Raw genomic sequence first — 55429 nt, forward strand, 5'->3', positions numbered from 1 at the left:
GGCGGCGCTGAACAAGGCGCGGTGAGCTGTTCACCTGACGTTCGCGTCGTCGCCCGCTGAGGCGCCGCCGGATGAGCAGACTGGTCTCATGGGTGACGCACAGCAGACGTACACGTATCCCGGTGCACTCCAGGACGTGCCGGGATGGTTCCCGGCGCTCGACCAGGTGCTGTTCTCCTGGTTCCTCGAACGGCAGGAGGAACCGGGCGACCTGCTGGAGCTGGGCGCCTACATGGGCAAGAGCGCGATTCTCGCCGCGCGGTATCTGCGGGACGGCGAGACCTTCACGGTCTGCGACCTGTTCGGGGGCGAGGCACCGGACGGCGCCAACCGCGCGGAGACCTCGAAGTCGTACGCCTCCCTGACCCGCCAGGCCTTCGAGCGGAACTACCTCTCCTTCCACGACACCCTGCCCAGGGTGCTCGAGGGTCCCAGCTCGGTCGTGCCCGGCGAAGTGGCCAAGGACAGCTGCCGCTTCGTCCACATCGACGCCTCGCACCTGTACGAGCATGTGCGCGACGACATCGGGGCGGCCCGCGAGATCCTGCTCCCCGGCGGCGTCGTCGTCCTGGACGACTTCCGCTCGGAGCACACGCCGGGTGTCTCGGTCGCCGTGTGGGAGGCCGTGCTCAATCGCGGGCTGCGGCCGATCTGCCTCAGCACACAGAAGCTGTACGGCACGTGGGACGACCCGGAGCCGGTCCAGGAGGAGCTCCTGGCGATGCTGCGGGAGCGGTCGGACGTGGGCCTGAGTGTGCAGGACGCGGCCGGTCACCGGCTGGTGCGGGCGCGCGCGCAGAAGATGCAGGCGCCGCCGTTCCCGCACTCCCGGCACTATGTGGCGCCCGCGGCCGCCCCGAGCCCCGCTCCGCGGCCGCGCCGCTCTCCGGCCCGCCGGATCGCCGTGGACCTGCTGCCGCCCGTGGTCACTCGCGCGGTACGGAAGGCCATGGCCCGGTAGGCCGGTACTGCTGCTCGATTCCCGCGACCAGCAACGCCAGGCCCTCCTCGTAGTGCTGGTCCCAGTCGTGGAAGATCTCCGCTCCCGCCGCGGCCGACAAAGGGAAGTCGGCCATCGCCCGCGCGCGTTCCGCCACGTCGAAACCCTCACGGCGCTCACCCGGCAGGGGCTCCACGCCCTGTTCCTCGGTGACGAAGCCGAGGGTGTAGAAGAACGACGTTGACGTGGCCCGGACCGCTTGGGCGAGGGTGAACCCGGCGGCCGTGAAAAGGCCCAGGGTCTCCTCCATGTGCTCGACGTGCACGAGACCGGTGAAGCGTGAGCCGCTGTAGACCTTGGCGCCGTCGCGGTAGCCCCGCAGGGCGGTGCGCAGTCCGCGGTTGGCCTTCAGAAGCCGTTCCCGCCAGGTGTCGGAGGGGTCGAGCGCGGCCCCGGCGATCATCCGCCGGAACATCTCCGTCGCCATCTCGTCGAGCAGTGCCTGTTTGTCCTTGAAGTGCCAGTACAGGGCGGGCGCCTTGACGTCCAGTTCCTTGGCGATGACCCGCAGGGTGAGGCCGTCGAGGCCCGTCTCGTTCAAGAGCCTCAGGGCGGTGTCGGCGACCCGTGCGCGGTCGAGGGGCGGGCGTTTCTCCGTACTCACGCTTGACAGCTTAACAGCGTTAAGGGCACGCTCGGAGCAGACGGGACTTAACGGCGTTAAGGAGCATGGGATGAACACGGACGTACTGGTCGTCGGCGCGGGCCCCACCGGCCTCGCCCTCGGCATCGACCTCGCCCGGCGAGGCGTGGACGCGCTGGTCGTGGAGAAGGCGGACCGGCTGTTCCCGGGCTCACGCGGCAAAGGCATCCAGCCGCGCACGATGGAGGTCTTCGACGACCTGGGCGTGCTCGACGCGATCCTCGCGGTCGGCGGCGAGTACCCGGTCGGGATGGTCTGGCAGGACGGCGAGCGGGTGGGCGAACACCGGATGTTCGACGCGGCCGAGGTGACGGACGACTCGCCGTACTCCACACCGTGGATGGTGCCGCAGTGGCGCACCCAGGAGGTGCTGTACGCACGGCTGCGGGAGCTGGGCGGGCAGGTGTCCTTCGGCCGCGAGGCTTTGGGGTTCGAGCAGGACGCCGACGGGGTGACCGTGCGCTTCGCGTCGGGCGCGGACATCCGCGCCCGCTACCTGGTCGCCGCCGACGGCGGCCGCTCGGCCGTCCGCCGCACCCTCGGCATCGGCATGACCGGGGAGACGGTCGACCCGGACCCGCTCCTCGTCGCGGACGTCCGCATCAGCGGCCTGGACCGGGACAACTGGCACGTGTTCCCGCCGCGCGACGAGGACACCGGCTTCCTGTCGATCTGCCCGCTGGCCGGCACGGAGGACTTCCAGGTCGTGGCCCAGTTCCCGGAGGGCACCCGGATCGACCCGACCCCCGACGCCGTCCGCGAGGTCGTCGCGGCCCGCTCCCACCTCGCCCCCGATTCGGTGACCGAGGTCCGCTGGGCCTCCGACTTCCGGCCCCGCGCGGCCCTCGCGGACAGCTTCCGCTCCGGCCGCGTCTTCCTCGCGGGCGACACGGCCCACGTGCACTCCCCCGCGGGCGGCCAGGGCCTCAACACCAGCGTCCAGGACGCGTACAACCTGGGCTGGAAACTGGGCGCGGTACTGCGGGGCGGTGCCCCTGCCGCCCTCCTGGACACCTACGAGGAGGAGCGCCGCCCCATCGCCGCGCACATGCTCGGCATCTCGACCGGCGTCCACCGGGGCGAGATCCGGCGCGGTGAGGCGACCCGTCAACTGGCGCTCGGGTACCGGGAGTCGTCGCTCACGGAGGAGACCCGTACGGCTCCGGCCGGTCTCCGTGCGGGCGACCGCGCCCCCGACGGCAAGCTCGGCGGCACCCGCCTCTTCGACGCGTTCAGGGGCCCGCACTGGACACTGGTGGCGGTGGGCGCAAAGGCACCCGAGCTGCCGGATTCGGTGCGGGTGATCACCGGTGACGAGCAGCCGTCGTACGGGAAGGGACTGTTCCTGGTGCGTCCGGACGGTTACGTGGGCTGGGCGGGCGAGGACCTCGAGGCCTTGTCGGGATACGTGGGCCGCTTCGTCTTCTAGACGCTTCTAGACGCGGACGAGGTGTCGTGGTCAGAACGCGTCCGAAGGGACGTACGTGCCCCACACCTCGCGCAGCGCGTCGCACACCTCGCCCACCGTCGCCCGGGCCTTCAGCGCGTCCTTCATCGGGTACAGGACGTTGTCCTCGCCCTCGGCCGCCTTCTGCAGGGCGGTGAGGGCCGCGTCCACCGCGGGCCGGTCACGCCCGGCACGCAGCCGGGCCAGTCGCTGCGCCTGCTGGGCCTCGATCGCCGGGTCGACCCGCAACGGTTCGTACGGCTCCTCCTCGTCGAGCCGGAAGCGGTTGACGCCGACCACGACCCGCTCGCCGGAGTCGGTCTCCAGGGCGACGCGGTAGGCGGAGCGCTCGATCTGGTCCTTCTGGAAACCGTGCTCGATGGCGGCGACCGCGCCACCGAGGTCCTCGATCCTCCCCATCAGCTCCAGGGCGGCCGCCTCGACGTCGTCCGTCATCCTCTCGACGACGTACGAGCCGGCGAACGGGTCGACCGTCGCCGTCACGTCGGTCTCGTGGGCCAGCACCTGCTGGGTGCGCAGGGCCAGGCGGGCGGACTTGTCCGTCGGCAGGGCGATCGCCTCGTCGAAGGAGTTGGTGTGCAGGGACTGGGTGCCGCCGAGGACGGCTGCGAGGCCCTGGACGGCGACCCGGACCAGGTTGAGCTCCGGCTGCTGGGCCGTCAGCTGGACGCCCGCGGTCTGGGTGTGGAAGCGCAGCATCAGGGACCTGGGGTTCCGCGCGCCGAACTCGTCCCGCATCACCTTCGCCCAGATCCGCCTGGCCGCGCGAAACTTGGCGACCTCCTCCAGGAGCGTCGTACGGGCCACGAAGAAGAAGGACAGCCGCGGGGCGAAGTCGTCGACGTCCATGCCGGCCGCGACCGCCGTGCGCACGTACTCGATGCCGTCCGCGAGGGTGAACGCGATCTCCTGTACGGGCGAGGCGCCCGCCTCCGCCATGTGGTAGCCCGAGATCGAGATGGTGTTCCACTTCGGGATCTCGGCCTGGCAGTACTTGAAGATGTCGGCGGTGAGCCGCAGGGAGGGCTTCGGCGGGAAGATGTACGTGCCCCGCGCGATGTACTCCTTCAGCACGTCGTTCTGGATCGTGCCGGTGAGCCGGTCGGCGCCGACGCCCTGTTCCTCGGCGACCAGTTGGTACAGGAGGAGCAGGAGGGCCGCCGGGGCGTTGATCGTCATCGACGTGGAGACCTGGTCCAGCGGGATCCCGTCGAACAGCACCCGCATGTCGTCGACGGAGTCGACGGCCACGCCGACCTTGCCGACCTCGCCGTGCGCGAGGGGGGCGTCGGAGTCGTGGCCCATCTGGGTGGGCAGGTCGAAGGCGACGGACAGGCCGGTCGTGCCGTGGGCGATCAGCTGCCGGTAGCGGGCGTTGGACTCCACGGCCGTACCGAAACCCGCGTACTGGCGCATGGTCCAGGGACGCCCGGTGTACATCGACGGGTACACGCCCCGCGTGAAGGGATACGCTCCCGGCTCGCCGAGCTTCTCCTCGGGGCTCCAGCCCCGGAGCGCCTCGGGACCGTAGACGGGTTCGATGGGCAGTCCGGACTCCGACTCACGCGTCATGTCCACCACGGTAGGACGGTCCGGGGCGCAACGCCGCCGGGTACGGGTATGTGTAGGGCCATGACTACAAGCACGAGCACGGCTGTGGGGAGAGCGTTCGCCGCGCTGCTGGTCCTGGCGGTGGCCTGCGGCTGCACCGTGCGCTCCGCCGACGGGGACGGGAAGCGGCATCTTCCGGTGCGGATCGAGGTCCCGAAGCGCGGTACGCCGACGGCGGACGACGGCGATCCGAAGCCGGGCGCGACGCCGTCCGGCAGTTCCGCCGCGCCCGCCGCGCCCGCCGTGCTGTGGTCGCGCGGTGACTCGGGGCGCGATGTGCGGGAGCTGCAGGCCCGGTTGCGTCAGGTCGCCTGGCTCCACGACGGGCCGACGGGGTCGTACGACGATCTCACCGAGCGGGCGGTCGAGGGGTTCCAGGGAAAGCGCGGGCTGCCGACGACGGGGAGGACCGACACGGTCACCTGGCAGCGGCTGGTGCGGATGACGCACGAGCCGGGCAAGTGGGAGCTGTATCTGATGGGCGGGCAGCCGGCCGACGCGCCGGACCCGCGCTGTCTGACCGGGCGGGTGCTGTGCATCAGCAAGACGAGCCGGACACTGCGCTGGATGATCGACGGGCGGACGGTGAGGACCGTGTCGGTCCGGTTCGGCTCGGTGGGCACGCCGACCCGCGAAGGTGTGTTCAGCATCTACTGGAAGTCACGACACCATGTGTCGACGCTCTACGACTCCCCGATGCCGTACGCGATGTTCTTCAGCGGCGGCCAGGCGGTGCACTACTCGGCCGACTTCGCCGCCAACGGTTACGCGGGCGCCTCGCACGGCTGCGTCAACGTCCGGGACGAGGCGGCGATCGCGGACCTCTTCAGCGAGGTGAGGAACGGCGACAAGGTCGTCGTCCACTGGTGAGTCGCGCGCGGAGGGTTAAGGGGCGCGGACGGGACCGGGGGAACGTGTCCCGCCCGCGCCGGGTGCACGAGCCGTAGGTACGGGGGGAACCCCGGCTCTGTGCGGCGGCCGATGACCAGTCGGCTCACTCACTACTGCGCCACTGCGGCCGAAAACGTCACACCCGCCGCGGCCGAAACCGCGGCGGGCGAGGAACGTGCAGGTCAGCGGCGTCCACAAAGGTCAGAGCGTGCTGTACGTCGGGCTCGGTCCCGTGCCCGGTGACATCGTTGCCCGGTACAAGGCGGGCGGGGAGTCCGAGGCACTGCCGGTGGGGGTGGTGCCGGTGCCGGTGGTGGTGCCGTCGGCACCGCCGTTCGAGCTCGGGAGGTTCCTGCGGGGGCCCGTGAACTGGCCGCCGTTCCGGCCGTCCCCGTCGCCCCGGCCGCTCCTGTCGTCGTTGTCGTTCCCGTTCTCGTCGTGGCCTTCGTACGCGCCCCTGCCGGTGCCCTTGCGGCCGTCGGGGCCGGCCTTGGCGGCGCCCTCGGACAGGACGCCCTTGCAGTACTTCCACACGCGCAGCGGGCCGCCCGCCGCACCCTCCAGGGAGCGTTTGCGGGAGGAGTCCAGGTTCTTGCCGTCGCGAATGTCACGGCAGGCCGCGGCGGCACCGTTCCAGTCGCCGTCCGGACGCACGCCCAGGCCCTCGGACCCCGCCCCGGTGTCGCCGCGCGCCGTGTCGCGCGACCCGTTCGCGCCGGTGGGGGCACCGTCGGGGGACGGGGTGATCTCCGGGGACAGGGGCGAGGGAGAGATGAGCGGGCGGTCCGGGGTGACGGTCGCCGACACCGAGGCACCGGGGTCCGGATCGTCGTCGCCTGACTGTGCCAGGACTCCGGTTCCGGCCACGATCGCGGCCCCGCCCACCACACCGGCGGCCAGTACGGCGGCGAGTCCGACGTGCACGGAACGGCGTCGGCGCGGGCCTGCGGCCTGCGGATCCGGGGCACCGATCCGCACCAGACCGGCATCGGCGGGGCCGGCCCCTGTGGCCCGGTGCCGGCCCCGCACGGGCGGGCTCACCCAGTCGTCCGCCCGGTCCGCGCGGACCTTGCGGAACGCGGCCAGCGCCGCCTCCTCACCGGGCAGTTCGGTGTCGGCCGGAGTGGGGTGCGCGGACAGCGCCGCCAGGGTCTTCGCGAGCCGTTCCGCCTGGTCGCGGGCGGTCACGTCGACGTTTTCCAGCGACTCGCCTCGCAGCAACCGCTCCGCTGTCCCGCGGTCCAGCCACCGGCCGGGGGCCCGGCCCGCGACGGAGTCCCCGGCGGACTCGGTGTCCTCCGGACGGACCCAGCGTTCGTCGGCCATCACATGTCCTTCTGCGTCCGCGGACGCGTATGCGTCACACTCGCGGACGTCACCGTACGGTCCTGCGGTTCTCGCTGGGGCGGCAGGGCATCGAGCGCGCCGGCCGATTCCGGATCCTCGCCGAGGAGTTCGGCGAGCCGCTTCAGACCCCGGTGGGCGGCCGTCCGTACCGCGCCGGGGCGCTTGCCGAGGGTCTCGGCGGCGGTCTTGGCGTCCAGGCCCACGACCACACGCAGCACCACGGCCTCGGCCTGGTCCTGGGGCAGCCGGGCGATGAGCGAGAGGGTGGTGCCGGTGGCCAGCGACTCGATGGCCTCGCCGGCGGTGTCCGACTCCGCGGGCTTCCCGGTCAGCTCGGCCTCGTCGCCGCCGATCGCCGGGCGGCGGCCGCGCATCCTGATGTGGTCGAGGGCCCGGTTGCGGGCTATTCGGGCCGCCCAGCCGCGGAAACGGTCCGCGTCGCCCTCGAAGCGGTCCAGGTCGCGGGCGATCTGGAGCCAGGCCTCGGAGGTCACGTCCTCGGCGTCCGCGTCGCCGACCAGTGTCCGGACGTATCCGAGCAGCCGCGGGTGCACGGCGCGGTACACAGTCCGGAACGCGGTCTCGTCCCCGTCCTGTGCCGCAAGCACCGCGGCGGTCAGCTCCGCGTCGTCCCCCAGCACCCGTGAATCCTCAATACGTGGTCGCGATCGATGGTCGCCGCTTCGAGCCGTCGAGGGGTTGTGGCGATCGTTCGAAAGTGACGTTGATCAGTCAACTTCCCCGCCCGGCGCGAAAGGCACGTTACGACCTCAAACCGTTGCTCGTCCATGTCCGTACAAAATGCAACGACCTCGTGATCCGGGGACGGATCCCGGTGGGGTGTGACAGAAACCGCACTCTTGACGCTGACAGAAGTACGGGCCGCCGCGCGGCCCGTGCCGCGCGACGGCCGGGGCCTCTCCTGTGGGGGGTGGCGGCCCCGGCCGTCTCCGCGGTTTACTGCCTCTGACCAGGGTCTTCGCGCGGATCTCGCGAAAGCGCCCCGGCCGGGCGAGCACCTTCGTCCGGCGTCCGGCCGTGCTGGACCGTGGTGACACCCTGCTGACAGCACCTCGCATCAGCCGAAAACCTCGTGGAGTTCTCCCCGCGCCCAGGGGTCATCAGGCCACGGGCAGTTCGTGGGGGTGAGCGCTTCCCCCGGCACAGCGCCGAACCGTCGCCTATCGCACCAGGCACGGCCGCTTGCCGTCGAACTCCCAGCCAGGGACGAGGTATTGCATGGTGACGGCGTCGTCGCGGGCCCCCAGCGCCTTCTGCTGGTAGAGCTCGTGGGCCGCCTGCAGCCGGTCCATGTCGAGCTGGACGCCCAGGCCCGGGGCCTGAGGGACGGCGATCTCGCCGCCGACGATGCGCGGCGGGGCCGTGGTGAGGCGTTCCGTTCCCTCCTGCCAGATCCAGTGCGTGTCCAGGGCGTTGTACTCGCCCGGGGCGGCGGCGCCGCAGTGGGTGACCATGGCCAGGGAGATGTCGAAGTGGTTGTTGGAGTGGCACCCCCAGGTCAGGCCCATCGCGTTGCACAGCTGCGCGACGCGTACCGAGCCCTGCATGGTCCAGAAGTGCGGGTCGGCCAGCGGGATGGAGACCGACTGGAGGGCCAGGGCGTGGGTCATCTGACGCCAGTCGGTGGCGATCATGTTGGTCGCGGTGGGCAGGCCGGTCGCGCGGCGGAACTCGGCGAGGATCTCCCGCCCGGAGTAGCCGCCCTCGGCCCCGCAGGGGTCCTCGGCGTACGCGAGCGTGTCGCCCAGCGGACGGCACAGCTCGATCGCCTCGGCCAGGGACCAGGCGCCGTTCGGGTCGAGGGTGATCCGGGCCTCGGGGAAGCGGTCCTTGAGGGCACGGACCGCCTTGACCTCCTCCGCACCGGCAAGGACACCGCCCTTGAGCTTGAAATCCCGGAAGCCGTACAGGTCGTAGGCGGCCTCCGCCTGGCGGACGATCGCCTCCGGCGTGAGTGCCTCCTCGCGCCGGATCCGGTACCAGTCCACCGGGGAGTCGGTCTCGCGGACGTACTCCAGGTCGGTGCGGTCCGGGTCGCCGACGTAGAAGAGGTAGCCCAGCACCCGGACCGAGTCACGCTGTTGGCCGTCGCCGAGCAGTGCCGCGACCGGTACGTCCAAGTGCTGTCCGAGGAGGTCGAGGAGTGCCGACTCGACGGCGGTGACCGCGTGGACGGTGGTGCGCAGGTCGAAGGTCTGGGCACCACGGCCGGACGAGTCGCGGTCGGCGAACCGGTCGCCGATCTCGCGCAGCACCCGCTTGTAGTCGCCCACTTTGGCCCCGACGACCAGCGACTCGGCGTCCCGCAGTGTCCGCGTGATCCTCTCCCCGCCGGGTACCTCCCCAAGGCCCGTACGCCCCTCCGAGTCGGTGAGGACGACGATGTTGCGGGTGAAGTAGGGGCCGTGCGCGCCGGAGAGGTTCAGCTCCATGCTGTCCCGGCCGGCGACGGGGTAGACGGCGAACGCGGTGACGGTCGGCTGTCCGATGCTCATCGGTGTCCTTCTGGGGTGAGGGGGGGGTGGATCGGTGGTTCTCAGAGGCTGAGCACATCGAGGACCTGCTCGGCGATCAGGACGCCGCCCAGGCCGAGGATCGCGAGCACCGTCGTGTAGCTGGTACGGACCTTGATCGCTTCGATCACCGAGAGGTTGAAATACTCCTTGAACAGCCAGAATCCCGGGTCGTTGACATGAGAGAAGGCGATGGACCCGCAGGCCACGGCGAGCACCATCACCTCAGGGTGGATCCCGCTGCCCGCGAGCAGCGGCAGCACCACACCGGAGGCCGTGACGACGGCGACCGTCGCCGAGCCGAGCGCGATACGGAGGATGACGGCGACGAGCCAGGCCAGGATGATCGGTGAGATCGGCCAGCCGTCGGTGGCGTCCTTGATGTAGTCGGAGATGCCGCCCTCGACGAGGACGTTCTTGAACGCCCCGCCCGCGCCGATCACCAGCAGGATCATCGCCATCGCCTTGGCCGCCGAGGAGCAGGAGGCGCCGACGTCCTCCAGGCTGCGGCCGATCCGTGGTCCGAACGCCCAACTCGCCAGGCACAGGGTGAGCAGCAGCGCGATCGGCGCCGAGCCGATGAACGCGACGAAGTGCAGGAACCCGTTCTCGGACGAGGTGGCCATGTCGGTGACGGCGGCGGCCACGATCAGCGCCACGGGGAACAGCGCCACGAACAGCGACCAGCCGAGGCCGGGCATCTCCTCGTCGGTGAACTCCTGCTCGCTGACCAGGCCCTGGGGGATGGACGGGTTCATCGCCTTGATGAACGGAAGCCGCGGCCAGATCAGGGCGATGAGCGCACCGGCGGGGATCGCGATGAACAGGCCGTAGAACAGCGTCAGTCCGACGGAGGCGTGGAAGGTCGCGGCCACCGCGGTGGGGCCGGGGTGCGGGGGCAGGAAGCTGTGCATCGTGGACAGCGTGATGGACATCGGCAGGCCGACCCACAGCAGCGGTACCCCGGTGACCCTGACCAGGGTGAACGCGATCGGCACGATGATGATGAAGGCGACCTCGTAGAACATGGTCACGCCGATCAGCATGGACGTGACCACCATGGCGACCTGGACCCCACGCGGGCCGAAGGCGTCGAGGAGCTTGCCCGCGATGCGCTGGGCGGCGCCGGAGTCGCCCATGATCCGGCCGACCATGGCGCCCAGCCCGATGGTGAGCATGGTGTCGCCGATCTGGCCCCCGATGCCCTCGGAGAGAACGTCCGGGATGGTCGCCACCGGGATTCCCCGGACCAGCGCGACGCCGACCGCCACGAGCAGCAGAGCCGCGAAGCCGTTGAGCCTCAGCCTGGTCATGAGCAGCAACAGGACCAGAACGCTGATCCCGACCACGAGAAGTGGCATGGCAGTTCTCCTTTGAACTGTCGAGCGACGGGCAGGGCGTGGGGGGTGACGAGCGGGAGGTGCGTCAGTGGGGCGTCCGGCGGGCAGGGCGGGTGCCCGCCGGGTTCGTCAGGCGGGTCGCCGTACGGCGCCGACCAGGCTCAGTCCGTGGTCCAGCACCTTCTCCAGTTCGGCGAGGTCCGCGGCCGACGGGTCGGTGAGCGGGGCGCGCACCGGGCCGACCGGGAGGCCGCGCAGCCGTGCGGCGGCCTTGACCAGGGAGACGGCGTAGCCGGGCACCCGGTCGCGCAGTTCGACGAGGGGGACGTAGAACTCGCGCAGGAGCGTGGTCACGACGGTGTCGTCGCCGTCGCGCAGGGCGGCGAAGAAGGCGTTGGCGATCTCGGGGGCGAAGGCGTGGACGGCCGAGGAGTAGGCGGGGACGCCGACGGTGGCGTAGGCGCGGGCCTGGATCTCGGCGGTGGAGGCGCCGTTGAAGAAGAGGAATCCCTCGGGGGCGGCGAGGGTGAGGCGCTGGAGCCGGTCGAGGTCGCTGTGCCCGTCCTTGAGCCCGATCACCCCGTCGATCTGGGCGATACGCCTCAACGAGTCGGCCGTAAAGGCGACTTGGCCACGCTGGTACGTGATCAACGGCAGCCGGGTGCCCGCGGCGATCCGGCGCAGCTGTTCCACCAGACCGTCCTGCGGGGCGCCCACCAGGTAGTGCGGCAGGACCAGGGCGGCGTCCGCCCCCGCCTCCTCCGCGATCCGGGCGAAGCGCAGCGCCTGTGCCCAGCCGTAACCGATGCCCGCGACCACCGGCAGCCGTCCGTCGGCGATCTCGACGGTGGCCTCGATGACCGCCGCGTACTCGTCCTCGTCCAGCGAGAAGAACTCGCCGGTCCCGCAGGCGGGGAACACCGCTCCGGGTGCGGTGGCCAGCCGGCCGGTCAGGTACGCCCGGTACGCGTCGAGGTCGAGCCCGCCGTCGTCCCGGAAGCTCGTGAGGGGGAAGGAGAGCACCCCGCCCGCCATCCCGTCCCGGAGCCGCTCGGTGGCCTCCGCGGCCTCAGCGCTGATCCCTGTCATGAATTCCATCCCTATATGCAGATGTCGTCTGCGTATGCAGATGGAGGTTAGATGGGTGACCAGGGGCGGTCAATGGGCGCGCAGCCACGAATCGGCGCGGATCTACGGCGTATCTACGGCGGATCTACGATGGAGCGCATGCCGGAGAAGACAGGTGTCCGCGGGGTGAAGTCGGCGGCCAGAACCGTCGCGCTGCTGGAACTGCTCGCGGGACGGGGCGAGCGGCCCTCGCGCCTGGACCAGCTCGCGGAGGACCTGGACGTGCCGCGCAGCAGCATGTACCAGCTGCTCCAGACCCTCGTCGACTGCGGCTGGGTCCGCACCGACGCCACCGGCTCCCTGTACGGCATCGGCATCCGCGCACTGCTCACCGGCACCAGCTACCTCGACGGTGACCGGCGCATCCGGGTCGCCCGTCCCTACCTCGACGAGGCGTCGGACGCGCTCGGCGAGACGATCCACCTGGCCCGGCTCGACGGCCCGGACGTCGTCTACCTCGCCACCCGCGAGTCCCACGAGTACCTGCGCACCATAAGCCGCGTCGGCCGCCGCGTCCCGGCCCACGCCGGCGGACTGGGCAAGGCGCTGCTCGCCGAGCGCTCCGATGACGAACTGCCGCTCCCGGAGGGGCCGTTGACCGCCCTCACCGAGAACACGCACACCACCCGCGCCGCCCTCCTCGCCGACCTGGCCGGCATCCGCGAGCGCGGTTACTCCATCGACCGCGAGGAGACGGTGACGGGCATCGCCGGCTTCGGTTTCGCCCTGCGCTACGCCGCCCCGGCCACCGACGCCATCAGCTGCTCGGTACCGGTGGCCCGGCTCACCCCGGAGCACGAGGCCCGCATCGTCGCCGTGATGCAGGAGATCCGGGCGAAGATCGAAGCCCAGCTGCCGCCCGTCTCGGGCGTACCCGACTGGCGCTAGGAGGCTTGGACGAGCGGCGGATCGTACTCGCCCAGCACGCAATCCAAAACGTAAGCCTTTGCAAAAATGTGATCAGGGCCGATCAATCTGGAAAGCGCTTGCGCTATCCTTGCGACACCACTTGACTCCCGTGTCGCCAGTCATGGGACGACACGACTGAGCAAGAGGCATTGAGTTCCCCCGCCACGTCCTTCCGGGAGCACAGCAATGCGCCGACGCCACCGTGACAGGCTTCACGCCGATTCGACGCCGGCCACTCCGGACGCCATTGCTGTCACAGTTCAAGAAATAAGCACCCTCGTTGAGATTTTCGAGCATGCGCACGCCCGGATTTCAGGGCTGAGTGATGCGAGCAAGGAAACGATCGCCGACGCCAGTGGGTCGATTCTGCTGCCGTCACTTTTCGCACGGGCCGGACTCGCATCGATCCAGAAAAACCGCGGCATCCCTTTACTCGTCGATGAGATCGGCCTGCTCGAAGCTGCGGTGATCAATTTGGAGTCGTACGAGGGAAATGAGGTCGTGCTGGTCGCCGGATACGAATTGCTGGAAGAATTCGCGAATCGCAGGATAAACGGCCACCCCCTGTGCCATGTGCACGGAGTCCTCGCCTTCGCCGATGAGGCCGGCGAAACGGCCAGTGGGCCGGCGACTTCTTCCCGGACATGACGGCGGGGGTCGATCGGGCCCTTCAAGTGGATTATCGCCGCGACCTACCTGCAGGTGTTCCTCCCCTGTCGGCTGATCGCGGGCCGACCGGCGCCGACAGCCGTGAACAATCCCGCGCGACCGGGCCGGAGCGACCGGCGACCGGCGGCCAGCGGCCAGCGGCCAGCCGGAAAAACGAGTACCTCGTCACGCGGCATGGACCGATCATGTGGGTATGACCGAGCACCCGGCGATCAGCACCTTGACTCTGCAGCACAGGATTCCGCACGGCGGGGCCGCGGATCCCTGGGCCGAGGTCCGGCCGCTGGTGGACGGCGTGGACCTCCTGCGGGAGGCCCACCCGGAAGGCCTGGCGCCCAGTTGCCGGGACTGGACGGGGCCGGCCGAGAGCTGGCCGCTGGCGGTCACGGAGGTACCCCGCAGGGTCATGATCACCGAGCCGGAGTGCACGGCCGGCTGCTGCGGGGCCCTGTACGTCACCATGCGCCGCGAGGGCGACCGGGTGGTCTGGGACGGCTGGGAGAACACCAGCGACATCACTGCCCCGCGGCCACCGGATCTCCGCTTCGACACCGCGCAGTACGAGGCCGAACTCCACCGGGCGGCGGCGGACCGCAGCTGGGAGGAGCCGGTGGACACCATCGCCCGGCTCCTCGGGCGGACACTGGCGGACAGCGGCTGGTTCGAACGCTGGGACTGCGTCCTCACGGGTGTCTGGCCCCGACGCGAGGAGCCCGGCCTCCCTGAGGTGCTCCGCAGCCCCGAGGGCGTCGACGTCACGTTTCATCAGGTCCCGGAGCCCACCGGCCGTACGACTCATTACGGGTACGAGTTGGAGTTCACCCGCGGCCTGTCCGTGGAGGAACAGGTGCGGCGGCTCGCCGACCACGTCCTGGCGGACGACCCGCGGAAGACGGCTGATGTCCACTGACGCCGAGGACCGGTGGAGAGGTCACTGCTTTCCGGACCTGTCGGCGCCCTTGCCCCTCTCCCTGTCCGATTTCTGCTGGGCGTTCGCACTCGCCTTCCGCGTCCCCGGTTTCGCGTCGTTCGCCGCGTCCGGGTCAGCCGCCGCCGTGCCGCCCGTCCGCGCGGCGCAGTAGGCGCCCACGTCCGCCTCCCCGCCGGCCGCCGCGACGAGCCGCTGGAACGCCGTGGAGTCCAGCGCCTTTCCGCGGCCCCGGAGCTTCTCGTACGCACGGCAGTGCGCGAGGGTGTCCTGCGCCGTGGGCGGACGGTCGGTGGGAGCGGACGAGGGCCGGGAGCCGCCGGGTGCCGCGGCCGGGGTGGTCGCCGTGACACTCGGGCCCACGCGCCCGTCGTCCGCCGCGCCCCTGGCCGGGCCGCCGTCCACGGAGCCGATCGCCGCGTAGGCGACACCGCCGAGGGTGAGACTCGCGAGCAGCACGGAGAGCGTCGTCCGCAGCGAACGTGCGGTCCGCCGCTGCGGGCGTGGCCGCCAGTCGTCCCGCCGCCGGGTCCGCGCCCGGTGTGCCCCCGCGTCCCGGGCGGCCCGGAAGGCGGCCACCGCCCGCCGCTCCGCCTCACCGTCGGACTTGTCACCGCGGATGACCTCGGCGAGCAGCGCTTCGAGGGGACTGGCGTCGTCGGTCGGCGTGGACTCGGGGGTGGCGCCGCCGCCGTACGACCGCTCGCGGCCCCGCACGGTCTCCTCCGGGAGGGCATGGCGACGGTCGGGGAACCCGCCGTGGCGCTCGTCACCCATACCGTGTCCGTCCCTGTCCGACGTGGTGTCCTCACCTGTCATGTCGACTCCCCCAGCGTCCGGGGGCCCTCATCCGTCACACGCTCGGCGCCGAGCTGGTGTGCCAGCCGCTTCAGGCCCCGGTACGCGGCCGTACGCACCGCGCCGGGGCGCTTGCCGAGGACGCGGGCGGCGGCGGGGCCGTCGAGGCCGACGACGACCCGCAGCAGGACCGCCTCGGCCTGGTCGCGCGGGAGACCCCGGACCAGTTCCAGGGCGTACTCGGTGGAGAGGGACTCCAGCGCCTGGTCGGGGGTGCTGTGCGGGCCGGGCAGGTCCAGCATGTCCCGTTCCAGCGCCGTCGCCCGGGGCCGTACCTTCTGCCGGCGCAGATGGTCCAGGGCCCGGTGCCGGGCGATGGTCGCGCTCCAGCCGCGGAACCCGGCCCCGTCGCCCCTGAACCGGCCCAGATCCCGGGCGATCTCCAGCCAGGCGTCGGAGGCCACGTCCTCGGCGTCGTCCCCGACCAGTCCGCGCAGATAGCCGAGCAGTCCGGGCTGCACCAGCCGGTAGGCGACCGCGAAGGCGGCCTCGTCGCCCTCCTGGGCCCGCGCGACGGCCGCGCCCAGTTCGCCGTCGTACGCCTGCACGCGGCGGGGTTCCCCTCCCTGGCCCAAGAACTTTCCCGTCCGTACCGGTTCGTGGCGATTCCGTGCCGTCCGGCGCGGTCACGCTTGCTCATGTCCCCCACGGTCAACAGCGCCCGACTCCGCGGAAGTGTCACAGCGTGCCGGGCGTGCGCGGGTGTCCCGAGCGCCCCACGAGCCGTCAGCTGTGACGTTCAGTGGCTTTCTGACGCTGTATGAGTGCCACCTGTGTGACGGGTGGTGTTTCTGTGACCAAACAGGGGTGGGGTAGTGAGTCGTCGGAACAGCCGTGCGTACAGACCGCTCAGCATGAAGCGACGGGCCTGGCTGACGCTCGGCGCGGTGGTCCTCGGCGGGGGCGGGGTGGCGACCTACGCCGCGGCGAGCCCGGCCGACAACTCGGCGGACACGATCGAGAAGCGGCCGGTGAAGGTCTACGACCTCGCGCTGAAGGCTCCCGAGACCGGCGAGCGCGAGCTGCCGCGTACCGAGACCGAGCAGTTCTCGCTGCTCGGTATCTCCTGGACGGGGGCGACCAAGCGGCTCGACGGCAAGGCGCAGGTACGCACCCGGAGCCTCGACACCGGCGCGTGGACGTCCTGGCAGGACCTGGAGACGGACACGGACCCGGTGGAGGACGCCGACGAGCGGGCCGGGGCGCGCGGCGCGTCCGAGCCGCTGTGGGTGGGCGCCTCGGACGGTGTCGAGGTACAGGTCGTCCACGAGGACGGCACCACCAGCGCCGGACTGCCCTCGGGCCTCAAGGTCAACCTGGTCGACCCGGGCGTGACCGCCGCCGAAGCGGCCGACGCCGCGACCGAGCCGACTGCCTACACGGAGGACGTGACCCCGAGCCCCACGGCCACGCCCACCGCCCCGCCCACCGCCCCGCCGTCCACGGTTCCCGAGCCGCCGATCGTCTCGCGCGCCGACTGGGGCGCCGACGAAAAGCTCAGCCCCGACCCGTCGGAGTACAACGCCGACGTGAAGGCCGTCTTCGTCCATCACACGGCCGGGTCGAACGACTACACCTGCGCCGAATCGGCGTCGATCGTGCGGGCCATCTACGCGTACCACACCGCCCCGGACCCCGACGGCAACGGCTGGAACGACATCGGCTACAACTTCCTCGTCGACAAGTGCGGCACGATCTTCGAGGGTCGCAAGGGCGGCGTCGACAAGCCGGTCCTGGGCGCCCACACCTACGGCTGGAACCGTGAGTCCGCCGGCATCGCGGTCCTCGGTGAGTACACCGCCGCGGGCGCCTCGAACGCGGCCCTCACCTCGGTCGCCCGGATCGCCGCCTGGAAGCTCGGCCAGTACGGCGTCGACCCGAACTCGAAGGTCCAGCTGACGGCGGGCGCGACCCAGAAGAACCTCGCCGGCACCAGCTTCACCTCCGGCTCCCTCTACACCTTCGACCGGATCTCCGGTCACCGCGACGGCTACGCCACCGAGTGCCCCGGCACCTCTCTCTACGACCAGCTCCCGACCATCCGCGCCTGGGCGTCCGGCCCGGTGCAGGGCCTGAAGCTCACCTCGCTGACCGGCGCGACCCTGTCCGGTTCGACGTACTACACCAAGGGTGCGATCACGGCGAAGTGGTCGACGACCACGCCGGCTTCACTGATATCGAAGTTCGAGCTGCTGGTCGACGGCAAGGTCGTGACCTCCGTCGCCGGTACGGCCACCTCGGCCGCCACCACCCTGACCGCGGGCAGCCACAAGGTCGCCGTACGGGCCGTGCACCAGTCCGGCAAGACCTCGGCGGCGACCACCGCGCTGACCGTCGTCACCGACACCACCGCGCCGACCTTCTCCACCGCCCCGAAGATCACCCTGCGCACCGGCACGGTGAGCACCACCGCGGTCCCGGTCACCCTGGGCTGGAAGGCGGCCGACAACGCCGCCCTGAAGCAGGTGAGCCTGCTGTCCCCGACGACGGCCACCTTCGGGCCGACCACCACCAGCTCCAGCCGCACCGTCAAGTCCGGTTCCGCGAGCACCTGGTCGATGAAGGCGTACGACGTCGCGGGCAACACGCGTACGTCGTCCCCCGCGTTCACGCCGATGATCCTCCAGGAGACCTCGGCCACGAAGTCCGGTACCTGGACGGCCCGTTCGTCGACCAGCTACCTCGGCGGGAAGTCGTACTCCAGCGCCTCCAAGAACGCGAGCCTGACCTGGACGTTCACCGGCCGGTCCGCTTCCTGGGTGGTCTCGCGGGCGTCCACGTCGGGCCAGGCGTACGTGTACGTGGACGGCACCAAGGTCGCGACCGTGGACCTGAAGTCCGCGACCACGGCATACCGCCAGGCGATCTGGACCAAGTCCTGGACCGGCAGCGCCAAGCACACCGTGAAGATCGTGGTCGTCGGCACCAGTGGCCGCCCGACGATCACGACGGACGGCCTGGTCTACATCAAGTAGGGCCCAACGGCCTGGGCGTCCGCTCCCTCGCACCTGGGGGGCGGACGCCCGAGTGTTCTCGCCTCCGCGGTCATCGCCGCGCGGCGCCCGTCGCGTCCCGGCACAGCAGCCGCAGCGAACCGTCCCCGGCGAAGCAGCGACGCGCCTCGTCCACCGGGTCCCACAGCCGGCCGTCGGGCGTACGGACCCAGTGCTCGCCGCCGGTCGCCCACCACTCGGCGCCGGTCTGGCCGACGACGACCTCACCGGCGTAGGCGCCGAACCCGCGCAGCACGTTCTCCACGGCGGCGTACGGCACCCCCTCCCGCCGTATCTCCTCGATCAGCCGGTCGACCCGCCACAGGCTCTGCGCCGAGTAGTCGAGCCGCACCCGCGCACCCTCACGCAGGGTCGACACCGCGTCCGCCGCCCACCGCACGGGCTTGGTCGCGGCGGACGGCCTCGGTGAGGTGCCTGCTGCCTGGCGGGTCGTCACATCAGTCGTCGTAGGAGCCGTCGCATCAGCCGTCAGATCAGTCGTCACATGAGTGACAGCGTGACGGCGGGGTGATGCGTAACGCGGATCAGGGGCCTTCACCGGGACCGGTACAGAATTGACGCACCTTCACCGCAACCCTCCCCGGACGGCCACAGAACCCTCTCACCGGCGCCGTCTGCTCCTCCGTGACACCACCGCGCGCAGGACCCGGCGCCCCTCCGTCGACACCGCGAGGGCGGGGCGCAGGCCTGCCGGGCCGTGGCCGGCGAGGAGTTCCAGGACGGTGATCTGACGGCGCAGTTCGGCGGCGACGAGGGGGGACATGCCCTCCGTACGGCCCTCCCGGCGGTCCTCGACCGAGTCGGCGGCGTCCTTCAGGGGGTCGAGCAGCCGGTGGATCCGCAGCGCGGCGACCGAGCAGGCGTCGGCCCACACCCGCACCTCGGCGGCGGAGCGTTCGGTGGGCGCGGCGGCGAGCATCCGCCGGGCCAGCGACACGGCCTCGTCCTCGCCGGAGCCGTCGGAGCCGTCTGAGCCCTCCGTCCCGAACTCCGCACCCCCGCCCAGCTTCCGCCGCACCTGCTCCAGCCGTTCGCCCCACTCGCCGGCCGCGGCCTCGTCCCCGAGTGCGGCCCACAGGGGGCGGAGGATCTCGTCGTCGTCGCCCAGCAGCGGTACGCAGCGATCCAAACAAGCCAACCCGCCGACGGCCAGGCCGCGTTCGTCGGCCTGGCCGATCAGCTCCACCAGACTCATCCACGCCTCCCTCGCCGAGCGGTGTCCCCATACGGAACACGCACTTCCCCTTACTGCGCGCGACAGCCCGGGAGTGTCACAGGGGCACCACACCGAGTCGGTCGAGCATACGGAAGAAGAGGTTTTCGGCCAACGGGTCGGGTTCGGCGGCCAGGACGTCGAGCAGCGGCTCCTCGGCCACCTCGTGCCCCGCCTCCGCGGCCCAGGCGACGGCTCGCGCGGCCGCGTCCCGGGGTTCGAGGAAGTAGTCCTCCAGCGTGAGTCCTTCCTCCCCGCCCTCGATGTACCCGGCCATGGCGGCCCGCGCCAGACAGGTGGTCCAGGCCCCGCTCTCCGGCCCGGCCGCCTCCAGGACGACCGAGGCGCTGTCCATGACGTATCCGAAGAGCGCGGGCGAACCGGTCTCCAGGGCGAGGGCGTTCATGCTGCCGACGTCACCCTCGGCGCTCGCGTACTCCCAGACCTGCCATCCGCCGGGCGCCGACTCGAGCAGGACCATGCCGTCCACGCCGGCCAGCGCGTCCAGCTCCGCGAGCGGCCGCTCTCCACGGCCCACGACGAAATAACCCCAGTAGCCCATCCCCGGTTCCCCCTGGCTGCTCGGCTCAGCTCTGTACGGTTCAGGGCCGAATACACCACATTCGTACGGCAGTTGGCAGCAGGACGGACCGAATCCGTCACAGGGCGACGGGCACCGAGGGTCCCCGGTTGGCCTTCTCGTTCTGCATCCGGGTCAGCCGGAGCACGACGACGGCGGCGAACCCTGCGGCGACGAGGTCGACGCCGTCCGCGAAGAACATCTGGACCATCGAGTCGTGGATCTCCTGGACGGTGTCGGCCTCCCCGGCCTGGCTGGCCACGAACCGCCCGGCGACGTTCGTGAGAAGCCACAAGGCCCACCAGACGTTGACCAGCGCGTGTCCCTCGGGCTTGGCGCCCGGGCTGCTCGCGTTCCAGACGTCGAGCATGACCCGGCGCGGGTACCAGAGGCTCACGAACGGCACGAACCAGCCCGCGATCACCCAGCCGCGCGCCTTGTTGTGGCCCCCCGGGACGAACACCTCGGCATTGACCCTTACCCGCCAGAACCAGATCACGTAGACCACGGCACAGGCCAGCAGCGCGGCGACCTGCCCGGAGGCGGCCGCGGCGGTCAACGTGTCCGCCAGATCGGCCCGGTCCAGCACGCCGGCCCCGTGGTCGCCGCGGACGAGGTCGCCCGTGACGTCGTACCTGAAGAAGTCCGCGCCGAGGGCGAACGCGTCGACGGCCGCGACCAGCCCGAGCAGGGAGACGACGGCCCGGCTGAGCCCGACCGGCGAGCGCAGCCAGATCCTGGGCGGACCGGCCGGCGGTGCCTGGAACCCGGCCGGGGCGGCGCACCCGGTGCACAGGACACCGTCCGGGGCCGCTTCGAAGTGATGGCAGCGCGTGCAGAGCATGGCGAGGTCCCCGGTGTGTGGACGAGCGGCGAGATACGGACGATCCGATCGGCCGAACGCGCGAGTTCTCCCCAGAGCCTCACGCGCGGCATGCGGAACATACGGTTCGCCGGGCCTGTCCGTCCACCGGGAAACCCCGGTTCCTCAGCCCAGCCGGTCCCCGAGCGCCTTGAACTGCGTCCAGGTCAGGGCGGGCTTCTCCGGATCCCACAGTTTCTGGACCGTCGCCCGCAGCGGCATCCGGATCCCGGCCGCGACCTGATCCTGCGTCTGCGCGTTCGGGAAGTCGCACCACACCGCGAACGACCCACCGAGGATCTGGGCGTCGTACTTCGAGGAGACGGCTGTCGTGCCGCGTACCACCCGCGGCGTCCACTGCTCGTAGATCCGCCGCCCCGTCGGATAGACGAAGGTCTGCGGCTCGCCGAGCACGTAGTACAGGAACTCGTCGTTGAAGTTGACGACCTTGCGCCCCGCGCTCAGATACGCCACGGGCTGCCGGGCGCCGATCTCCTTGCCGGTCCAGTAGGCGACCCGGATGTCGGCGGCGGGCCTGACGGACGTGTCGCGGAAGAAGCCGTCGTTCCACGCCTCGGGCGTCTTGCCGTGGCCGCGGACGGTGTCGGCGCGGGCGTTGAGCCATCCCGTCGTCAGGTCCGCGACGGTGGCGCCGGGGCCGTAGGCCTTCCTGGCGGCGGTGGCGAGCTGCGGGTAGGTCGTCGCCGGGCTGGACACCGTCAGCGCGCGGTATTCGTCGCCGCCGAGGTGCCAGTCGGCGCCGGGGAACAGCGGGGCGTACTCGTTCAGCAGATCGTCGACGATCTTGGCGGACGCGGGCTCGGAGATGTCGACGGCACCCTGCGGCGCACTCCCCGCCGCGCTGCGCAACTGCAGTTCGGGATGGGCGGCGATGACCGCGCCCAGATGCCCGGGGGAGTCGATCTCCGGTACGACGGCGATGTGCCGCTGGGCCGCGAGGGCGACGATCCGCCGCACCTGCGCCTTGGTGAGGTGGGTCCTGGACACGATCTCCGGGTGCGAGTCGGACTCGATCCGGAAGCCCTGGTCGTCGGAGAAGTGCAGCTGGAGCCGGTTGAACTTCAGGTCGCCCAGCTCCCGGACCCGGTCCTCGATCCAGCCGGCCGTGAAGGGCTTGCGCGCGATGTCCAGGAAGAACCCGCGCACCGGCTCGGCCGGCTCGTCGCGCACGACGCCCTCCGGCGCCGTACCGCCGCCGTGCACCTCCTGCTTGAGCGTGCGGGTGCCGTAGAACACGCCAGCGTCGTCGGCCCCGCTGATGACGACCCGCCCGCCGCGCACGGTCATGCCGTACGACTCCGGGTCGGCGCCCTCGTCGTCGTTCAGCGTCAGCCGTACGTCCCCGGCGCGTACGTCGTCCTTCTGCCCGGCGTACGTCAGCCCCAGCTCGCCGGCGAGGAGGCGCCCCTCGTCGGCGAGGTCGGTGTCGTTCACCACCACGCGCAGGCCGGCGGCGGGACGCCAGCCGGGGCCGCGCGCCGGCGTGTGGGCGCGGACGGACGGGATGGTGCGGGGTGTGGTGGACAGGGGATAGGAACGAGTGGGGCTGGGAGTCGGGCTCGGTGTCCTGGAGTGGGCCGCCGATCCTTCCGGTCTGCCGCCCGAGGGCGACTGGGCCTGTGACTGGGCCGACCCGGCGGGCGCACCGTCGTTCCCCGCCCACAGCCCGAGGCCCACCCCGGCCGCGACGGTGACGGCGACCGCTCCCGCGATCAGCCCACGTGTCTGCCCGCGTGTCTGCTTCTCCGGTCGCTTCCTGTGCTGACTCACATCGTCAACCTAGGGCCTGGTGCGAGGTGGTCACGTCCACCACACGTTCCGAAACTCTCCCGTGCGGGTGAAATTCGGGCATCCGTCGGACAGGTCATGCACACTCTCGATAACGTGACGCAACACCGCTCACAGCTTCCCCTGCCGAAACACACGTGACGCCCACACATTCTCCTGGCCGAGTGGCCATACCGTCCCTGCCCACCGTCCTGGACGCGTTCAACATCGCGCCCGCCGACGAGGCCCGGTCCCTTCTCCTGCGCTGCCTGCACAGCCTCCGCTGGGCGGAGCGGGTCGCGGCACACCGCCCGTACCCGACCGTGGACGCGCTGCTGGCCGCGTCGGACGAGGCGGCGTACGACCTCACGCCTGGCGATCTCTCCGAGGCGCTGGCGGGCGAGACCCTGCCGGCCCTGCCGGACGGCGCCTACTCGGCCGCCCACATGGCGATGGACGCGGCCCACGCCGCCTACGAGGCCCGCTTCGGACACGCGTTCGTCATCTGCCTGGACGGACTGGCGCCTTCGGAGGCCCTGGACCACGCACTGGAAGGCATCCGGTCACGTTTGACGAACGATCCGGAGGAGGAACGGGTGGTTGCCGCGGAGGAGCTCCGCCGCCTCGCAAGGGAACGGTTGTTCCATTTCCATAGGGGTGCGGGGAACTGCGCGCCAAGCCCCAGCGGTGCCGCACCCGGCGCATAACGGCCCACACCACCCCATTGGCGCGTCGAGTACCCCCATCCGCGTGCCACTTTGATCACACAGATAGGCCCGGCGTAAGCATCCCGACAACACGTCGCTACGATGCTGAGGGCTGGTGGACCGTACCCAGCCGGGCCCGTCCGACAAAGCACAAGCCGGCGCGGCCCCAATACCCCGCTCCCGGAGGGACTTCCGTGCCGGCTGGAACGCTGTACCGCGGCCGGGAAGGAATGTGGTCCTGGGTGGCTCATCGAGTCACCGGCGTCCTCATCTTCTTCTTCCTGTTCGTTCACGTGCTGGACACCGCTCTCGTCCGTGTCTCCCCCGAGGACTACGACAAGGTCGTAGCCACGTACAAGACCCCAATCGTCGCGTGCCTGGAGTACGGCCTCGTCGCCGCCATCCTCTTCCACGCGCTCAACGGCCTGCGAGTCATCGCCGTCGACTTCTGGTCGAAGGGCCCGCGCTACCAGAAGCAGATGCTCTGGTCCGTGGTGGGCCTGTGGGTCGTACTCATGATCGGGGCGATCTACCCCGTCCTCGGCCACGCCGCTCGTGAACTGTTCGGGAGCTGATACCGATGGCGACCACTGAAACCACCGCTTCCGGTATCGGCCCCGTCGAAGGCGGGTCCGACGACTACGGCGTCGCCAACCCGGCGCCCCTCATCGAGGCCCCGCGCAAGCGCACCAGGAAGACCCCCAAGTCCACCCGGGGCAACTTCGAGATGTACGGCTGGCTGTTCATGCGCCTGTCCGGCATCGTGCTGGTCGTCCTGGTCATCGGCCACCTGTTGATCCAGCTCGTGCTCGACGGCGGCGTGTCGAAGATCGGCTTCGCCTTCGTCGCGGGCCGCTGGGCGTCCCCGTTCTGGCAGGTCTGGGACCTGTTGATGCTGTGGCTCGCGATGCTGCACGGCGCCAACGGTCTGCGCACGATCATCAACGACTACGCGGAGCGCGCGAACACCCGGCTGTGGCTCAAGGGCCTGCTCTACACGGCCACGGTGTTCACCATCCTGCTGGGCACGCTGGTGATCTTCACCTTCGACCCGAACATCCGCTAGGCACGGGGCTGAGGAATTTCCTGATGAAGATCCACAAGTACGACACCGTCATCGTCGGCGCGGGCGGCGCCGGCATGCGCGCCGCGATCGAGTCGACGAAGCGCAGCCGTACCGCCGTGCTGACGAAGCTCTACCCCACCCGCTCCCACACGGGCGCCGCGCAGGGCGGCATGGCCGCCGCGCTGGCCAACGTGGAGGAGGACAACTGGGAGTGGCACACCTTCGACACGGTCAAGGGCGGTGACTACCTGGTCGACCAGGACGCCGCCGAGATCCTGGCGAAGGAGGCCATCGACTCGGTCCTCGACCTGGAGAAGATGGGCCTGCCGTTCAACCGCACCCCGGACGGCACGATCGACCAGCGCCGGTTCGGCGGGCATTCGAGGAATCACGGCGAGGCGCCGGTCCGCCGGTCCTGCTACGCGGCCGACCGCACCGGCCACATGATCCTCCAGACGCTGTACCAGAACTGCGTCAAGGAGGGCGTGGAGTTCTTCAACGAGTTCTACGTCCTGGACCAGTTGATCGTCGAGATCGACGGGGTGAAGCGGTCCGCGGGCGTCGTCGCGTACGAGCTGGCCACCGGCGAGATCCACGTCTTCCAGGCGAAAGCCGTGATCTACGCGTCCGGCGGCTGCGGCAAGTTCTTCAAGGTGACGTCGAACGCGCACACCCTGACCGGTGACGGCCAGGCCGCGGTCTACCGTCGCGGACTGCCGCTGGAGGACATGGAGTTCTTCCAGTTCCACCCGACCGGCATCTGGCGCATGGGCATCCTGCTGACGGAGGGCGCCCGCGGTGAGGGCGGCATCCTCCGCAACAAGGACGGCGAGCGCTTCATGGAGAAGTACGCGCCGGTCATGAAGGACCTCGCGTCCCGTGACGTCGTCTCGCGCTCCATCTACACGGAGATCCGCGAGGGCCGCGGCTGCGGTCCCGAGGGCGACCACGTCTACCTCGACCTCACGCACCTCCCGCCGGAGCAGCTCGACGCCAAGCTGCCCGACATCACGGAGTTCGCCCGGACCTACCTCGGTATCGAGCCGTACACCGACCCGATCCCGATCCAGCCCACCGCGCACTACGCCATGGGCGGCATCCCGACGAACGTCGAGGGCGAGGTGCTCCGCGACAACACCACCGTGGTGCCCGGCCTGTACGCGGCCGGCGAGGTCGCGTGTGTGTCGGTCCACGGCGCGAACCGTCTCGGCACTAACTCGCTGCTGGACATCAACGTGTTCGGTCGTCGGGCCGGCATCGCGGCGGCCGAGTACAGCCAGAAGGCGGAGTACGTCGAGCTGCCGGAGAACCCGGCGGAGCTGGTCGTCGGCCAGGTGGAGGCGCTGCGCTCCTCCACCGGCACCGAGCGCGTGGCCGTACTCCGGCGCGAGCTGCAGGAGACCATGGACGCCAACGTCATGGTGTTCCGCACCGAGCAGACGATCAAGACGGCGGTCGAGAAGATCGCGGAGCTGCGCGAGCGCTACAAGAACGTCTCGATCCAGGACAAGGGCCGTCGCTTCAACACGGACCTGCTGGAGGCGATCGAGCTCGGCAACCTCCTTGACCTCGCCGAGGTCATGGCGGTCTCCGCGCTGGCCCGCAAGGAGTCCCGCGGCGGTCACTACCGCGAGGACTACCCGAACCGCGACGACGTCAACTTCATGCGCCACACCATGGCGTACCGCGAGGTGGGCGACGACGGCGCCGAGTCCATCCGTCTCGACTACAAGCCGGTCGTCCAGACCCGCTACCAGCCGATGGAGCGTAAGTACTGATGGCAACTCCTGTTCTGGACAAGGCGGACGCGGCCGGCGAGCCCGAGCCCGGCTTCGCCGACTCCCCCTACATCACGATCACCCTCCGCGTGCGCCGCTTCAACTCCGAGGTCTCGGCGGAAGCGGTCTGGGAGGACTTCCAGTTCGAGATCGACCCGAAGGAGCGTGTCCTCGACGCCCTCCACAAGGTCAAGTGGGACATCGACGGCTCGCTGACGTTCCGCCGCTCCTGCGCCCACGGCATCTGCGGCTCGGACGCCATGCGGATCAACGGCAAGAACCGCCTTGCCTGCAAGACGCTGATCAAGGACATCAACCCCGAGAAGCCGATCACGGTCGAGCCCATCAAGGGCCTGACGGTCCTGAAGGACCTGGTCGTCGACATGGAGCCGTTCTTCCAGGCGTACCGGGACGTGATGCCCTTCCTCATCACGAAGGACACGAACGAGCCGACGCGCGAGCGCTTCCAGACGGCGGAGGACCGCGAGCGGTTCGACGACACCACGAAGTGCATCCTCTGCGCCGCCTGCACGTCCTCGTGCCCGGTCTTCTGGAACGACGGCCAGTACTTCGGCCCGGCCGCGATCGTGAACGCGCACCGCTTCATCTTCGACTCGCGTGACGAGGCGGGCGAGCAGCGCCTGGAGATCCTCAACGACCGCGACGGCGTGTGGCGTTGCCGCACCACGTTCAACTGCACGGACGCCTGCCCTCGCGGCATCGAGGTCACGAAGGCGATCCAGGAAGTGAAGAGGGCGCTGATCACTCGGCGTTTCTGATTTTCCCCGCTCCACCTCAGGGCCCTGTTTCCGTCACTTCGGAAACAGGGCCCTCTGGTGTTTCTGACCGGTTTTCACCACTACTGAACCCCTCGTTCCGTCTGTCATGCTCCGGGCACAATGCCCAACAGGCGGGGGCGATTTCATGGCGCTGAACATGAAACTGGATCTGGAGCCGCGAGCTCCCTATCCACTTGGCTACGCGGAGGCGGCGACCTCCACCCAGACAGTGACAGCACCGCTGCTGACAGGAGCGTCCCTCGCTCTGGTCGGCGTGATCCTGGTGGAAGGCAAAGAGCACTTCCGGTGGCCCGACGTGACCCTGCTCCTCGTCGTCGGGGCCTCCATCGCCTTGATCACGAGCATCCAGATCGGCGCGGACGCCCGCAGGTACCTCTACAACAGGGAGACGATCGAGGCCTGGCACGGCAAGGACGAGGACATCACGCTCACCAGGGACTGGGCCGAGCACACCACGCACTTCAGCACGTGGAAAGCGCGCACCTACCTGGCGGTGATCGCCTTCAACCTCGGCACCCTCCTGCTGGTCCTCGCCCTGTCGACCGCGCTGCTGCCACAGGACAACCACGCCGTCCTGCGGTGGATCTCCGCAGGCCTGGCGCTCGCGGGCGCTCTGGTCGAGGCCTGGTGGATCTACCACCTCTTCCACAAGAAGCCCAGGAAAGCCGAGAAGAAATCCCTATCACCGGGCGGAGGCAAGATCTGATGCTCTTTGACGTCACACTTCCGGGTAACGCTCCCCCCGTTCACAAATGCCCTCAGAAGATGTGTCCTGGAGCCTTCTCCGGCTTCTACACGGAGAAGGACAAAACCGCCTGGGACGCCCTTGTCGAAAGAGGCAACCCCGAGGCCGTGAAGGCCTACCTCGACGCGGCCCTCCGCGTTCAGGACGTGAACCACGCCCCCACGTGTCCTCTCAGGTGCCTTCCACCGGTCCTCATCGCACGATGCTCCAACGAGGAACTCGAGGCCCAGATGAACAAGGTGCGGGCGATCATCGACGGCTGCTAGGTCTCCGTCGGCTCCTCCCGCTCGCCCCGTGCCGCGTGACCGTAAGGCCGCTCCCGCAACCGCACTCCGGCCAACTCGTTCGACAACTCGGCGAACATCGTCTCCTCGCTCGCCGCATCCGCGGGCAGCGGCAGGTGCAGCGCGTCCAGAAGATCGAAGCGGTGCAGGTCGTACACGACATGCATCAGGCCGGAGTAGGCCTGCGCCGCGGTCACCGCACCCTTGTACGCCACCGCAGCCAGTCCCAGGCCGGCGCCGCACCACCACCAGACCGTCGGCTCGTCGTACAGGCCCGTGCACCCCACCACGGTGAGCATCAGGAAGGCCCAGCACAGGTTCACGGCCGTATCCAACGCGTCCCGGGTAGAGCTGAGGACCTCGGCCATGCGGTCGGACACCTGGAGGTAGATACGCGGCCAAGAGGTCAGCGTCGTCAGGCCGTAGCGCTCGCCCGCGCTCAATTCTCCGGCCCGCAGGGCGTTCCCGAGGGCGGTGGGAAGCAGGACTTCGGCCGGCGGTTGTGCGGCGAGGCGACGGCGTGCATCACCGCGTACCCGTAGCTCGATGTCCCCGTCGGCCCTGCCCTGGACCCGCTCGTGCAACGCCTCCCACCGCCTGCGCTGCACTCTGGCCAGTACTCCCGCAAGCCGGGCTGTCACGAACCAGCGGTCCCAGTAGCCTTCGAGGAAGCGCACCGCACGGACCTGGAAGGGCTGGAGGAGCAGACCGAGGAGGACGGCACCAACGGTGACCGTCACGGTCAGGGCGAGCGCGTCGGACGATCCCTGCGGCGGAACCGCATGCCAGTCGCTGCGCCCCGAAAAACTCCCCGCCCGCAGCAGCGCGAGCACACCCGCGACGAACAGCGCGCACGGCGCGAAATGCACCGACAGCACCCGTCGCACGAAGCTCGCCCTCCCCATCCGCCCCTGAGCGCTGTTCAGTATGAAGCGCTGTGTCAAGCGGGGCGGTGGGAGGGTCCACGGTGTGATCTGGACAGACAGGTGACCAACACTGGTCAAGTCCTGTGTGGCCGTTGTGACTTGTGTGGCTGCAGTCGCAGACTGCCGACATGGCACTCCTGAGAAAAGCCGCCGCCACGCTCCTCGCCGCGTCGGCCGCGCTGCTCGCGATACCCCCCACTGCCTCCGCGACCCCCGCTCCCCACGGAACACTGGCAAGGGAGAACTTCGACCGTCTCCCCCTCGGCCCCGTCACCGAGGGGCATGGATGGACCACCGACACGGACGACGGCACGCTGACCGTCGCTCCCAGCGCCTCGGGGCACGGGCGTGAGCTTCGGATCCGTACCGAGGGGAACGGTCGGGCCTTTCTCGTGTTCGATGAGCTCGCCCCGCCCGGCAACAGCTTCTGGGGGCGGCTGCGGTTGCGGGTCGGTGGGTTTCCGACCGCTCCCGACTGGGCGCACTGGACCATCGCCGAGGCGTCGGGGGCGGGCTCGGCAACGCTGGTGCGGCCGCTCGGTGGGCAGTACGCGCCCACCGACGGCGGCAACTTCTGGGGGGTCGGGTCCGATCTCGGGCCCACCGGGGACTGGACGTCCTGGAAGACCTCCGCGCCGGCCGTCGCCGAGGCGTGGCAGTGCGTCGAGTTTCATCTCGATGCCGGCGACAACCGCGTCACCGTGTACCTGGACGGCGTGGAACAGTCCGATCTGACCGTGTCGACCAAGGAGCACGGGGGCACGGCGGACGACTTCGTCTTCCCTGGCTTCGACAGACTGAAGCTGGGCTGGCAGCTGTATCAGGCGGACCCGACGCCGTCGTCGTACGACATCCGGATGGACGACATCGCGCTCTCCAGCCGGCGCGTGGGTGGCTGCGGAAACGGGAGCTGAACCCGGGATTGCGCCCGGTGTACCGGGCGTGATCCACTTCGGCGTCATGAGCTGGGGGGCCTCTGGGGAGGGGGCCGGGGCAGGGGAGGCAGCGGTGCGTACCGCTGGAGAAGAGATCGTGTCGTCGTGCCCGCAGTGCGGGGTGGAGATCCGGACGGACCGGCGGTTCACCACGTGGTGTGCGGCGTGTGACTGGAATGTCGATCCGCAGGGGCCCAGCGAGAAGAAGCACGGGCTGGACGGAGTGCGTCGCAGGGTCGCGCAGCGGTACGGCGAGCGGCTGTTCGACGAGCTGAGGGGCGGCGAGACCAGTACGGGCGGGCGTACCTTGTCCGGCCTGCTCGCCTTCGCGATCGCGCTCGCCGTGCACGGGCTGACCTTTGCCCTGGCCGCGGTCGGACTCCTGGGCCTGGTCCGTGGCTGGGGCGGGCTCGGTATGGTGTTCGGGCTGTTCCTGCTGGCGCTGGCCTGGTCGCTCCGCCCGCGGCTGAACCGGCTGTCCGACGACAACCGCGTCCTGCTGCGGGATGACGCGCCCGAACTGTACGCGCTCGTCGACGAGGTCGCCGCCGCCCTGGGCACCCGGGGCGTGGACGCCGTCGTCGTCGATGCCCGGGCCAACGCGGGGGTGACCCATCTCGGGCTGCGGGGACGGCTCCTGACGCTGGGGCTGCCCCTGTGGGAGGTACTGAGCCCTCAGCAGCGGATCGCGCTCCTGGGTCACGAGCTCGGCCACTTCACCAACGGCGACACCCGGCACGGAATGGTCGTGGGCACCGCCTGCAGATCGCTGGGCACCTGGCACTACTACCTCCTGCCGGTCCCGAACCCGAACACGATCCAGGTCGTCACCAATCTGGCCTGTGTTCCGTTCCGCCTGCTGGTCATGGCAGTCGCCGCACTGCTCGACCTGCTGACCGCGCAGGCCTCCCAGCGCGGCGAGTACCTGGCCGACGCGGCGGCGGCCCGCATCGGGTCCACCGAGGGCGCGGTCGGGCTGATGGACCGCCTCCTGGTGACCGACTCGATCGTGATCACGTTGCGCCGCGAGTCCAACGCCCGCCGTATGCGCGGCGGGAGCCGGGTTTCCGCGCACGACTCCGACGGTCTCTGGGAGGCCCTCGCGGCCTACATGGACTCGATCCCCGCATCCGAGCACGAACGTCAGCGCCGGGTGGGTGTGCTGCGGGGCCACAGCGTCGACGCGAGCCACCCTCCGACCCATCTGCGCCGTCGGCTCCTCCTGGACGGTATGCCGCTGCCCGCCTCGGTGACGACGGACGCCGAGGCGGCCGAACGCATCGCAGGTGAGCTGGAGGCCGTGGGGAAGACGCTGGCCCGAAAGGTCGTCAGGGACGGTTACGAGGGCCGGTGACCTCCAGCGGTCGGCTGTCGCGAGCCCACCCCGGTGAACCTTCACGGTCACGGCGCTAGACGATGTTGCGGGCCACCGTCCAGGCCACGGCCACCGCGAGGACGGCCGCCTGTGCCCGGGGGCTCAGGGTGGGGTGCCAGCGGCGGCCGTGCAGGCCCTCCCACGCCCAACGGCCCAGCAGGACGAGGGCGTAGGGGGAGGCGAGCAGCAGGGCGCGGTTGTCCAGCCAGGCCTCGGTGAAGTGGCCGTGCATCAGGTCGTACACCATGCGGGTGCCGCCGCAGGCCGGACACAGCAGGCCGGTGAGCATCCGGAACGGGCACTGCGGCAGGAGGTGGCCGGGTTCGTGCGGGTCGGTGCGGTAGAGGTACACGGCACCGGCGGTGCCCGCGGCGAGCACCGCCGAGGGTGCCGCGGCGGGGTGTCGGAGCGGGGAGCGCCGTACGGCCATGGGGGTTTGTGTCCGCTCCGCCCTAGCTCCGGAGGATCCGGCCGTGTTCATCGGTGTGGTCGTTCCCGGTGAGCAGGAGGATGCCGTCGATCAGCGACCAGACGCCGAGGCCGCCGCAGGTGAAGAGCTGCGCGAGCCCGATCCCGACGTCGCCCAGATAGAAGCGTCCTACGCCGAAGCCGCCGAGGGTGATCTGGAGGATGCCCGCGATGACCTTGGACTTGTCGGAGTACGGCCGCCCGTACGGGTCGTAGCCGTAGGGGGCGTTGGGGTCTCCGGTATAGGTCCCCGGGGGCGGCGGGTAGTAGCCCGGGGGCGGGTGGCTGCCGGGCGGGGGGTAGCCGGGAGGCGGGTATCCCGGCGGTGGATACCCCTGTTGCTGATATCCCGGCGGAGGGCCCTGCTGGGGACCAGGCGGGGGACCGTACTGGGGGTCCTGCTTCTCGTGACCCTGCTGCTCGCTCAAGGGGACTGCTCCTGGGGACCGAAGCGGGAGAACCCGCGAAAAGACGACAATGAGCTTGGTCATCATGCACGACGGACACCGCGTCGCAGAAGCCCGTTCCGGCACCCCCGGCTTAATCTGACGACATGTCAGATGACCAGTCGTACGAACTGCTCGGTTTCGACAACGTACTGCTGCCCGTCGGGAACCTCGACGAGGCCGTCTCCTTCTACGCGAACGCCGGCTTCACGGTGGGTTTCCGGCTCGACGAGGCCGGGATCGCACTGCTGAAGGTCGGCGGCGAGACGCCCGGGATCCTGCTGCGGCAGGAGGAGGCGCTGGGGCACCGGCCACCCCCGTGGCCCGCCACGCGCGTGTGGCTGGAGGTCCCGGACGCGAGGACCGCCGCCAGGGAGCTGCGTACGGCCGGCGTCGAACTGCTCGACGAGCCCTTCTCCGTGGCCACCGGCTGGACCGTCGAGGTCGCCGACCCCTGGGGGAACATCCTCGGGTTCACCGACTACACCAAGCGTCCGGGACTCGCGCGACGAGCCTGAGGCGACGTGGGCGGCAGACGTGACGCACACCTCTCCGCACGCGAGTTGAACACGTTCAAAAGCAGGTCTAGAGTCTCCCCTGTCAGCATTTTGAACGCGTTCAAGAAGGGGGAGGCGCATGGACCGCACGGTCGTCGCCTACGTCATCTATCTCGTCATCAGCATCGCCCTGACCATCTGGGTGGCCCGCACGCTCAGCAGGAACGGACGGATCTTCCTCGCCGACGTACTGCGCGGCAACGAGAAGCTCGCCGAGGCCGTCAACCACCTCCTGGTGGTCGGTTTCTACCTCGTGAACCTCGGGTTCGTCGCGCTCTACCTCAGCGGCGACGGGACGATCGACAACGCGCGCGGCGTCTTCGAGGCCCTGTCGACCAAGGTGGGCGTCGTGCTGCTGGTGCTCGGCGTGATGCATCTGGCCAACGTGTACGTGCTCAACCGGATCCGCCGACGGGGCGCCATGGAACGGGAGCAGGTGCCGCCGGTCGCACCGCAGGACTGGGTCCGGGCATGACGGACCCTGCAGGGCCGACAGGTGGCACCGGTGCCGTGGGCGTCACGGCGGACCGCATCCCGGTCCGCAGGCTCACCGTCCTGTACGACGCCCGGTGCGCGCTGTGCGCCTTCCTGCGCGACTGGCTCGTACGGCAGCCGCAGCTGGTGCCGCTGGAGTTGGTGCCGGCCGGGTCGCAGGAAGCCCGGCGGAGGTTTCCCGGGCTCGACCACCGCGCCACCCTGGAGGAGATCACCGTCGTCGGCGACGCGGGGCAGGTCTACCGCGACACCGCCGCCTGGATCGTGACCCTGTGGGCGCTGCGGGAGCACCGGCCGCTCGCCCACCGGCTCAGCACCCCGACCGGGGCACGGCTCGCGAAGGGCGCGGTGCTCGCCGCCGCGAAATGGCGGGGCTCGCAGTGGCAGGGCGGCCAGTGGGGCGGCCCCGCGTACCGCCGCGAGGACGGCTGGGCCTACGACCCCGGCAGGGGCTGGGTCCACACCCCACCGGGGTGCGACAGCGGCGGCCGCGCCACTGGTTAGGCTCTCTTTTCGTGCCTGCGAACAACGACGGCCCCGACGAGGGCAGTACCCCGAGCAAGTCCGAGCAGACGAGCAAGTCCGAACAGACTCGCGCGCTGATCCTGGAGACCGCCATGAGGTTGTTCCAGGAGCGGGGGTACGACAAGACCACCATGCGGGCCATCGCCCAGGAGGCCGGGGTCTCCGTCGGCAACGCGTACTACTACTTCGCGGGCAAGGAGCACCTGATCCAGGGCTTCTACGACCGGATCGCCGCCGAGCACCAGGTGGCGGTCCGGGACGTCCTGGCCCGGGAGAGCGATCTGGAGGCGCGGCTCGCGGGCGTGCTGAAGGTCTGGCTGGACATCGCGCGGCCCTACCACGAGTTCGCGGTGCAGTTCTTCAAGAACGCCGCCGACCCGGACAGCCCGCTCAGCCCCTTCTCGCCCGAGTCGGAGCACGCGCGCGTGGAGGCGATCGCCGTACACCGCGAGGTGCTGCGGGGCGCGACGAAGACGAAGGTTCCCGAGGAACTGCGGGACATCCTGCCCGAGTTGATGTGGCTCTCCCAGATGGGGCTCGTCCTGTACTGGATCTTCGACCGCACCGAGGGGCGGGAGCGGAGTTACCGGCTCGCGGAGCGGGGCGCCAAGCTCACCGCGCGGGGCGTGTCGCTGGCCCGGTTCCGGGTGCTGCGGCCGCTCGTACGGGAGGTGCACGAGCTGTTCACGGACTTCCTGCCGGGGATGACGAAGGTGATGCCGGACCCTGGCAGGAAGCCGTAGCCACGTCGGCCGACGGCGTCCACCCCGCCGTCGGCCGGCTGTACGTGGACCAGCGGACCCGGCGCCGGATGCGGCCGCTGGAGGACACGGTGGAGACGTCGGCGGCGATCGCCAAGGGGTGGGCCGGCCTGCGGGACACGGCCGTAGGCGGGGGGGGGTGGTGCGGTGGGGGCCCGTGCGGCCCTGGATCCAAGGGCGGGCGGTCGTTCGGTCACCTTGATTGTCGACGGGCGGCTCAGTTCGCCATCACCAGGGCCCACACGGTCTTGCCGTGCCGGCCCCGGCTCCACACCCCCCACGCGGTGGCGATGTTCTCCACCAGATGCAGGCCTCGGCCGGCCTCCTCCCACTCGCCGACCACCCGCAGCCGGGGTTCGAGGCGGCCCTCGTCGGAGACCTCTATGAGGCAGGAGCCGTCGGCGAGGGCGGTCACCGCGACCTCGAACTCCCGCTCAAGGAGCGGCCCGTGACGCACCACGTTGGTGGCGAGTTCCGACACCAGCAGTACCGCGTCGGCCAACGCCGGATCATCGGGGCCGTGCCCCCAGTCGGCCAGATGGTCCCGGACCCGGCGCCGGGCGAGACCGACGGAAGCCGGATGCCGGGGCAGCCGGAAGGAGTTGCGTCTCAACACGTTTGCTCCTCACCCCACGCACACCTCCGTCACATGGTGCTGCGTCGAGTGGCTGCCCGGCGTCACTCGGGCGAATGCCAGTTCCACGAAAACGCGTCAGATACGGCGCAATCGCATCGGAATCAGATCCAGTCGAGGCGCCAGAGGCGGAAGACGCCGGTGCCGTCCGAGAGGTACTGGCCGCCGCCGACGTCCTCGCTGGTCACGACGTAGTCCTTGGCCTGCCACAGCGGGATGACCGGGACATCGCGGGCGATGTCCGCCTGGACGTCACGGAAATCCTGCTCGGCCTCGCTGCGGTCGGCGTACCGCTGGCTGTCCTGAATCAGATGGTCGACCTCGTTGCTGCTGTAGCCGGTGTTCATGGTGCCGTCCGTGCCGACCAGCGGAGCGCCGAAGGTGTCCGGGTCGGGATAGTCGGCCACCCAGCCGACCGCGTAGGCGTCCAGCTTCCCGGTGGCCCAGCTCTTCTGGAAGTCGGTCCACTCGTAGCCCTTGAGCGTCACCTTGAACAGGCCGCTCGCCTCCAACTGCTTCTTCAGCTCCTTGGCCTCCGCGGCGGCGGAACCGCTGGTGAGGCCGTAGCCGTAGGTGAAGCTGACCGGGGTGGTCACACCGGCCTCGGTGAGCAGAGCCCGCGCCTTCTTCACGCTCGGCTCCGCGTAGGTGTCGAAGAACGACGTGGTGTGGCCGGTGATACCGGTCGGGATCAGCGAGTAGAGCGGGTCGACGGTCCCCTCGTACACCGAGGCGGCCAGCTGCTCGCGGTTGATCAGCCAGGCCATGGCCTGGCGCACCTTGACGTCGTGCAGGGGCTTGCCCGAGCGGGTGTTGAGGTAGAGGTTGCGGATCTCGGAGCTGTCGGCCTCCGAGACACGCTGGCCGGGGTCGCTCGCGTTGAGTCCGGCGAGGACGTCCGGCGGCAGCTGTCGGTAGGCGACGTCGATCTGCTTGGACTTCCAGGCCTTGTTCAGCTTGTCCGAGTTGCCGTAGTAGACGAGTTCGACCGGGTGGTCGGCGCCCTTGTTGGCGCCCTTGTAGCTGCCGTTGGGCGCGAGGACCGCCTTCTTGGCCTTCGTATACGTCTTCAGTTCGTACGGCCCGGTGCCGTCGACGCCGCCGTCCTTGCGCAGGGAGTTGGCCGGGTACTTGCTGCTGTCGACGATGGCACCGGCTCCGGTGGCCACCTTGAACGGGAACGTCGCGTCGGGCGAGGACAGCCTGAACGTGATCGTCCGGCCGCTGGCGCCGACCGACTCGAGGGTGTCCAGCAGGGCGGCCGGGCCGACGTCCGAGTTGATCTTCTTGACCCGGTCGAAGGAGTACTTGACGTCCTTGGCGGTCATCCCCCGGCCGCTCGGGAACTCGAGGCCCTCACGCAGCACACAGCGATAGGTACGCAGATCCTTGCCCTCGAAGGCACAGCTCTCGGCGGCGTCGGGCACAGGGGTGGCGCTGCCCGGCTCGAACGCCAGCAGCGACTGGAAAACGTTGTTGAACAGCGCCCACGAACCGGCGTCGTAGGCGCCGGCCGGATCGAGTGAGGTGACCTCGTCCGTCGTCCCCACCTTGATCGTCTCGCCGGTGTCCTGATCGGACGGAAGCAACTGCCAGCCGCCGACTCCCACAACGCCCAGCACGAGCAGCGTCGCGAGAATCCGCATGCGAACCGTCCGCATCGGTTTGCCCTCCCCGGGCCCCTCTGGACCCCAGTGCATATGCCACCCCCTAGTGGCGCGAATCACCTAACCACAGGTGTTTCACCTGGGGGAAGAGGGGTCTGCGGAGTTTGGCAAGCCGTTACCGCAAGGGGTTTCAGCCACATTTCACAGGGCTCGCACAGAGTCTCCTGCCGACGGTCAGCGGACCATCACGTAGACGAACACGCCGGCACACACCGTGATCGACACGACGGCCCGCACCATGATCGTCCGATCCACGATCCGCCGCAGCCACGGGACCGGGACGCCTCTCAGAAGCCAGGTGACCGGCAGGGAGAGCGCGGACGCGCAGGCGAGGAGGAAGAACTGCCGAGCGGGCGGGTGGTCGGGGTCCCAGGGATCGTGAGCCGCGTTCTCCAGATACAGCAACCCTGCGACCGCGTACCAGAACAGCGCGCAGCCGGCGGTGAGCAGCGACTCGAACAGTGCGAACAGAACAGGCCTGCTGCGTGCGAGGCGCAGGAGGGACGCGTCGGACGTCATGCGCGAGGCCTCCCCCGGTCGGCCCCGGCAGGGTCGGCTCACGTCAACGTACGCCGACTGCCGCGCCGGGCACAGCCGTATGACTCGCCGGATCGCCGGGGCGGCGGGGCGGCGGTCAGGCTTGCTTCGAGGCCAGTTCGATCACCGTGATGTCCGACGGGGCGCCCACGCGCGTGGGCGGGCCCCAGGCGCCGGCACCGCGGCTGACGTAGAGCTGGGTGTCGCCGTAGCGCTCCAGGCCCGCGACCGTCGGGTTGGCGGCCTCCGCGAGGAAGTTGCCGGGCCAGAGCTGGCCGCCGTGGGTGTGGCCGGAGAGCTGGAGGTCCACGCCGTGGTCGACCGCGTCGTGGATCTGGACCGGCTGGTGGGCGAGGAGCACGCACGCGCGTGTGGTGTCCCGGTCGCCGAGGGCCCTGGTGAAGTCGGGGCCCTGGCCCTCGCTCTCGCCCGCGATGTCGTTGACACCGGCGAGGTCGAACCAGGCCAGTTCCGTACGGTCGTTCTCCAGTGGGCGCAGACCGAGCCGCCGTACTTCCTCGACCCACTGCTCGGCGCCGGAGAAGTACTCGTGGTTGCCGGTCACGAAGAACGCGCCGTGCCGTGCCTCGAGCTGGGCGAGGGGGGCCGCCGCCGGGCCGAGGTCCTTCACGCTGCCGTCGACCAGGTCGCCCACGACCGCGATGAGGTCGGGGCGGGTGGAGTTGATGGTGTCGACGACCTTCTGGGCGAAGCCCCGGCCGAGCACCGGGCTGAGGTGGATGTCGCTCACCACCGCGATCCGGTAGCCGTGTCCCGCGCGCGGGAGCTTGGCCAGCGGCACGGTGACCCGCTTCACCCTGGGGCCGCGCAGCACGCCGTAGGTGCCGAGGCCGACGGTCCCGACGGCGGCCGCTGCGGCGGCTCCCGCGACAGCCCTGGAGACGAAGAGACGGCGGGAGGGGGCAGCGGGCTCGCGCGGTGCCTGGGGCGCCGGTCCGGCCCGCCGAGGCTCCTGGGGTGGGCCCACGGCCTCCCCGTCGGCGTCCTGCCGTTCCGCCGGCGCTCCCGCCGGTACCCGCTCCGGATGCGGTACGGCGGCCGGGGCCGACTCGCGGCGGCTGTCCCGGCGTTCGAGGAAACGGCGCAGCAGGGGGCGTACGGCCTCTCCCGCCACCACCGCGAGCAGCAGGTAGATCGACAGTGCCAGCCACAGGAAACCGGGCCATGCGAGCACGCGCTGGAGCCAGAAGGGGGCACCGGTGCGCTCCGCGACCAGGGCGGCGACCGCCAGCGCCCAGCCGCCGCCGATGACCACCGCGCCCACCCGGCGGGCCCGTCCGGGACCGCCGGTGGTGTCGCGGAACAGGCGGCGCCACAGGTACCAGTTGGCCGTCACGAGGACGGCGAGCGCGAGCAGTGCGAAGACGATGACCACGGAGTGCTAACTCTCCGGGGTCGGCTGTGAGTTCCGGCGCAGTGCGCGGACTCCGCGCAACCCGATCAGCCCGACGACCGTCCCCAGTACGAAGGAGACGACAGCCAGCAGCAGGTGCACCCAGAAATACCCCGTCGGGTCGCCCGCGTCGTCGAACGCGAGCCCGCTGGCGTCCGCGACGAGGTTCTTGACGAAAGTGATCCAGATGAACCAGCTCCACACCCCGAACGCGAGCAGGAACCAGGACACGGGGCGGCTGAGCTTCATGGGTCCAGTATCGCGAACGGCTGTCCGGATCGGTGTCCGGGGTGGGAAGGGTGGTGGGACTTCACACTCTGCGGCATGTACGTTCCTGAGCGTGTCCGCTCCCAAGAAGACCGCCGGGCGATCCCTGCTGGTCACCTCCGCCGCCGCCCTGTCGTCACTCGCGCTGACCGCGCCTGTCGCCCTGGCGGCTCCCAGTCCCTCACCGAGCGCCAGTCCCTCACCCAGCGCCAGTCCCTCGGCCACTCCCCCGGCGAAGATGTCGGGCGTGGGCGGCTCGCGGCTCGGCCAGGCCGGCACACAGGTCAATCTGGCGAGCGGGGTCCCGGTGCTGCCGAAGGACATCACCGCGCGCTCCTGGATCGTCACGGACGCGGAGTCCGGCGATGTGCTCGCCTCGCACAACGCGCACTGGCGGCTGCCTCCGGCGAGCACCATGAAGATGCTCTTCGCGGACACCGTGCTGCCGAAGTTCCCCAGGACCGAGAAGCACAAGGTGGTCCCCTCCGACCTCGCGGGCATGGGTGCCGGCTCCAGCCTGGTCGGCATAAAGGAGGGCGAGACGTACACGGTGCACGACCTGTGGCTCGGCGTGTTCCTTCGCTCCGGCAACGACGCCGTCCATGTCCTGTCGGCGATGAACAAGGGCGTCGCCAAGACCGTCACGGAGATGAACGAGCACGCCGAGGAGCTCCAGGCCCTCGACACGCACGTGGTCAGCCCCGACGGCTACGACGCCCCCGGCCAGGTCTCCTCGGCCTACGACCTGACCCTGTTCGCCCGCTCCGGACTGCAGAAGAAGGACTTCCGCGAGTACTGCTCGACGGTCACCGCGAAGTTCCCGGGCGAGACGAAGAAGGACAAGAAGGGCAAGACCGTCCGCAAGTCCTTCGAGATCCAGAACACCGACCGGCTGCTGAGCGGCGACTACGACATCTCGCAGTACCCGGGAATTGCGGGTGTGAAGAACGGCAACACCACCAACGCGGGCGCCACCTTCACCGGCGTCGCCGAGCGGGGCGGCAGGGTGCTGCTCGTCACCGTCATGAACCCGTCCAAGGAAGAGCACAACGAGGTCTACAAGGAGACCGCGAAGCTCTTCGACTGGGGCTTCAAGGCGGCCGGCAAGGTGGCTCCGGTGGGCGAGCTGGTGCCGCCGAAGGGCACCGCGCGGTCCAGCGCCCAGCCGGAGGCCTCGGGGGAGGCCGGGGGCGGTTCCGGCGGTTCGGGGGACTCCGGGGCTTCGACGAAGCCGGTGGCCTCCGCCACGGCCGACGGCGGCTCCCGTGGCATGGGGACCGCCCTCGCGATCACCGGCGGGCTGCTGGTGCTGCTCGCGGGCGCCGCGTTCCTGGTCAACCGCCGTTGGCCGCTGCCGGATCTGGTGCGTCGCCGCTCTTCTCGTCCGTAGTTCCGTCCGTGGGCTCCCGCTCCTTGCTCCCCGTCGCCGTCCAGGCGGCGCAGAACAGCACCAGCTTGGCCGTGAAGTTGATCCACAGCAGCAGGGCGACGGGGACGCCGAACGCGCCGTACATGCTCTTCGTCGCCACGCCCTGCATGTAACTGCTCAGCAGCAGCTTCAGCAGCTCGAAGCCGACCGCGCCGGTCAGCGCGGCGACGAACAGCCGGCGGCGTGACGGCTCGACGCCGGGCAGCAGGGTCAGGACATACAGCAGGAGCAGGAAGTCGGCGAGTACGGCGATGGCGAACGCGGCGATCCGCAGCAGGATCCGGCCCGCGCCGCCTTCCTGGAGGCCGAGTCCGCCGCCGATCCAGTCGACCAGCGCGGAGGCGACGGTGGAGATGGCGAGCGTGACCAGGACGGCGCCGCCGAGCCCGATCAGGATGCCCAGGTCCTTGCCCTTGCGCAGGGCCACGTTCTCGTCCTCGTCGGGCAGCTCCCACACCGCGCGCAGACACTCGCGCATGGAGCCGGCCCAGCCGATGCCGGTGAACAGCAGGGCGGCGGCGGCGATGAGCCCGACGGTACCGGCGTTCTGCACCAGATCGTCGATGTTCAGCTGCTCGGAGATGCCGGGCACCTGGTCGGCGATCTTGTCCTGGAGGTCGTTCTGCTGCTTCGTGCTGAGCGTGGCGGCGGCGGCCGCGGCCGCCACGGTGAGCAGCGGGAACAGCGCGACGAAGCTGGTGAACGTCATCGCCGCGGCCAGCCGGGTCCACTTCACCCGGTCCAGCCGTTCGTACGACCGCCACGCGTGCGTGGCCGTCAGGCGCACCCAGAGCGGCCCGACGACGGGGAGTCTCTTCAGCCAGTCCATGATCGAATCTTGCCCTCCGTACGGAAGACCGATGTGCGGGTACCCCGAGAAATCGGGGCGGTGGCGCGTGCCGTGCCGATGAGGTGCCGGCGTCGGGCTACCACTTGGCCACCGCCAGCCCGTACATGGCAAGCCATGTCAGGGCGATGAGGGCGAGTGCGCGGTCGCGCAGGACGACGTCCTCGGGTTCGCCCGCCGTGCCGCGGTCGGCGAAGACGGCGTATCTGAGGATCGCCAGGATGAAGGCGACCACGGACAACTGCCGCCAGGGCAGCAGGCCGGTGTGCGGGCCGTGACCGCCCTCCAGGGCCCACAGGCAGTAGCCGAGCACGGCGCCGCCGGCCGCGAGCTGCCAGACGAAGCGCAGGTAACCGGTGGTGTACTCGGTGAGCAACGCGCGCGTGGCGCCCGCTTTCCCGGCCATCTGGACGGCCTCGGAGTAGCGCTTGGCCGACACCATGAACAGCGCGCCGAACCCGGTCGTGATCAGGAACCAGCGCGAGAGCGGGATGCCGAGTGCCAGTCCGCCCGCCGCCGCCCGCATCAGGAAGCCGGACGTGACGACGGCGAGGTCGACGACGAGAACGTGCTTGAGGCTGACGCAGTAGGCCAGTTGCATGCCGATGTACGCCGCCAGGAGGGCCGCCACCACGGGTGAGGTCAGCCGGGCCGCGAGGAGCGGCGCGAGGACGCCCAGGGTGCCGCCGACGGCGTAGGCGACGGGGACCGGGACCTGTCCGGCGGCGACCGGGCGGTGGCGCTTGGCGGGGTGGGCGCGGTCGGCCTCGGCGTCCCGCGCGTCGTTGATCAGGTAGACGGCGGCCGCGCAGACGGTGAAGAGGACGAAGACGAGGGCGAGCCGGGTGACGGCGTGCGGGGCGAGGAGCCGGCCCGCGGCGGCGGGGGCGGCGACGACCAGGACGTTCTTGACCCATTGCCTGGGGCGGGCGGTCCGCAGGAGGCCTCGGAGGAGGGCGGCGAGGGTGTGCGGCCGGGGTGAGGGGGCGCGGCGCGGGGGCGTGCGCTGTTCCAGGACCGCAGGGCGCGCGCTGTCGGCAAGGGGCGCTGTTTCCGTCACGCGTGCTCCCGGTTGTCCGGGGCGGCCCCGGTCATCCAGCGCGACCCGACGCGCGCCGTGAGGGCTCCGAGGGCAGCGCCCGCCAGGACGTCCGACGGATGGTGGACGCCGACGACCAGACGGGAGACGCACATCGCGGCGGCGAGCGGCGGGACCGGGTACGCGCCCAGCGTGCCGTAGGCGACGGCGGCGGCCGCGGCGGAGGTCGCGTGCGAGCTGGGGAAGGAGTGTCGGCCCACCGTGCGCACCAGGGGCTCGACATGCGTCGGGCGCGGGCGCCGTACGACCCTTTTCACCCCCATGCTGACGAGGTGCGCGCCCGCGGTGAGCGCCGTACCGCGCAACCAGGCGCTCCGGCGCGTGCCGTCCACGGCGGCCCCGGCGAGCCCCGCCGCGAGCCACAGCGCCCCGTGCTCACCGGCCCGGGACAGGGCTCGCGCGACCCCGGCGACGCGAGGGTCCGCGCCGTGGGCCCGCAGCGCCGAGAGAATGCGGTGGTCCATGCCGTCCATGGGGACTCACTGTTCACGTCACCACGACCGGAACTCCGGCAATATTGAGCGACATCCCATTAATCACCCATTTCGGGGAGAGCGGGAATGTTTCGGAGCCGATCGTCCTCATAGCGGCGATACGGTCACCGCCATGTCCGCCGACACCTTTCCCGTCACGGGATGGGGCCGCACCGCTCCCACCGCGGCCCGTCCGACCCGCCCACGGAGCTACGAGGAGGCCGTGGCCGCCGTCCGGGACTGCGGGGTCCGTGGCGGCATCCCGCGGGGGCTGGGGCGGGCGTACGGGGACGCGGCGCAGAACGCCGGCGGTGCGGTGTTCGACATGACCGGCCTGGACCGGGTCCACGCGATCGACGCCGACGGCGGCACCGTGCTGTGCGACGCGGGTGTCTCCCTGCACCGGCTGATGGAGGTACTGCTGCCGCTCGGCTGGTTCGTGCCGGTGACGCCCGGCACCCGCTATGTCACCGTCGGCGGCGCGATCGGCGCGGACATCCATGGCAAGAATCACCATGTGGCCGGCTCCTTCTCCCGCCATGTGCTGTCCTTCGAACTCCTCACCGCCGACGGCGGGATCCGCACCGTGCGCTGTGGCACGCCCCTGTTCGACGCGACCACCGGCGGCATGGGCCTGACCGGGATGATCCTCACCGCGACGGTCCAGCTCCAGCCGGTCGAGACCTCACTGATGTCCGTCGACACGGAACGCGCGCGTGACCTCGACGATCTGATGGCCCGTCTGACGGCGACCGATCACGATTACCGCTACTCGGTGGCCTGGATCGACCTGCTGGCCCGTGGGGCCGCGACGGGGCGGGCCGTGCTGACGCGGGGGGACCACGCGCCGCTGGAGGCGCTGGAGCATCCGGGGCTGTCGGGCACGCGTGCGGCGCGAGGGCCTGGAACGCCCGGCGCGGGCACACGTGCGCGTAGGGACCCGTTGGCCTTCCGGACCCCGCGGTTCCCGGCGCCGCCCGCCTTCCTTCCCGAGGGGCTCCTGAACCCCATGACCGTGGGATTGTTCAACGAGTTCTGGTACCGGAAGGCGCCCCGCGCGCGTACCGGCCGGCTCCAGCGGATCTCCGCCTTCTTCCACCCCCTGGACGGCGTTCCCCACTGGAACCGGATCTACGGCCGCGGCGGCTTCGTGCAGTACCAGTTCGTCGTCGGACACGGCCAGGAGGAGGCCCTGCACCGGATCGTGCGGCGGGTCTGCGCGCATCGGTGCCCGTCCTTCCTGGCCGTCCTCAAGCGGTTCGGGGACGCCGACCCGGGGTGGCTCTCCTTCCCGGTGCCCGGCTGGACCCTGGCCATGGACATCCCGGCCGGCCTGCCCGGTCTCGGCACCCTTCTCGACGCCCTCGACGAGGAGGTGGCCGCGGCCGGCGGGCGGGTCTACCTCGCCAAGGACTCCCGTCTGCGGCCGGAGCTGATCGCCTCGATGTATCCACGCCTCGACGACTTCCGGGAACTGCGCGCGGAACTCGACCCGCGCGGGGTGTTCACCTCGGACCTGTCCCGCCGCCTCACCCTCTAGCCGGCCGTACGAGGCCGTCTGGCAGGCCGTCTCAAGGAGCTGCTCGTGAAGGACGCCTTCGGTATCCCCCAGTCCCTGCTCGTCCTCGGCGGCACGTCCGAGATCGCGCTGGCCACCGCCCGCCGCCTCGTGGTCCGCCGCACCCGCGCGGTGTGGCTGGCGGGGCGCCCCTCGCCGGCCCTGGACGCCGCCGCAACGGAACTGCGCGCCCTGGGGGCGGAGGTCCGCACCGTCGCCTTCGACGCACTGGACCCCGAGTCCCACGAGGCGGTGCTCGGCAAGGTCTTCGCCGAAGGTGACATCGACATGGTGCTGCTCGCCTTCGGGATCCTCGGCGACCAGGCCCACGACGAGCGCGAGCCGGTCGCCGCCGTGCGGGTCGCGCAGACCAACTACACGGGCGCCGTCTCGGCCGGCCTGGTCTCCGCGCGCGCGTTGCAGGCCCAGGGCCACGGCTCGCTGGTCGTGCTGTCCTCCGTCGCCGGCGAGCGGGCCCGGCGCGCCAACTTCATCTACGGCTCCAGCAAGGCCGGCCTCGACGCCTTCGCCCAGGGCCTCGGCGACGCTCTCCACGGCACCGGCGTGCACGTCATGGTCGTACGCCCCGGGTTCGTGCGGTCGAGAATGACGGCCGGTCTGCCGGAAGGGCCCCTCGCGACCACTCCGGAGGCCGTGGCGACGGCGATCGAACTGGGTCTGCGGCGGCGTTCGGAAACGGTGTGGGTGCCAGGAGCGCTGCGGATGGTGATGTCGGCGGTCAGGCATGTCCCGCGGGGGCTGTTCCGGCGGCTCGCGCTGTAACTACGGTTACAGCGGCTGTACCAGTGGTTACAGCTGGCTCGTGGGCAGGGAACCACGTTCGACACGGTCCGCCTGAGGCGGCACGACCGAGCCGCCGAAGGTGAACTCGCGCAGCTTGCGCCACACCCCGTCGGCGCCCTGTTCGTAGAGCGCGAATCCGGTGCACGGCCACGCGGCCTCGAAGGCGGCGAGCGCCTCGAAGGCGCGGTCCATGGCCGCGTCGTCGATGCCGTGCGCCACCGTGACGTGCGGGTGGTACGGGAACTGCAGTTCCCGCGCCACCGGCCCGGAGGCGTCACGGACCTGCTTCTGCAGCCAGGTGCAGGCTTCGGCGCCCTGGGCCACCTGGACGTACACGACCGGCGACAGCGGCCGGAAGGTGCCGGTGCCCGACAGCTTCATCGGGAACGGCCGGCCCGCCGCGGCGACCTCGGTGAGGTGCGCCTCGATGGCGGGCAGCGCGGTGCCCTCGACCTCTGTGGGCGGCAGCAGGGTGACATGGGTGGGGATACCGTGAGCCGCGGCGTCGCCGAAGCCCGCGCGCCGCTCCTGGAGCAGGCTGCCGTGAGGCTCCGGGACCGCGATCGACACACCGATCGTTACGGTCCCCACGTCGTCTCCTGTTCTTCCCTGTCGTCCTGTCGGATTCGTTCCCAGCCGTCCGGCTATCGACTGTACGGCCACGGGTGTGCTGTGGGCAGGCGCAGGCGTAGTGATGTGCAGCGCTCTGCCCGGTGGTGCCGGTGTGCGGTGGTGCGCCTCGTGCCGGTGGGCGGTACGGCCGGTGCCGGGCTCAGTGCTTGGCGGGCAGGAAGCCCACCCTCTCGTAGGCCTGGGAGAGGGTCTCCGCAGCGACCGCGCGGGCCTTCTCCGCACCCTTGGCCAGGACCGAGTCCAGCGTCTCCGGGTCGTCCAGGTACTGCTGGGTGCGCTCCCGGAAGGGCGTCACGAAGTCGACGACGATCTCGGCGAGGTCCGTCTTGAGCGCGCCGTAGAGCTTGCCCTCGTAACTCTGCTCCAGCTCGGCGATGCTCGTGCCGGTGAGCGTCGAGTGGATGGTGAGCAGGTTGCTGACACCCGGCTTGTTCGCGGTGTCGTAGCGGATGACGGTGTCGGTGTCGGTGACCGCGCTCTTGACCTTCTTGGCGGTGGCCTTCGGCTCGTCGAGGAGGTTGATGAGGCCCTTCGGCGTGGACGCCGACTTGCTCATCTTGATCGACGGGTCCTGCAGGTCGTAGATCTTCGCCGTCTCCTTGAGGATGTACGGCTTCGGGATCGTGAAGGTCTCGCCGAAACGGCCGTTGAAGCGCGTGGCGAGGTCACGGGTCAGCTCGACGTGCTGGCGCTGGTCCTCGCCGACGGGGACCTCGTGCGCCTGGTAGAGCAGGATGTCGGCGACCTGGAGGATCGGGTAGGTGAACAGGCCGACGCTCGCGCTGTCGGCGCCCTGCCGGGAGGACTTGTCCTTGAACTGGGTCATGCGGGAGGCCTCGCCGAAACCGGTGAGGCAGTTCATGACCCAGGCGAGCTGGGCGTGCTCGGGGACGTGGCTCTGGACGAAGAGCGTGCAGCGCTCCGGGTCGAGGCCCGCGGCGAGGAGCTGGGCGGCGGCCAGGCGGGTGTTGGCCGTGAGCTCCTTCGGGTCCTGCGGAATCGTGATCGCGTGCAGGTCGACGACCATGTAGAACGCGTCGTGGGACTCCTGCAGAGCCACCCACTGGCGGACGGCGCCAAGGTAGTTGCCGAGGTGGAACGAGCCTGCGGTGGGCTGGATTCCGGAGAGCACACGGGGTCGGTCAGAGGCCATGCTCACCATTCTCTCAGGTGTCGGGGGCCGATCCGGAACCAGTCGGAAACAGATGCGCCACGGGTGGGAACCGATTCGGTTCGGGCGGTGTACCAATCGTGTGAGGACGCGGGAGGGGGGCCGCATCGTCGATGAGGCCGCGGTGATCGCACGCGTACGCGCCGGAGACCCGGAGGCGTACGCGGAGCTGGTGCGGGCCCATACGGGTATCGCGCTGCGGGCGGCCGCCGTGCTCGGGGCGGGAGCGGACGCGGAGGACGTGGTGCAGCAGGCCTTCGTCAAGGCCTACTGCGCGCTGGGCCGCTTCAAGGAGGGCTCGGCGTTCAAGCCGTGGCTTCTGTCGATCGTGGCCAATGAGACGAGGAACACGGTGCGGACGGCCGCGCGCCAGCGCACGCTCGCCGGCCGCGAGGCGGCCTTCGCGGAGGCCGAGCCGCTGATACCGGAATCGGCGGACCCGGCCGTGGCGGCCGTGGAGATAGAGCGCCGCACCGCGCTGCAATCCGCGCTGGAGAAGCTGAGCGAGGAGCATCGTCTGGTCGTCACCTACCGCTATCTGCTGGAGATGGACGAGTCCGAGACGGCCCAGGCCCTGGGCTGGCCGCGGGGGACGGTGAAGTCCCGGCTGAACCGCGCGCTGCGCAGGCTGGAGAAACTGCTGCCGGATTTCGAGCCTCGGAAAGGGGGTGATGAGCGTGAGTGAGTCCTACGGCGACGAGGGCGCCGACAGCACGTCTGCGCGTGCGTCCCGGCTGCCCGAGGAGCTGCGGGCGCTCGGGCGTTCACTGGACGCACCGGGTGCCGGGGGGTCCGAGTCGATGGTGGAGCGGGTGCTGGAGCAGATACTCGCCGAGCGACTGCCGGTCCCGGCGACCCGGGCTCCGGGACCGGGTGACCGGCTGCGGGCCATGCGTCGCTGGACGCGGGTGCGGTGGCGTTCGCTGACCGCGACGCTGTGCGGGTTGCTGGCGGTCCTCGCGCTCACGCCTCCGGTGCGGGCGGCGGTCCTGGACTGGTTCGACTTCGGCGGTGTCGAGGTGCGGTACGACCCGTCGGCGGTGCCCTCACCGGGTACCGAGGTGCCCGGCTGCGGACGCTCGGTGTCGCTCGCGCAGGCCGAGCGGCGGGCGGGGTTCGAGCCGCTGGTGCCGGCGACGCTCGGCACACCGGACGTGGTGACGGTGACAGCCGAGCCGCAGGGGCGGTTTCTGGTGAGCCTGTGCTGGCGGAAGCGTGGGGACACCATCCGGCTGGACGAGTATCCGGCCCGGTTGGACATCGGCTTCACCAAGACCGTGCAGGAGCAGCCGGAGTGGCTCTCGCTGAGCGGGGACTCCCCGGACCAGGGTGGCGCCGCGGACATCGCTCTGTGGTTTCCGCGGCCCCACCTGCTCAACTTCTGGCTGGTGGACGCGGACGGCTCCCCTCACACCCGCGAGGAGCGGACCGCCGGGCCGACACTGCTGTGGATGCACAGGCCGGGTGTCCTGGATCTGCCGGACGTGACACTGCGGCTGGAGGGCGTGGCGTCCAGGACGAGCGCGGTGGAGATCGCGAAGTCCCTCGGCGAGCCGACGGATTCGGGCGCGGGGACGTCTCCGAAATAGTGCGCGTGAGGTGGGAACCCCATCGGGCCGGGCGGTGTACCAGAAGTGACACGCGGCTCGCGGACGGGCCGCACGGGGATCGTCTGTTGGGGGTAGGCATGAAGGACCTTGGGAGCGGCCGGAGGAACCGATGCGGTGAACTGGCAGCAGGATTGGGCGCATTGGCGGCGGCGCTCGCCCTGACCGTGTGGAATGCGCCCCTCGCGTCGGCCGGTGGGCCGACGAGCGTGCTCGTGGTCTCGCCGGAGAGCGGGGAGACGGGGTCGCGCTACTACTCCGACGAGGAGTTCGGAGAGTTGCAGCGGCTGCTCGACCCTCCGGGTGCGGGTGCCCGCACCAAGCCGTCCGAGGCGGATCTGCTCGCCGCCCGGCAGATCAACGTCACATGGATGCTGCATGACGTCTCACCGTGGCGGCTGGACGAGGTCTTCCCGCTGGCCGGCTCGGACCAGGTGTGGATACGCACGGCGGGGAACGTACCGGAGTCGGTGAACGGCGACTGGCACCAACCCAAGAACCCAGCCCAACTGCGCTCCTTGTTGAAGGAGTTGGGTGTGATGGGCACGGTCTACGCCGAGGGCGATGCCGTCTTCCCGACGCCTGGCCGGCAGGCGGGGAGCGCCGCGGGGGCAGTGGACACGGAGGCGGCGCGGGCCCCTGCGTCCCTCGGTCCGTCCTCAGTTACGGATGACGGCACCGGGTGGTGGTGGGCGCTTCCTGGTGTGGCAGCCGGAGCCGTACTGGCCCTGGCGCTGCGGTCGTTCGTGATGCGGGGGCCGTGGGACCGCCTACGCCGGGAGCGGGGGCCGCGGCAGGAACTGCGTGACGTGTGACGAAGTGAAGTGCCCGGGAGCTTGAGACAGCAGGCTGAGCCGATCAGGGGGGATGGCAGTGCGAAGCAGAGACACAGGGCTGCGGCGCGGGCCGCGCGGGGTGTTGGCGGTGCTCGCGCCTGTGGCGGCGGCGGTGAGCGTGTTCTGGGTGCCGACAGCTGACGCGGCGGCGCTGCCGATGCGGGAGGCGGGCCTCGACAAGCCCGACCTGGCCATGGTCGTCACCGGTGGCTCGGGCCGGACGAAGGCCGTGCGTTCCGACGAGCCGTGCTTCGCTCGTCTGTGGCAGTTGCTTCAGCCGACGTACACGGGCACGGAGCGGGTGCCGGATGCCTGGGAGAAGGGCCGGTATCCGCCGGTGCGGATCACCGTGGTGTGGGGGCTGACGGGTGTCGGTGGCTGGCCGCAGACGAACGCGGCGCCGGGTGGTGATGTGGCTGTGGAGCGGGAGGACCAACTGTTCCTGGCCGGGGACGGCACACCGTGGGTGCGCACGGATCCGGCGCCGGAGCAGGAGGACGACGACATCCGCTGGCACCGGGCGCCGCGGGCGGACTTCGATCGGCTGGACCGGGCCGGGCTGTTGGGCGGTGCCAGGGAGGGGAAGCACGGAGCCGGCGGCGAGGTCGAGGGTGCCGACGAGCCCAGGGGCCTGGCGCACGGGGCCTGGTGGGCGGTGCCGGGGCTCGCCGTGGGGTTCGCGGCAGGGGCAGGCGGCACGCGGCTGATACGCCGCGCGGCGGCCCGGCCGGGAGCCGGACCGCCGCGGGAGGAGCCACGACAGGAACTCATCGATCTCTAGAAGTCACCGGTCCTTGACAACTCAAGAGCGTGATGTGCCGCTCGGCATCGCCGGGGCCGTGGTTCAGCCGAGGTCGACCTCCGGGTAGAGAGGGAAGCCCGCCACGAGGTCGGTGGCCCGGTGGGAGATCTCGTCCGCGACCTTCGGGTCGAGAACGTGCTGGGCCTTGGAGGGCGCACCCGACTTGGTCGTGCCGGACTCCGTGGTGGTGAGGACGCGGTCGATGAGTCCGGCGACCTCGTCCATCTCGGCGGTGCCGAGGCCACGGGTGGTCAGAGCGGGGGTGCCGATGCGGATGCCGGAGGTGTACCAGGCGCCGTTGGGGTCGGCCGGGATGGCGTTGCGGTTGGTGACGATGCCCGATTCGAGCAGGGCTGCCTCGGCCTGGCGGCCGGTGAGGCCGTAGGAGGAGGCGACGTCGATCAGGTTGAGATGGTTGTCGGTGCCGCCGGTGATCAGAGTGGCGCCGCGACGCATCAGGCCCTCGGCCAGAGCGCGGGAGTTGTCGACGATGCGCTGGGCGTAGTCCTGGAAGGAGGGCTGACGGGCCTCGGCGAGGGCCACGGCCTTGGCGGCCATGACATGCGGGAGCGGGCCGCCGAGGACCATCGGGCAACCGCGGTCGACCTGATCCTTGAGGGAGTCGTCGCACAGCACCATGCCGCCGCGTGGGCCGCGCAGGGACTTGTGGGTGGTGGTGGTGACGATCTGGGCGTGCGGGACCGGGTCGAAGTCGCCGATGAGGACCTTGCCGGCGACGAGGCCGGCGAAGTGGGCCATGTCGACCATGAGCGTGGCGCCGACCTCGTCGGCGATCTCGCGCATGATCCGGAAGTTGACCAGACGCGGGTAGGCCGAGTAGCCGGCGACGATGATCAGCGGCTTGAACTCACGGGCCGAGACACGCAGGGCCTCGTAGTCGACGAGACCGGTGGTGGCATCCGTGCCGTAGGAGCGCTGGTCGAACATCTTGCCGGAGATGTTCGGGCGGAAGCCGTGGGTGAGGTGTCCGCCGGCGTCCAGCGACATGCCGAGCATGCGCTGGTTGCCGAAGGCCTGGCGGAGCTCGGCCCAGTCGGCGTCGGAGAGGTCGTTGACCTGGCGGACGCCGGCCTTCTCCAGAGCGGGGACCTCGACGCGCTGGGCGAGGACGGACCAGAAGGCGACCAGGTTGGCGTCGATACCGGAGTGCGGCTGGACATAGGCGTGGCGGGCGCCGAAGAGTTCCCGCGCGTGCTCGGCGGCCAGGGACTCGACAGTGTCGACGTTGCGACAGCCGGCGTAGAAGCGGCGGCCGACGGTGCCCTCGGCGTACTTGTCGCTGAACCAGTTGCCCATGGCGAGAAGGGTGGCCGGGGAGGCGTAGTTCTCGGAGGCGATCAGCTTGAGCATCTCGCGCTGGTCGTGGACCTCCTGGCCGATGGCGTCGGCGACGCGCGGCTCAACGGCGCGGATCACGTCGAGGGCGGCACGGAAGGCAGTGGATTCGGTGGACAGGGGCTGCTGCTCTGACATGGCGGCCTCCGGGCTGCGTGGCTTGTGGCGGTCACGGATCACGGTTCGGCCCAGGCGCACGGCACTTGGTCACTCACAGGCCGCTCCCCGATGGTCCGTCCCATCCCAGCGCGCCAGTCACGGCCTGTCGGCCAGCCTACCGGCCGGGGCGAACGACTCCCGTGCGACGTCCACCATGCGAGCGACGGCTTCGAGGCCCGGCCACTGGTCCCGGGCCCCGAAGCGGTGGCGGAGTACGACGTCAGAACAGCAGGTCGGCGAGGCGGTCGAGCTGGTCGGGGTCGGAGGCCCAGCAGTAGAGCATCACCTCGTCGGCGCCGATTCCGAAGTAGGCGTCGGTGGCGTCGCGGATCTGTCCCGGGGTGGTGAGCAGGCCGCCCTCCATGTAGGCGACGTGGTCGCTGAAGGCGTAGTAGTCGCGGAGGTTGCCGCGGGCCCGGTCCAGGGTGTCGTCCGGGCCGAGGGCGACGTTCGCCTGGGCGACCAGGCGTGGGCGGCCTGGGCGGTCGTGCTTCTGCCAGGCTGCTTCGGCGTCGCGGAACAGGTTGGCCATGAAGGAGGGCGGCAGGGCGGCGCCGAGGAAACCGTCGCCGAAGCGGCCTACCCGTTCGAGGGCAGCAGGGGCGAAGCCTCCGAACAGGACCTCCGGACCGCCGGGGGTGGCGGGGGCGGGGCCGATGGGGCCGACGCCTTCGCCGTAGGGCTCGCCGGACCAGGTGCGGCGCAGCAGGGTCATCTGCTCGTCGAGGCGGCGGCCTCGGCGGTGAAGATCGATGCCGGCGGCCAGGCAGTCGTCCTCGCGGCCACCGACCCCGATGCCGAGCGTGAAGCGGCCGCCCGAGAGGCGGTCGAGGGTCGCTGTCTGCTTGGCGAGCAGGGCGGTGTTGTGCAGGGGCGCGAGAAGCACTTCGGTCTGGACGCGGATGCGGGACGTGGCGCCGGCGAGAGCCGCGAGGGTGATGAGGGGTTCGGGATTGTCGTACACGAGGCGGTCGAGCAGGCCGAGGGTACTGAAGGGGCCCGCGTCGGCGCGCCGGGCCCAGGTGAGCAACTGGGCGGGATCGTCGACGGGGAGGCCGAGGCCGATGTTCATGGGAGTGTCCTCCGGAGGGCGTACGGGATCCGCCGGTCGGCCGGATCCGGTGCCGCCCCTCCGTGGCGCCGCGCGCTGTGCGCGGACCTGCTCCCGTTCTGCGGCAATGGTTCCAGAGAGCGTCTGCTTCAGAGTGCGAGGAACGTAACGCGCCGAAGCCGGGTGCGGCAAAGCGTTTTCGGCACGCTCCCGGAGTCGGTGTCTCGGAGGCGACCTCGGGGCCCATCACGTCGAGGGCCGGCGAGTAGGTTCGTCAACAGGGGCCTGGTGTACGCATGTCGGGCGAACAGCTAGAGATCAGTAAGAGCTCGTCCTGGATCAGCCCGCCCCTCAGCTCCTGCCCTAAGGTCGCTTTGTGCTCTTTGGAATGATGTGCGCCCTCGGCGCCTCGGTCTGCTTCGGGACGGCCACCGTGTTGCAGGCGATGGCGGCGCGGGCAGCGGACACGGGCGGCGGCGACGAGGGGTCGGCGTTCGCGGTGACGCTGTTCCTGCGAGCGGTTCGGCAGTGGCGGTATCTGGCGGGGCTGGCGCTGGACGGCGTGGGGTTCCTGCTGCAGATCGCCGCGTTGCGGTCGGTCCCGATCTACGCCGTCGGCGCGGCGCTCGCGTCGAGCCTCGCGGTGACCGCGGTTGTCTCGGCGCGGCTGCTGCGGGTTCGGCTGAGCGGAAGCGAGTGGGGCGCGGTCGGGGTGGTGTGCGCAGGGATGGCGCTGCTGGGGATCGCGTCCGGGACCGAAGGAGACCGGGGCGGGCCGACGGCTCTGAGGTACGCGATGCTCGGGACGTCCTTGGCCGTGCTGGGGCTGGCGCTCCTGGGCGGGAAACTCCCGGAGCGGGGGCGGGCGTTGGCGCTCGGACTGGGTGCGGGGTTCGGGTTCGGCGTGGTCGAGGTGGCGGTACGGCTGATCGACTCGCTTGCCCCGTCGGACCTGTTGGCCAACCCGGCGGCCTATGCGCTGCTCGTGGGCGGAAGTGCGGCCTTCCTGTCACTCACCTCGGCACTGCAGCGGGGGTCGGTGACCACGGCGACCGCGGGGATGGTGATCGGGGAGACGATCGGGCCCGCGCTGGTGGGGGTGGTGTGGCTCGGAGACCGCACCCGGGAGGGGCTGGCATGGGTGGCGGTGCTGGGCTTCGCCGTGGCCGTCGCGGGGGCTTTGGCGCTGGCCAGGTTCGGGGAGGCTCCGGCCGAGGTGGAGTGACGGTTCTTTCCACGCGGATTCAAGCCGACGACTTCCTGGCGACTTCCGGCGACGTCCGACTTCCTTTTGTAAATAGCCGCACTGGATTTCGGAAATGCCACTCCTGATACAGCTCGACAGAGCACACCAAGGCGACCGAAAGTCCGATAAAGAGCCACGTTCCGGACACCGATCAAGGCACTCGAAAAACATCGTTGAATATTTGAACGTGATGTGAAGACATTGCGTACTGGGTGGTGTGAGCAGCAATCCCGTCACCGTCACCGTGGCCTATCACGTGGTGCCGGGCCGTGAGGCCGACTTCCACTCGTGGGGGTGGGCCATGCTGGCCGCGAGTTCGCAGCAGCCGGGCTTCCTGGGGGGTGGCGTCCTTGTCGACCGAGAGGCGGAGTGGCATGTGGTCTATCGGTTCGCCAGCGAGGGAACGGCCCGGGCCTGGGAGGATTCGGCCGCTCGGACACAGTGGCACCGCCGGGCGATGGACTTCGCCCAGCAGACGGAGCGCAGGAGCGTGCGGGGCTCCAAGCTGTGGTTCGACTCCCAGACCGCCCTGCCGAAAGCGCCCACCCCGCCGGCGAAATGGAAGCTGTGGTTCGTGAACATGAGCGCGGTCTTTCCGCCGGTGCTCTTGTTCAACCTGATCGTTCTTCCTTATCTCGGCGGACTCAATCCGCTTGTCCGCACACTTCTGCTGTGCCTGTGTGTGACGGCTCTCGTCACCTGGATCCTCATGCCCCGGCTTCAGCGTTTCTTCAAGAAATGGCTGTATCCGCCGCTCCAGGCCCTCCGCGGACGGCACAAAAGACGGACCGCATAGGTCCGGAACGAACCGAGGGAGGTGGGCGGGTGAAGACCCTGCTCATCGACAATTACGACTCGTACACGTACAACCTGTTCCAGCTGCTCGCCGAGGTCAACGGCGAGGAACCGGTAGTGGTCCTCAATGACGCTGTCGATGCGATTCCCGATCTCGGGGAATATCTCGCGGAATTCGACAATGTCGTGGTGTCGCCCGGACCGGGACACCCGGCCGAACCGCGGGACTTCGGTCTGAGTACCGCCGTGCTCGCCGAGTCGTCCATCCCCGTACTGGGCGTCTGCCTTGGACACCAGGGCATCGCTCTCGGGGAGGGGGGCCTGGTGGGTGCCGCGCCGGAGCCGCGGCACGGGCATCTGTCGACGGTCCGGCACGACGGACGGGAGCTGTTC

60 protein-coding genes and 1 riboswitch (2 of these 61 running past the window's edge) are annotated in these 55429 nt (G+C 70.4%); of the genes, 31 read left to right on the forward strand and 29 right to left on the reverse strand.

Going from position 1 to position 55429, the window contains the following annotated elements:
• On the forward strand, positions 1-25 hold the 3' portion of the coding sequence (locus tag ACFYRX_RS02935) for an acyltransferase family protein (protein ID WP_389096914.1). It extends 1073 nt beyond the left edge of the window; 25 of the gene's 1098 nt are visible here — the last part of the coding sequence; its start codon lies off the left edge, out of view; the stop codon is at positions 23-25.
• Between the two features lie 63 nt (positions 26-88).
• Positions 89-961, forward strand: a complete 873-nt coding sequence (locus ACFYRX_RS02940; RefSeq protein WP_389096030.1) for a class I SAM-dependent methyltransferase — start codon at positions 89-91, stop codon at positions 959-961.
• On the opposite strand, the gene ACFYRX_RS02945 is transcribed toward ACFYRX_RS02940, so the two are convergent.
• Positions 927-1604 (reverse strand): TetR/AcrR family transcriptional regulator, encoded by a 678-nt coding sequence (locus tag ACFYRX_RS02945; protein ID WP_389096031.1) that lies wholly within the window; start codon positions 1602-1604, stop codon positions 927-929. The genes ACFYRX_RS02940 and ACFYRX_RS02945 overlap by 35 nt on opposite strands.
• Before the next feature lie 70 nt (positions 1605-1674).
• On the opposite strand from ACFYRX_RS02945, the gene ACFYRX_RS02950 reads away from it, so the two are divergent.
• Positions 1675-3072, forward strand: coding sequence for an FAD-dependent oxidoreductase (locus ACFYRX_RS02950; protein WP_389096033.1), 1398 nt, complete (start codon positions 1675-1677; stop codon positions 3070-3072).
• A 30-nt stretch (positions 3073-3102) separates the two neighbouring features.
• Here ACFYRX_RS02950 and ACFYRX_RS02955 read toward each other — a convergent pair whose 3' ends face one another.
• Positions 3103-4683, reverse strand: a complete 1581-nt coding sequence (locus ACFYRX_RS02955) for a methylmalonyl-CoA mutase (RefSeq protein ID WP_389096035.1) — start codon at positions 4681-4683, stop codon at positions 3103-3105.
• A gap of 60 nt (positions 4684-4743) precedes the next feature.
• Between ACFYRX_RS02955 and ACFYRX_RS02960 the strand changes: the two genes are divergently transcribed.
• The gene (locus ACFYRX_RS02960; RefSeq protein WP_389096037.1) at positions 4744-5592 is read left to right on the forward strand and encodes a L,D-transpeptidase family protein; all 849 of its coding nucleotides are present in this window, start codon (positions 4744-4746) and stop codon (positions 5590-5592) included.
• A 222-nt stretch (positions 5593-5814) separates the two neighbouring features.
• Here ACFYRX_RS02960 and ACFYRX_RS02965 read toward each other — a convergent pair whose 3' ends face one another.
• From ACFYRX_RS02965 to ACFYRX_RS02985, 5 genes are all read right to left on the reverse strand, one after another.
• Positions 5815-6939: a hypothetical protein gene (locus ACFYRX_RS02965; RefSeq protein ID WP_389096039.1), complete on the reverse strand. Its 1125-nt coding sequence runs from the start codon at positions 6937-6939 to the stop codon at positions 5815-5817.
• Entirely contained in the window at positions 6939-7601 is a 663-nt protein-coding gene (locus ACFYRX_RS02970; RefSeq protein ID WP_389096041.1) for an RNA polymerase sigma factor, read from the reverse strand. Before ACFYRX_RS02970 ends, ACFYRX_RS02965 begins: the two co-directional genes overlap by 1 nt.
• Before the next feature lie 540 nt (positions 7602-8141).
• Entirely contained in the window at positions 8142-9470 is a 1329-nt protein-coding gene (locus ACFYRX_RS02975) for an enolase C-terminal domain-like protein (RefSeq protein ID WP_389096916.1), read from the reverse strand.
• Between the two features lie 47 nt (positions 9471-9517).
• Positions 9518-10855, reverse strand: coding sequence for a gluconate:H+ symporter (locus ACFYRX_RS02980; protein WP_389096043.1), 1338 nt, complete (start codon positions 10853-10855; stop codon positions 9518-9520).
• A gap of 108 nt (positions 10856-10963) precedes the next feature.
• On the reverse strand, positions 10964-11923 hold the full coding sequence (locus ACFYRX_RS02985; RefSeq protein ID WP_389096044.1) for a 5-dehydro-4-deoxyglucarate dehydratase: 960 nt from the start codon (positions 11921-11923) through the stop codon (positions 10964-10966).
• 138 nt (positions 11924-12061) lie between these two features.
• Between ACFYRX_RS02985 and ACFYRX_RS02990 the strand changes: the two genes are divergently transcribed.
• From ACFYRX_RS02990 to ACFYRX_RS03000, 3 genes are all read left to right on the forward strand, one after another.
• Positions 12062-12850, forward strand: a complete 789-nt coding sequence (locus ACFYRX_RS02990; protein WP_389096046.1) for an IclR family transcriptional regulator — start codon at positions 12062-12064, stop codon at positions 12848-12850.
• 207 nt (positions 12851-13057) lie between these two features.
• Positions 13058-13519 carry a hypothetical protein gene (locus tag ACFYRX_RS02995; protein ID WP_389096048.1) on the forward strand — a complete coding sequence of 154 codons (462 nt, stop codon included), beginning with the start codon at positions 13058-13060 and terminating at the stop codon, positions 13517-13519.
• A 214-nt stretch (positions 13520-13733) separates the two neighbouring features.
• Positions 13734-14450 (forward strand): hypothetical protein, encoded by a 717-nt coding sequence (locus ACFYRX_RS03000; protein ID WP_389096050.1) that lies wholly within the window; start codon positions 13734-13736, stop codon positions 14448-14450.
• 21 nt (positions 14451-14471) lie between these two features.
• On the opposite strand, the gene ACFYRX_RS03005 is transcribed toward ACFYRX_RS03000, so the two are convergent.
• Entirely contained in the window at positions 14472-15287 is an 816-nt protein-coding gene (locus tag ACFYRX_RS03005) for a hypothetical protein (RefSeq protein WP_389096051.1), read from the reverse strand.
• Positions 15284-15901: an RNA polymerase sigma factor gene (locus tag ACFYRX_RS03010; RefSeq protein WP_389096053.1), complete on the reverse strand. Its 618-nt coding sequence runs from the start codon at positions 15899-15901 to the stop codon at positions 15284-15286. Before ACFYRX_RS03010 ends, ACFYRX_RS03005 begins: the two co-directional genes overlap by 4 nt.
• 279 nt (positions 15902-16180) lie before the next feature.
• Here ACFYRX_RS03010 and ACFYRX_RS03015 point away from each other — a divergent pair, with 279 nt between their 5' ends.
• On the forward strand, positions 16181-18301 hold the full coding sequence (locus ACFYRX_RS03015) for a peptidoglycan recognition protein (protein ID WP_389096055.1): 2121 nt from the start codon (positions 16181-16183) through the stop codon (positions 18299-18301).
• 70 nt (positions 18302-18371) lie between these two features.
• On the opposite strand, the gene ACFYRX_RS03020 is transcribed toward ACFYRX_RS03015, so the two are convergent.
• The 5 genes from ACFYRX_RS03020 to ACFYRX_RS03040 all read right to left on the reverse strand — a co-directional run bounded on the left by ACFYRX_RS03020 (position 18372) and on the right by ACFYRX_RS03040 (position 22786).
• Positions 18372-18776, reverse strand: a complete 405-nt coding sequence (locus ACFYRX_RS03020) for a hypothetical protein (protein ID WP_389096057.1) — start codon at positions 18774-18776, stop codon at positions 18372-18374.
• Positions 18777-18941: 165 nt separating this feature from the next.
• The gene (locus ACFYRX_RS03025; protein ID WP_389096059.1) at positions 18942-19535 is read right to left on the reverse strand and encodes a hypothetical protein; all 594 of its coding nucleotides are present in this window, start codon (positions 19533-19535) and stop codon (positions 18942-18944) included.
• Between the two features lie 76 nt (positions 19536-19611).
• Positions 19612-20115: a hypothetical protein gene (locus tag ACFYRX_RS03030; protein ID WP_389096060.1), complete on the reverse strand. Its 504-nt coding sequence runs from the start codon at positions 20113-20115 to the stop codon at positions 19612-19614.
• 97 nt (positions 20116-20212) lie between these two features.
• Complete coding sequence (locus tag ACFYRX_RS03035) at positions 20213-20977, reverse strand: DUF4328 domain-containing protein (RefSeq protein ID WP_389096062.1); 765 nt, start codon at positions 20975-20977, stop codon at positions 20213-20215.
• 144 nt (positions 20978-21121) lie between these two features.
• A complete protein-coding gene (locus ACFYRX_RS03040; protein WP_389096064.1) occupies positions 21122-22786 on the reverse strand; it encodes a family 20 glycosylhydrolase in 1665 nt (554 codons plus the stop codon).
• Positions 22787-22941: 155 nt separating this feature from the next.
• Here ACFYRX_RS03040 and ACFYRX_RS03045 point away from each other — a divergent pair, with 155 nt between their 5' ends.
• The 7 genes from ACFYRX_RS03045 to ACFYRX_RS03075 all read left to right on the forward strand — a co-directional run bounded on the left by ACFYRX_RS03045 (position 22942) and on the right by ACFYRX_RS03075 (position 28145).
• Positions 22942-23490: a 2-oxo-4-hydroxy-4-carboxy-5-ureidoimidazoline decarboxylase gene (locus tag ACFYRX_RS03045; RefSeq protein WP_389096066.1), complete on the forward strand. Its 549-nt coding sequence runs from the start codon at positions 22942-22944 to the stop codon at positions 23488-23490.
• A 194-nt stretch (positions 23491-23684) separates the two neighbouring features.
• Positions 23685-24065: a succinate dehydrogenase, cytochrome b556 subunit gene (gene sdhC / locus ACFYRX_RS03050; RefSeq protein ID WP_328640532.1), complete on the forward strand. Its 381-nt coding sequence runs from the start codon at positions 23685-23687 to the stop codon at positions 24063-24065.
• 5 nt (positions 24066-24070) lie between these two features.
• On the forward strand, positions 24071-24556 hold the full coding sequence (locus ACFYRX_RS03055; protein WP_389096069.1) for a succinate dehydrogenase hydrophobic membrane anchor subunit: 486 nt from the start codon (positions 24071-24073) through the stop codon (positions 24554-24556).
• A 23-nt stretch (positions 24557-24579) separates the two neighbouring features.
• Positions 24580-26334, forward strand: a complete 1755-nt coding sequence (gene sdhA, locus ACFYRX_RS03060) for a succinate dehydrogenase flavoprotein subunit (RefSeq protein ID WP_389096070.1) — start codon at positions 24580-24582, stop codon at positions 26332-26334.
• Positions 26334-27113 (forward strand): succinate dehydrogenase iron-sulfur subunit, encoded by a 780-nt coding sequence (locus ACFYRX_RS03065; protein WP_389096072.1) that lies wholly within the window; start codon positions 26334-26336, stop codon positions 27111-27113. Before sdhA ends, ACFYRX_RS03065 begins: the two co-directional genes overlap by 1 nt.
• Before the next feature lie 157 nt (positions 27114-27270).
• Positions 27271-27840 carry a hypothetical protein gene (locus tag ACFYRX_RS03070; protein WP_389096074.1) on the forward strand — a complete coding sequence of 190 codons (570 nt, stop codon included), beginning with the start codon at positions 27271-27273 and terminating at the stop codon, positions 27838-27840.
• 59 nt (positions 27841-27899) lie between these two features.
• Positions 27900-28145: a hypothetical protein gene (locus ACFYRX_RS03075; protein ID WP_389096075.1), complete on the forward strand. Its 246-nt coding sequence runs from the start codon at positions 27900-27902 to the stop codon at positions 28143-28145.
• Here the strand turns inward: ACFYRX_RS03075 and ACFYRX_RS03080 are convergent.
• A complete protein-coding gene (locus ACFYRX_RS03080; protein ID WP_389096077.1) occupies positions 28142-29050 on the reverse strand; it encodes a hypothetical protein in 909 nt (302 codons plus the stop codon). The genes ACFYRX_RS03075 and ACFYRX_RS03080 overlap by 4 nt on opposite strands.
• A 167-nt stretch (positions 29051-29217) precedes the next feature.
• Here ACFYRX_RS03080 and ACFYRX_RS03085 point away from each other — a divergent pair, with 167 nt between their 5' ends.
• Positions 29218-30003: a hypothetical protein gene (locus ACFYRX_RS03085; protein WP_389096079.1), complete on the forward strand. Its 786-nt coding sequence runs from the start codon at positions 29218-29220 to the stop codon at positions 30001-30003.
• A 94-nt stretch (positions 30004-30097) separates the two neighbouring features.
• Positions 30098-31378 (forward strand): M48 family metallopeptidase, encoded by a 1281-nt coding sequence (locus tag ACFYRX_RS03090; RefSeq protein WP_389096081.1) that lies wholly within the window; start codon positions 30098-30100, stop codon positions 31376-31378.
• Positions 31379-31433: 55 nt separating this feature from the next.
• On the opposite strand, the gene ACFYRX_RS03095 is transcribed toward ACFYRX_RS03090, so the two are convergent.
• Together ACFYRX_RS03095 and ACFYRX_RS03100 are read right to left on the reverse strand one after the other, a co-directional pair.
• On the reverse strand, positions 31434-31829 hold the full coding sequence (locus tag ACFYRX_RS03095; RefSeq protein WP_389096083.1) for a DUF2752 domain-containing protein: 396 nt from the start codon (positions 31827-31829) through the stop codon (positions 31434-31436).
• Between the two features lie 22 nt (positions 31830-31851).
• A complete protein-coding gene (locus ACFYRX_RS03100) occupies positions 31852-32295 on the reverse strand; it encodes a TM2 domain-containing protein (RefSeq protein ID WP_389096085.1) in 444 nt (147 codons plus the stop codon).
• A 125-nt stretch (positions 32296-32420) separates the two neighbouring features.
• Here ACFYRX_RS03100 and ACFYRX_RS03105 point away from each other — a divergent pair, with 125 nt between their 5' ends.
• The 4 genes from ACFYRX_RS03105 to ACFYRX_RS03120 all read left to right on the forward strand — a co-directional run bounded on the left by ACFYRX_RS03105 (position 32421) and on the right by ACFYRX_RS03120 (position 34633).
• Positions 32421-32831: a VOC family protein gene (locus tag ACFYRX_RS03105; RefSeq protein ID WP_389096087.1), complete on the forward strand. Its 411-nt coding sequence runs from the start codon at positions 32421-32423 to the stop codon at positions 32829-32831.
• A 118-nt stretch (positions 32832-32949) separates the two neighbouring features.
• Positions 32950-33345, forward strand: a complete 396-nt coding sequence (locus tag ACFYRX_RS03110) for a hypothetical protein (protein ID WP_389096089.1) — start codon at positions 32950-32952, stop codon at positions 33343-33345.
• Positions 33342-33869 (forward strand): thiol-disulfide oxidoreductase DCC family protein, encoded by a 528-nt coding sequence (locus tag ACFYRX_RS03115; RefSeq protein ID WP_389096090.1) that lies wholly within the window; start codon positions 33342-33344, stop codon positions 33867-33869. The genes ACFYRX_RS03110 and ACFYRX_RS03115 overlap by 4 nt, the downstream gene beginning before the upstream one ends.
• 11 nt (positions 33870-33880) lie before the next feature.
• The gene (locus ACFYRX_RS03120) at positions 33881-34633 is read left to right on the forward strand and encodes a TetR family transcriptional regulator (RefSeq protein ID WP_389096092.1); all 753 of its coding nucleotides are present in this window, start codon (positions 33881-33883) and stop codon (positions 34631-34633) included.
• Between the two features lie 235 nt (positions 34634-34868).
• Here the strand turns inward: ACFYRX_RS03120 and ACFYRX_RS03125 are convergent, their stop codons facing one another.
• The 5 genes from ACFYRX_RS03125 to ACFYRX_RS03145 all read right to left on the reverse strand — a co-directional run bounded on the left by ACFYRX_RS03125 (position 34869) and on the right by ACFYRX_RS03145 (position 39152).
• The gene (locus tag ACFYRX_RS03125) at positions 34869-35267 is read right to left on the reverse strand and encodes an ATP-binding protein (RefSeq protein WP_389096093.1); all 399 of its coding nucleotides are present in this window, start codon (positions 35265-35267) and stop codon (positions 34869-34871) included.
• 122 nt (positions 35268-35389) lie between these two features.
• Positions 35390-36946 carry an ABC transporter substrate-binding protein gene (locus tag ACFYRX_RS03130; protein WP_389096095.1) on the reverse strand — a complete coding sequence of 519 codons (1557 nt, stop codon included), beginning with the start codon at positions 36944-36946 and terminating at the stop codon, positions 35390-35392.
• A gap of 180 nt (positions 36947-37126) precedes the next feature.
• On the reverse strand, positions 37127-37471 hold the full coding sequence (locus tag ACFYRX_RS03135) for a hypothetical protein (RefSeq protein ID WP_389096096.1): 345 nt from the start codon (positions 37469-37471) through the stop codon (positions 37127-37129).
• Positions 37472-37586: 115 nt separating this feature from the next.
• Positions 37587-38885, reverse strand: a complete 1299-nt coding sequence (locus ACFYRX_RS03140; RefSeq protein WP_389096097.1) for a metallophosphoesterase — start codon at positions 38883-38885, stop codon at positions 37587-37589.
• 6 nt (positions 38886-38891) lie between these two features.
• The gene (locus ACFYRX_RS03145) at positions 38892-39152 is read right to left on the reverse strand and encodes an SCO4848 family membrane protein (protein ID WP_389096098.1); all 261 of its coding nucleotides are present in this window, start codon (positions 39150-39152) and stop codon (positions 38892-38894) included.
• A gap of 91 nt (positions 39153-39243) precedes the next feature.
• Here ACFYRX_RS03145 and ACFYRX_RS03150 point away from each other — a divergent pair, with 91 nt between their 5' ends.
• A complete protein-coding gene (locus ACFYRX_RS03150; protein ID WP_389096099.1) occupies positions 39244-40560 on the forward strand; it encodes a D-alanyl-D-alanine carboxypeptidase family protein in 1317 nt (438 codons plus the stop codon).
• On the opposite strand, the gene ACFYRX_RS03155 is transcribed toward ACFYRX_RS03150, so the two are convergent.
• From ACFYRX_RS03155 to ACFYRX_RS03165, 3 genes are all read right to left on the reverse strand, one after another.
• Entirely contained in the window at positions 40505-41428 is a 924-nt protein-coding gene (locus tag ACFYRX_RS03155; protein ID WP_389096101.1) for a YihY/virulence factor BrkB family protein, read from the reverse strand. The two genes, ACFYRX_RS03150 and ACFYRX_RS03155, sit on opposite strands and share 56 nt — an antisense overlap.
• 97 nt (positions 41429-41525) lie before the next feature.
• On the reverse strand, positions 41526-42506 hold the full coding sequence (locus tag ACFYRX_RS03160) for a decaprenyl-phosphate phosphoribosyltransferase (protein ID WP_389096102.1): 981 nt from the start codon (positions 42504-42506) through the stop codon (positions 41526-41528).
• On the reverse strand, positions 42503-43018 hold the full coding sequence (locus ACFYRX_RS03165) for a phosphatase PAP2 family protein (protein WP_389096104.1): 516 nt from the start codon (positions 43016-43018) through the stop codon (positions 42503-42505). Before ACFYRX_RS03165 ends, ACFYRX_RS03160 begins: the two co-directional genes overlap by 4 nt.
• Before the next feature lie 133 nt (positions 43019-43151).
• Here ACFYRX_RS03165 and ACFYRX_RS03170 point away from each other — a divergent pair, with 133 nt between their 5' ends.
• Positions 43152-44558: an FAD-binding protein gene (locus ACFYRX_RS03170; protein ID WP_389096106.1), complete on the forward strand. Its 1407-nt coding sequence runs from the start codon at positions 43152-43154 to the stop codon at positions 44556-44558.
• A 45-nt stretch (positions 44559-44603) separates the two neighbouring features.
• On the forward strand, positions 44604-45359 hold the full coding sequence (locus ACFYRX_RS03175; RefSeq protein ID WP_389096108.1) for a decaprenylphospho-beta-D-erythro-pentofuranosid-2-ulose 2-reductase: 756 nt from the start codon (positions 44604-44606) through the stop codon (positions 45357-45359).
• A gap of 27 nt (positions 45360-45386) precedes the next feature.
• Here ACFYRX_RS03175 and ACFYRX_RS03180 read toward each other — a convergent pair whose 3' ends face one another.
• Both ACFYRX_RS03180 and trpS read right to left on the reverse strand, forming a co-directional pair.
• Positions 45387-45971, reverse strand: a complete 585-nt coding sequence (locus tag ACFYRX_RS03180) for a 2'-5' RNA ligase family protein (protein ID WP_389096109.1) — start codon at positions 45969-45971, stop codon at positions 45387-45389.
• Between the two features lie 181 nt (positions 45972-46152).
• Positions 46153-47166 (reverse strand): tryptophan--tRNA ligase, encoded by a 1014-nt coding sequence (trpS, locus tag ACFYRX_RS03185; protein WP_389096111.1) that lies wholly within the window; start codon positions 47164-47166, stop codon positions 46153-46155.
• A 142-nt stretch (positions 47167-47308) separates the two neighbouring features.
• On the opposite strand from trpS, the gene ACFYRX_RS03190 reads away from it, so the two are divergent.
• From ACFYRX_RS03190 to ACFYRX_RS03205, 4 genes are all read left to right on the forward strand, one after another.
• Entirely contained in the window at positions 47309-47869 is a 561-nt protein-coding gene (locus tag ACFYRX_RS03190; protein ID WP_389096113.1) for an RNA polymerase sigma factor, read from the forward strand.
• Complete coding sequence (locus ACFYRX_RS03195; RefSeq protein WP_389096114.1) at positions 47862-48773, forward strand: hypothetical protein; 912 nt, start codon at positions 47862-47864, stop codon at positions 48771-48773. The genes ACFYRX_RS03190 and ACFYRX_RS03195 overlap by 8 nt, the downstream gene beginning before the upstream one ends.
• 161 nt (positions 48774-48934) lie before the next feature.
• Entirely contained in the window at positions 48935-49606 is a 672-nt protein-coding gene (locus ACFYRX_RS03200) for a hypothetical protein (RefSeq protein WP_389096116.1), read from the forward strand.
• A 52-nt stretch (positions 49607-49658) separates the two neighbouring features.
• Positions 49659-50408 carry a hypothetical protein gene (locus tag ACFYRX_RS03205; RefSeq protein ID WP_389096118.1) on the forward strand — a complete coding sequence of 250 codons (750 nt, stop codon included), beginning with the start codon at positions 49659-49661 and terminating at the stop codon, positions 50406-50408.
• A gap of 63 nt (positions 50409-50471) precedes the next feature.
• Here ACFYRX_RS03205 and ACFYRX_RS03210 read toward each other — a convergent pair whose 3' ends face one another.
• Together ACFYRX_RS03210 and ACFYRX_RS03215 are read right to left on the reverse strand one after the other, a co-directional pair.
• On the reverse strand, positions 50472-51923 hold the full coding sequence (locus ACFYRX_RS03210) for a glycine hydroxymethyltransferase (protein WP_389096120.1): 1452 nt from the start codon (positions 51921-51923) through the stop codon (positions 50472-50474).
• Between the two features lie 41 nt (positions 51924-51964).
• A riboswitch (ZMP/ZTP riboswitch) is annotated at positions 51965-52054 on the reverse strand.
• 110 nt (positions 52055-52164) lie between these two features.
• Positions 52165-53016 carry an LLM class flavin-dependent oxidoreductase gene (locus ACFYRX_RS03215; RefSeq protein WP_389096121.1) on the reverse strand — a complete coding sequence of 284 codons (852 nt, stop codon included), beginning with the start codon at positions 53014-53016 and terminating at the stop codon, positions 52165-52167.
• 367 nt (positions 53017-53383) lie between these two features.
• On the opposite strand from ACFYRX_RS03215, the gene ACFYRX_RS03220 reads away from it, so the two are divergent.
• The 3 genes from ACFYRX_RS03220 to pabB form a co-directional block, all read left to right on the forward strand.
• On the forward strand, positions 53384-54220 hold the full coding sequence (locus ACFYRX_RS03220; RefSeq protein WP_389096918.1) for a hypothetical protein: 837 nt from the start codon (positions 53384-53386) through the stop codon (positions 54218-54220).
• 238 nt (positions 54221-54458) lie between these two features.
• Positions 54459-55037, forward strand: a complete 579-nt coding sequence (locus ACFYRX_RS03225) for an antibiotic biosynthesis monooxygenase (RefSeq protein ID WP_389096123.1) — start codon at positions 54459-54461, stop codon at positions 55035-55037.
• A gap of 29 nt (positions 55038-55066) precedes the next feature.
• On the forward strand, positions 55067-55429 hold the 5' portion of the coding sequence (gene pabB / locus ACFYRX_RS03230; protein WP_389096125.1) for an aminodeoxychorismate synthase component I. 1920 nt of this gene lie beyond the right edge of the window; 363 of the gene's 2283 nt are visible here — the first part of the coding sequence; it begins with the start codon at positions 55067-55069; its stop codon lies off the right edge, out of view.

Source organism: Streptomyces sp. NPDC005374 (genome assembly GCF_042872225.1).
Classification (GTDB): domain Bacteria; phylum Actinomycetota; class Actinomycetes; order Streptomycetales; family Streptomycetaceae; genus Streptomyces.

Coding starts and splice junctions, on each gene's coding strand:
- ACFYRX_RS02940 (WP_389096030.1), top strand. CDS start 89: ATGGGTGACGCACAGCAGACGTACACGTATCCCGGTGCACTCCAGGAC.
- ACFYRX_RS02950 (WP_389096033.1), top strand. CDS start 1,675: ATGAACACGGACGTACTGGTCGTCGGCGCGGGCCCCACCGGCCTCGCC.
- ACFYRX_RS02955 (WP_389096035.1), bottom strand. CDS start 4,683: ATGACGCGTGAGTCGGAGTCCGGACTGCCCATCGAACCCGTCTACGGT.
- ACFYRX_RS02960 (WP_389096037.1), top strand. CDS start 4,744: ATGACTACAAGCACGAGCACGGCTGTGGGGAGAGCGTTCGCCGCGCTG.
- ACFYRX_RS02965 (WP_389096039.1), bottom strand. CDS start 6,939: ATGGCCGACGAACGCTGGGTCCGTCCGGAGGACACCGAGTCCGCCGGG.
- ACFYRX_RS02980 (WP_389096043.1), bottom strand. CDS start 10,855: ATGCCACTTCTCGTGGTCGGGATCAGCGTTCTGGTCCTGTTGCTGCTC.
- ACFYRX_RS02985 (WP_389096044.1), bottom strand. CDS start 11,923: ATGACAGGGATCAGCGCTGAGGCCGCGGAGGCCACCGAGCGGCTCCGG.
- ACFYRX_RS02990 (WP_389096046.1), top strand. CDS start 12,062: ATGCCGGAGAAGACAGGTGTCCGCGGGGTGAAGTCGGCGGCCAGAACC.
- ACFYRX_RS02995 (WP_389096048.1), top strand. CDS start 13,058: ATGCGCCGACGCCACCGTGACAGGCTTCACGCCGATTCGACGCCGGCC.
- ACFYRX_RS03000 (WP_389096050.1), top strand. CDS start 13,734: ATGACCGAGCACCCGGCGATCAGCACCTTGACTCTGCAGCACAGGATT.
- ACFYRX_RS03005 (WP_389096051.1), bottom strand. CDS start 15,287: ATGACAGGTGAGGACACCACGTCGGACAGGGACGGACACGGTATGGGT.
- ACFYRX_RS03015 (WP_389096055.1), top strand. CDS start 16,181: ATGAAGCGACGGGCCTGGCTGACGCTCGGCGCGGTGGTCCTCGGCGGG.
- ACFYRX_RS03025 (WP_389096059.1), bottom strand. CDS start 19,535: ATGAGTCTGGTGGAGCTGATCGGCCAGGCCGACGAACGCGGCCTGGCC.
- ACFYRX_RS03030 (WP_389096060.1), bottom strand. CDS start 20,115: ATGGGCTACTGGGGTTATTTCGTCGTGGGCCGTGGAGAGCGGCCGCTC.
- ACFYRX_RS03035 (WP_389096062.1), bottom strand. CDS start 20,977: ATGCTCTGCACGCGCTGCCATCACTTCGAAGCGGCCCCGGACGGTGTC.
- ACFYRX_RS03055 (WP_389096069.1), top strand. CDS start 24,071: ATGGCGACCACTGAAACCACCGCTTCCGGTATCGGCCCCGTCGAAGGC.
- sdhA (WP_389096070.1), top strand. CDS start 24,580: ATGAAGATCCACAAGTACGACACCGTCATCGTCGGCGCGGGCGGCGCC.
- ACFYRX_RS03065 (WP_389096072.1), top strand. CDS start 26,334: ATGGCAACTCCTGTTCTGGACAAGGCGGACGCGGCCGGCGAGCCCGAG.
- ACFYRX_RS03070 (WP_389096074.1), top strand. CDS start 27,271: ATGAAACTGGATCTGGAGCCGCGAGCTCCCTATCCACTTGGCTACGCG.
- ACFYRX_RS03075 (WP_389096075.1), top strand. CDS start 27,900: ATGTGTCCTGGAGCCTTCTCCGGCTTCTACACGGAGAAGGACAAAACC.
- ACFYRX_RS03085 (WP_389096079.1), top strand. CDS start 29,218: ATGGCACTCCTGAGAAAAGCCGCCGCCACGCTCCTCGCCGCGTCGGCC.
- ACFYRX_RS03095 (WP_389096083.1), bottom strand. CDS start 31,829: ATGGCCGTACGGCGCTCCCCGCTCCGACACCCCGCCGCGGCACCCTCG.
- ACFYRX_RS03105 (WP_389096087.1), top strand. CDS start 32,421: ATGTCAGATGACCAGTCGTACGAACTGCTCGGTTTCGACAACGTACTG.
- ACFYRX_RS03110 (WP_389096089.1), top strand. CDS start 32,950: ATGGACCGCACGGTCGTCGCCTACGTCATCTATCTCGTCATCAGCATC.
- ACFYRX_RS03115 (WP_389096090.1), top strand. CDS start 33,342: ATGACGGACCCTGCAGGGCCGACAGGTGGCACCGGTGCCGTGGGCGTC.
- ACFYRX_RS03130 (WP_389096095.1), bottom strand. CDS start 36,946: ATGCGGACGGTTCGCATGCGGATTCTCGCGACGCTGCTCGTGCTGGGC.
- ACFYRX_RS03135 (WP_389096096.1), bottom strand. CDS start 37,471: ATGACGTCCGACGCGTCCCTCCTGCGCCTCGCACGCAGCAGGCCTGTT.
- ACFYRX_RS03145 (WP_389096098.1), bottom strand. CDS start 39,152: ATGAAGCTCAGCCGCCCCGTGTCCTGGTTCCTGCTCGCGTTCGGGGTG.
- ACFYRX_RS03155 (WP_389096101.1), bottom strand. CDS start 41,428: ATGGACTGGCTGAAGAGACTCCCCGTCGTCGGGCCGCTCTGGGTGCGC.
- ACFYRX_RS03165 (WP_389096104.1), bottom strand. CDS start 43,018: ATGGACGGCATGGACCACCGCATTCTCTCGGCGCTGCGGGCCCACGGC.
- ACFYRX_RS03170 (WP_389096106.1), top strand. CDS start 43,152: ATGTCCGCCGACACCTTTCCCGTCACGGGATGGGGCCGCACCGCTCCC.
- trpS (WP_389096111.1), bottom strand. CDS start 47,166: ATGGCCTCTGACCGACCCCGTGTGCTCTCCGGAATCCAGCCCACCGCA.
- ACFYRX_RS03205 (WP_389096118.1), top strand. CDS start 49,659: ATGGCAGTGCGAAGCAGAGACACAGGGCTGCGGCGCGGGCCGCGCGGG.
- ACFYRX_RS03210 (WP_389096120.1), bottom strand. CDS start 51,923: ATGTCAGAGCAGCAGCCCCTGTCCACCGAATCCACTGCCTTCCGTGCC.
- ACFYRX_RS03215 (WP_389096121.1), bottom strand. CDS start 53,016: ATGAACATCGGCCTCGGCCTCCCCGTCGACGATCCCGCCCAGTTGCTC.
- ACFYRX_RS03220 (WP_389096918.1), top strand. CDS start 53,384: ATGATGTGCGCCCTCGGCGCCTCGGTCTGCTTCGGGACGGCCACCGTG.